Here is a 56014-nt window from a genome sequence, read left to right on the forward strand (position 1 = left end):
AATGGCCGCCCCTCTTTCAGGCGTTCGCGCAAATCCTCTTCCAGCAGGATCTCGTCCGCCCCGCGGCGAAACACCTCCAGCTGATCGTCCAGTTCCATCATCTCTCTCGCCTTTGGCGAACCGGGCACCGGGAAGCCGGGCCTGCGACCGATACCGTTCCGCTCTAGAATGCGTGCGTTCGTGAATAACGAGCGCCCGGAGGGCGCGCGCAAAGGGCGCAAGGATACCTTGCGCCCCGCAACGAAGCGAGATGGCTACGCCACCGACAAGGGACGCACGCGAATGACTCAGCGGTTGATTGGATTGATGTCCGGCACCAGCCGAGACGGCGTGGACGCCGTCCTGGTCGAGATTGAAGGAGACGGCTCGCTGCGTACCGCGGGTCATTGCCACCTGCCATACCCGGATGCACTGGAGGAGGACCTCGCTGCGGCCGCGACCGCCGAAGCACTGCGCTTCGAGCACCTGGGCACACTGGACGCCCGGGTCGGGCTGTTCCTGTCCCGCGCGGTCCAGCAACTACTGGGATCCACCGGCCTGAAGGCCCAGGACATCCTGGCCATCGGTTCGCACGGACAAACGGTCCACCATGCACCCGGCGCCGACCCCGCATTCACCTGGCAGATTGGCGACCCATTCCGGATCGCCGAAGCCACGGGCATCGACGTGATCGCGCACTTTCGCCAACGCGACCTCGCGGCGGGCGGCGAGGGGGCTCCGCTGGCCTGCGCGTTCCATGCCGCCTGGCTGGGCCACCCCTCCGAGACACGCGCGATCCTGAACCTCGGAGGGATCGCCAATCTGACCTGGCTGGAGCCGGGCCAGCCGGTACGCGGATGCGACAGTGGACCCGCCAACACCCTGATGGACGGGTGGACCCGACGGCACCTGGGTCAGCCTTATGATGCCGACGGCGCCTGGGCGCGCACGGGACACATCGACCGGCCACTACTGGAACAGCTCCTCGCGGACCCTTACTTTCAGCGCCCTGCCCCAAAGAGCACGGGGCCCGAGCATTTCTCGCCCCACTGGCTCCGCCAGGTTGGCGGCGAACGGCTCGACCGCCTGAACACCGAGGACGTTCAGGCCACCCTGGTCGAACTTACGGTGGAGGGGGTGCGGCTGACGCTCGAATCCCTGCGCACAACCGCACCCGATCGCGTCATCGTCTGCGGCGGCGGCGCCCACAATGGCTACCTGATGGAACGACTGCAAAGCCAGCTGGCCGGCAGCACGGTCGAGACCTCCGAACACCACGGAATCCCCCCTCAGCAGGTGGAGGGGGCCGCCTTTGCCTGGCTGGCGTATCGCCATCTGCAACACGAGGCCGGCAACCTGCCGGAAGTCACGGGTGCCCGTGGACCACGCATCCTCGGCTGCCGGATCCCCGGACGCGCACCGGAATCCACATAGAAATACGCACAAAAAAGGCCCGACCGAAACGGCCGGGCCCTGACAATGCGATAACAGCCCTGGACGTCAGACCGAGAAGCTGGACCCGCAACCGCAGGTGGTCGTGGCGTTCGGATTGCGAATCACGAACTGCGCGCCTTCCAGACCCTCGGTGTAGTCGATCTCGGCACCCGCGAGATACTGAAAGCTCATCGGATCGATCAGCAGGGTCACCCCTCCGTTCTCGACCACGGTATCGCCGTCGCCCACCGTCTCGTCAAAGGTAAAACCGTACTGGAAGCCGGAGCAACCACCACCACTGACGAACACCCTCAGCTTGAGGTTGTCGTTGTTCTCCTCCTCGATCAACCCCTTCACCTTGTTCGCGGCGGCGTCACTGAAGATCAGCGGGCTCGGGATCTCCATGTCCATGTCTGCCTCGGTATTGGACGTCATGGCTTCGGACATTGGGTGCCTCCTGTAAGAATCATTTTCATTCACGCTACGGAATACTGACCGTCAGCGTCAAGAATACCCCACGAATGATGCTGGGCCACCTTTGGCGAAACGCGGGTCGCACCGGCCACCGTCAGGAGACCGCAGTCTGCGGCTCACCCTGCTCCACGGGCAGCTCCTCGAGTTCGCCCTGCAGCGGCTCTTCCATTCGCTCGAGCTGGCCGTCGATACTCGCACCCTCGGTGATCTGCAGACTCTTGTAGTACAGATGCCCGTGCAGCCGCGCGGTCGCACCGAGTTCGACGTACTCGCTCATATGCATGTCGCCGCGCACTTCGCCGTTCACGACCAGGTGCGGCACCATCACCTGCCCCTCGACGACCCCCTGGGGAGCGACCATCAGAACGGCGGAGGGATCACTCGGCGCACGAATGCTGCCGACCACGCGCCCCTCGACATACAAGCCCCCGCTAAACTCCAGCTCGCCGCGCACCACGGCGTTCTCCCCAATCATGGTGTCGACCCGGCGCGTCCGCTTGCTGCCGCGCCCCTTCTTGCGTCCGATCATGCCCCTTCTCCCGCCATGCGGCCCCACTCTCCGCGCTTCATGACTGCGTCGGGGCCATCGTCTTCATCGGGCTCCACCCTAACGGCTACCGCTTCCGGGGTGAAATCCTCCGGCAATACAACGCGTACGCGCGCGTTTCGCAGCAACCGGAAACCCTCGATTGTACGTTCCTGCTCCACGCCCAGGTCATCGTGATCGAGGGTTGCATCTTCATCGTCCCCCTCGAAACGCCCGGTAATCTCTACCGACCAACGCACATCCAGCGACCGGTTCAGGCCCGGTCGGTAGATCTGAAACACGACGTCCCAGACCCCGGACTGGCCTGTCTCCTGCAACGCCAGGTCGCGCAAGCCCAGACTCGAGTCATCATTGTTTTCCGCCAGTCGCTCGTAGAACGCCACTTCATCGCGCAACCGTGCGAGCTCGGTCTCCTGACGCTCGACATCGTCGCGATAGGCATCGACCTCGGTCTCCAGCAGCGACAGCCGCCGCAGCGCACGCTGCTGCTCGGCCTCTGCCTGCTGACGCGCCTCGACCTCGCGCTGCAGTTCGTCCGTCAGGGCATCAATGCGTACCTGGGGGTCAATCACGCCCTCGTCCGGCCAGTGCATCCACAACCAGCCGCCGATCCCGGCCACCAGCAGAAAAGGCGCCAGCAACAACACGCCCAACCCCCAGCGCCGCCGACGCTGTCGCACCGGCCGTGGTGGCGGGATCCGGGGGCGGCGTCGCGGCACCGGCGTCGGGAGCTTGGACATAAGGCAACCGAGCTAAGGGAAGACCGCCAACTCGCGCAACCCCTCGTCCTCCGGGCAATCGAACATGAGGTTCATGTTCTGTACGGCCTGCCCGGCCGCCCCCTTGACCAGGTTGTCGATCACCGACAGCACCACCAGTCGATCCGAGTGCGGCGGCCGTGCCACCGCGATCCGGCAGCGGTTGGTGCCCCGCACGCTGGCCGTTTCGGGATGCGATCCCGGCGGCAGGACGTCGACGAACGGCTCATCGGCGTAGCGTTGCTCGAAGCAAGCCTGCCAGTCGGTCTCGGACTGTCGCGGCCGCAGATAGAGGGTTGCATGGATGCCGCGCGTCATCGGCACCAAGTGCGGCTGGAAGATCAGCCCGACCTCGCCGCCGGCCACACCACTCAGGGTCTGATGAATCTCCGGCCAGTGCCGGTGACCGCCGGCCGCGTAGGCGCGGAAGTTCTCTTGCACCTCGGCGAACAGACCGCCGATCTGCGCCTTGCGCCCCGCACCGCTGACCCCGCTCTTGGCGTCCGCAATCACGTCGGCCGGGTCGATCAGGCCCTGCTCCAGCAGCGGCAGGACACCAAGCGTCACGGCCGTCGGGTAGCAGCCGGGGACGGCAATCAGCCGCGCCGGCCGGATCCGGTCACGATGAATCTCCGGCAGGCCGTAAACGGCCTCGTCGAGATACTCCGGGGCCCCGTGCGCCTGGCCATACCAGTGCGCCCACAGCTCCGGGTCACGTATACGAAAGTCGGCTGACAGGTCGATGACCCGCACCCCGCGCTCCAGCAGCGCACCGGCCATCGCATGCGCCACACCATGCGGCGTGGCAAAGAACACCACGTCGCACTCGCCCAGCACGTCGGGGTCCGGCTCGCGAAAGACCGCGTCCACCGCCCCGCGCAGACTGGGGAACAAGTCGGCTACGGCCGTCCCGGCCTCGCCGCGCGAGGTCACCACCGCCAGTTCCGCCGAAGGGTGCCGGGCCAGCAGGCGCAGCAACTCCACGCCGGTGTACCCGGTCGCACCGACAACCCCGATGCGGATAGGTTTGCTATTGGTTGTTGCTGTCATGCTGCGGCATGATACCGGGTTACCACATGGCACGGAACGAAGGCCCACTCAGGCCAGTCGAAACCGGCGAATCATTCGAACCCAACGGGAACCTCTGTATCCATGAGCAGCTTTCGTATCGACCGCAAGGCCATCATTGGCGGCATCTTCATCCTGGCCCTGATCGGGGTTGCCCTGGCGATCTGGCTGACCGATGACGGCATGCGCCCGGCGCCCGACTTTACCGCCACCACCCTCGATGGCGAGGAGGTCTCGCTGTCGGATTACGAGGGGCGCCCGGTGATGATCTCCTTCTGGGCCACCAACTGCCCATCCTGCGTGCGCGAGATCCCGAAGCTGATTCACCTGCACGAGACCTATGCCGAGAAGGGCTTCGAGCTGCTGGCGGTCGCCGTCTCCTACGACCCGATCAACCGGGTGGAGTCGATGCGCGAGGACCGCGAGATGCCGTACAAGGTGATCCACGACGCTGAGGACGGCATGTCGCAGGCCTTCGGAGGCGTGCGCCTGACCCCGACCACCTTCGTGATCTCGCCCGGCGGCCGCATCGTCTACCAGAAACTGGGCGACCCGGACTTCGAGCAGATCGAACGCCACCTGCAGCGCTGGCTGTCCTGAGCCAGCCACCACCGGCACCCCTGGGAGCTCTGAAGCATGGAAGCCTACAACTGGCTGCTCAGCCTGCACGTGATCTTCATGGTCACCTGGTTCGCCGGGCTGTTCTATCTGCCAAGGCTGTTCGTCTATCACGCGATGACCGACGACGCCCTGGGTCACGAGCGCTTCAAGATCATGGAGCGCAAGCTGTTCTACGGGATCATGACGCCCGGCGGGGTGCTGACTATCGCGTTTGGCGGGGCCATGCTGGCCCTGATCCCGGGGTATCTGAACGAGCCCTGGATGCACTTCAAGCTGACGCTGGTGGCCTTGCTGGTGATCTACCACATCTGGTGCGGCTGGATCGTGCGCGACTTCCGGGATGATCTGAACCGTCGCGAACACACCTGGTTTCGCTGGTTCAACGAGTTTCCGGTGCCGATCCTGGTCGGGGTGGTGGTGCTGGTGATCAACCGCTCCATCGAGGATGCATTGATCGCAATCGGGGTCGTGCTGGCGATCTTTGTGCTGGCCGCACTGATCGGCTGGTGGAAACGCCGGCGCGAGGCCGCCTGACGCAACCGAATCAGTTCTTCCCCGCGCGCACCAGCCCGCCGAGCCCGGCCTGCACCAGGGCATTGTTCAGCAGCGAGCGGATCTGCTCCGCGTTCTCCAGCATGCGGCACTGGGCCAGCAGCGCCTCGGCGCGATCCGTGGAGAAGCTGCGGATCACCCATTTCACCCGTGGGATTGCGGAAACACTAACGCTGAGGCTGTCGATCCCCATGCCCAGCAGCAGGATCACCGCGGCCGGATCGGCCGCCATCTCGCCACAGACACTAACCGGCTTGCCCGCCCGGTGCGCCCCGTCGGTGATGGTTTCCAGCGCGCTGATGCAGGCCGGGTGCAGAGTGTCGTAGAGGCTGGCCACACGCGCGTTGTTGCGATCCACCGCCAGCAGGTACTGCACAAGGTCATTGGTCCCCACCGACAGGAAGTCCACGCGCCGCGCCAGCGTCTCCGACAGATAGACCGCGGCCGGGACCTCGACCATCACCCCGACCTTGGGCATCGGGATCATGAACCCCTCGTCCAGCAACTCCTCGCGGGCGCGGTTGAGCAGTGTCATGGCCCCCTTCAGCTCGTCCAGCGCCGAGATCATCGGGAACAGGATCTGCAGGTTGTCGTGCGCGCAACTGGCCTTGAGCATCGCACGCAGCTGGGTCAGGAAGATCTCCGGGTGGTCCAGCGAGATGCGGATGCCACGCCAGCCCAGGAACGGGTTGTCCTCCTTGACCGGGAAATACGGCAGCGCCTTGTCGCCGCCGATATCCAGCGTGCGCAGCGTGACCGGCATCGGATCGAATGATGCCAGCACCTGTTCGTAGAGCTGGACCTGCTCTTCCTCCCCGGGGAAGCGGTCGCGAATCATGAACGGGACCTCGGTGCGATAAAGCCCCACGCCTTCGGCCCCGGACTCCAGCGACGGCTTGATATCGGCCAGCAACCCGGAGTTCGCCAGCACCGGGACCGCCACACCGTCACGGGTGGCCGCCGGGTCCTTGGCCAGGGCCCGCAGGTCCTCGGCCAGCTCGCGTTCCTCGCGCACCAGACGCTCAAACTCGGTGCGCAACTCCGCATTGGGGTTCACGAACAACCGGCCACGATAGCCGTCGACCAGGATCTCGCAGTTCTCCAGTCGGCCCACCGGCAGCTCAGAAACCCCCATCACCGCCGGGATGTTGAGCGCCCGCGCCAGGATCGCGATGTGCGAGGAGCCCGTGCCCTTGGCCGAGACCATCGCTCCCAGCCGCTCGATCGGCACCTCGGCCAGGTGGGATGCGGTCAGGTCATCACCCACCAGGATGCCGCCATCCGGGAATTCCTCCTGGCTGCGCTCGGCCGGCAACAGGTGCGACAGCACCCGCCGACCCAGGTCTCGCACATCGGACGCGCGCTCGCGCAGGTACGGGTCCTCCATGTCGTTAAACACGCGAACGCTCTCACGCACGGTGTCACGCAGGGCGGCGGGGGCCCACTGGCCGTTGCGAATGCGCGCCTCCGTCTTTTGCACCAGCGAGTCCGAGCCCAGCAGCATCAGATAGGCGTCGAACAGCACCTGCTCGTCCGCGCCAAGGGCCTCGCCCATGCGCTGCTTGAGATCCTCGATTTCGGTGCGCGTCTCGGCCACCGCCTTGGCAAGGCGTTCGAGTTCCTCGTCGACCCCGACCCCCTCGCGGTCCGGGATGGAGTCGAGATCCGCCAGCCGATAGGCGACCACGGCCCGGCCAATCGCAACCCCGGGAGACCCGGCGATCCCGGTCGCCTCGACATTGACGTGCCCAATCAGCGGGGTCTCGGAGGAGATCTCGTCGTTGAATTCCGCGTAGGCAATCGCACCGGCCAACTGCGCGGCCAGGGTAATCAGAAAGGAGACGTGCTCGTCATCGAACTTGCGCGCCTGGTGCTGCTGCACGACCAACACCCCCAGCAGGCTGCGCTGGTGGATGATCGGCACCCCGAGAAAGGCCAGGAAGTGCTCCTCGCCGGTCTCCGGGAAATAGCGAAAGCGCGGGTGATCCTGGGCACTGTCCAGGTTGACCGGCTCGGCGCGCGAGGCGACCAGGCCCACCAGGCCCTCGGAGGGGTCCATCTCGACATGTCCGATGGATTCCTCGCGCAGACCCTCCGATGCCATCAGCACCAGGCGGCCCGACTGCGGCGACTTCAGGTAGATCGAGCAGACGTCGATATCCAGCGCGGCCTTCACGCGGGTCACAATGATATGCAGCGCTTCGAAGAAATCGGCAGCGCCATTCACCTCCTGCACCACGCGGCGCAGGACCTCCAGCATCGAGGGGGGATTCGGGTTCGTCAACGTGGCGACACCGGGGAGACCTGTGACGGGGCCTGATCGCTGGCGTCACGTCCGTGGGCATTGCGCGGGCGCCGGGCTTCCAGTTCCGGGAACATCAGCGGCACCAGCTCGCACAGCGCACGGCGATAGACCTGGCGCTTGAAATGCACGACCTCGCGTGCCGGGCGCCAGTAATCGATCCAGCGCCAGTCGTCGAATTCGGGGGTACCCATCGCATCCAGGATCACGTCGCTCTCGTTGCCCATCATCCGTAACAGGAACCAGCGCTGTTTCTGGCCGATGCAGACCGGGCGGCGATGACGCCGCACCATGCGCTCCGGCAGGCGGTAGCGCAGCCAGTGCTGGGTATTGCCGAGCACATCGACATGCTCGGGCAGCAGGCCCGTCTCCTCGCGCAACTCGCGGTACATCGCCTGCTCCGGCGTCTCTTCCGCGCGGATACCGCCCTGGGGAAACTGCCAGGCATCCTGGCCCACGCGCTTGCCCCAGAACAGCTGGCGCTCCCGATTGCACAGGATGATGCCTACGTTGGCTCTATACCCCTCACAATCAATCACTTGCATCAACCAGACGCTTTCTTCACTGATTGCATTGTTCCACAGCCCGAGGCCCCGCGGCAAAGACCTTGGGAAACGCTGATGAATGTACACACTCGCGTTGGTACCCCAGGTTTTCCGAGACAAGGCGCGCCGTGCAGCGGGTAGTGGTTCTACCCACAAGCGGCGCAACGCAGGATCGGGGAACCTGAGGTACCAACCCCGCAAGCGATTGAATGCCGGGGCTCGGCCGCTTTTGCATGCGCACGGCGTTGCGGCTCCCTTGTGCAGAATGACTGCACGACAGTCGCCGCGCCTTGTTCGCAAGCAAAAGCGACTTGAGCGCGAGCGTGTACATCCATCACCGTTTCCCACGCATCCCCCGTGGCAGGACGGGCAAAGCTGCGTGCGAAGTCATGCCCCGGTAAACTCCCGCCGTCTTCCCAGCGCGACCTCTAATCCGCGGAGCGATCCATGAACCTGGCCCTGTTCGACCTCGACAATACCCTGCTCGCCGGCGACAGCGATCACGCCTGGAACCAGTTCCTGGCCGAGGTGGGTGCCGTGCACCCGACCTGTCACGCCGAGACCAATGACCGCTTCTATCAGGAGTATGTCGCGGGGACCCTCGACATCCACGAGTTCTGCCGCTTCGCGTTCAGCCCGCTGGCCGAGCACCCGCGCGCACAGCTGGAACAATGGCGGGAGCAGTTCATCGAGACGCTAATCCGCCCGATGATCGCCCCCGGCGCCAAGCGTCTGCTGGCCCGGCACCGGGAGGCCGGTGACGAGCTGGTGATCATCACCGCGACCAACCAGTTCGTGACCCAGCCAATCGCCGACATCCTCGGCGTGGATCACCTGATCGCCACCCTGGCGGAAGAACGCGAGGACCGGGAGTTCACCGGTGAGCTGACGGGCGTACCCTGCTTCCAGGAAGGCAAGATCGAGCGCCTGCGTCAGCACCTCGCGGATCACCCGGACCCCGAGGGCACCATCACGCAGGCCAGCTTCTACAGTGACTCGCGCAACGACATCCCGCTACTGGAGCAGGTCGGCCGCCCGGTGGCCGTGGACCCCGACCCGACTCTGGCCGCGCATGCCCGCGAACGGGGCTGGCCAGTGATCTCGCTGCGCGAGCCGGAAGGCTCGGTCAGCTGAACAGACCGGCCATCTGCTCCAGCCGCTGACCGGCCGGAGTATCCCCCTTGCCGGCGGCCACAACCGCATCGCGGTAGCCGGTCACGAGCTCCGGCACCACGGCCGTCACCTGCTTGCGGCGCAGACGCCCGGCGCCAGTGACCGGCCAGGTCGCGCGGAAGTCGCAGTTATCGAGCGCATCACAGACCCACAGGCTCCATTCGTGCCGCGTCACGTCGATCTCGTGCTGGCGGATCACCAGGCGATAGACATGCTCGGCATTCATGTCCGCCATGCCCACCCCGGGACCCACGTGCTCCACCTGCAGCTCGGCGGCGATCCGGTTGATCTCCTGCTCCAGCGCGGCCAGGGCCTGGTCGACCTCCGCATTCAGCGTACCGCCGGCCTTGGCGGCGGCGACCAGGGGACGGATAGTCTCGACTTCGAACTCGTGGCTCATGCTGCGTACACTCCCGGGATTCGGAACAGGAACGCCCCGGGGGTGCCGGGGCGCGCGCAACCTTAGCACGGGAGCCCCCATTCATGAATCATCCCCCGATCGCGCTGACCATTGCCGGCTCCGACCCCGGTGGCGGCGCGGGTCTGCAGGCCGACCTGACCACCTTCACCCGCCTCGGCGTACACGGGGCCACGGCGGTGACCGCGATCACCGTGCAGGACACCCGCAACGTGGTGGATTTCACCGTGCTGCCGCCGGAGCAGCTGCGCGCCCAGATCGAGGTCACCCTGGCCGATCTCGAGGTCGCGGCGATCAAGATCGGCATGCTGGGCGCGGTGGAAAATGTCACCATCGTCTCCGCACTGCTGAACGCACACCCGCACATCCCGGTGGTACTGGACCCGGTGATGGTCGCCGGCGGCGGCGGGGCACTGGCCACCGAGGCGGTCGTCGACGCCACGCGCGAGGCCCTGCTGCCGCGCGCCACGCTGATCACCCCGAACGGCCCCGAGGCCGCCCGCCTGGCCCGCAGCGAAGACCCCGCGCAGTGGGGCCACCAGCTGCGCCAACTGGGCGCGCGCAACGTGCTGGTCACCGGCGGGCACGAGGGCGCCGAGCAGGACCCGATCATCAATCGTCTCTACCGCGAGGACGACCACATGCGCCCGTTCGAGCTGCCGCGCCACCCGGCCGGCTTCCACGGCTCCGGCTGCACCCTGGCCGCGGCGATCGCCGCCTTCCTCGCCCGCGGCCGCGACATCGAACCGGCCGTGATCGAGGCCCAGACCTTCATGAACGATGCCATCGCCCGCGGCTATGCCCCCGGCCACGGCCAGCACATCCCCAACCGCCTGTGCCCGCATGACGACTGACAGCCGAGCGCCCCTGCGCGGGCTTTACTTCATCACCCCCGCGGTACCGGAGGGCGCGGACCCGCGCGCGACCCACCTCGCCCATGCCGCGGCCGCGCTGCGCGGCGGCGCCAGCCTGATCCAGTTCCGCGACAAGGAGCTGCAAGGAGACGCGCGCGAGGCGATCGCCCGCGAGCTGGTCGCCCTCGCCCACGCGCACGGGGCGCGCTGCATCATCAACGACGACACCGAGCTGGCCGCGCGCATCCAGGCCGATGGCGTACATCTGGGCCGCGACGACCCGGACCCGGCCGCGACCCGCACGCTCCTGGGGCCGAACGCGGTCATCGGGGTCTCCTGCTACAACGAGCTGGCGCGCGCCGAAGCTGCCGCCCGGGCCGGCGCCAGCTATGTCGCCTTCGGCACCATGTTCGCCTCCCCGACCAAGCCGCAGGCCGCCCATGCCGGGCCGGAGCTGATCCGCCAGGCACGCGCGGCCCTGGACCTGCCGATCTGCGGCATCGGCGGCATCACCCCGGACAACGCGGCGGAGGTGGTCGCGGCCGGGGCGGATCTGGTCGCCGTGATCCAGGGCATCAGCGCCGCGCCCGCCCCGGAGGCCGCCGCCCGGCGCATCAGCACACTGTTCGACTGACCACTTTGCACCGCCCGGCGGCCGCCGCTATGGTTGCCGGGCCTACCGATTCCATTGAACTACAGGGACACCGTCATGCAGGAAACCGAGCGTCTGTTCGAGGCCGCCAAGCAGCACATCCCCGGGGGCGTGAACTCCCCGGTCCGCGCGTTCAAGGGCGTGGGCGGCACCCCGATTTTCATGGACCGCGCCAACGGCGCCTACATGTGGGACGCCGATGGCCAGCGGTACATCGACTACATCGGCTCCTGGGGCCCGATGGTGGCCGGTCACGCCCACCCCGAGGTGATCGAGGCGGTGCGCGAGGCCTGCAACAACGGCCTGTCCTTCGGCTGCCCGACGCGGCTGGAAAACGACATGGCCGCGAAGGTCTGCGAACTGGTGCCCTCGATGGACCTGGTGCGCATGACCAACTCGGGCTCCGAGGCGACCATGAGCGCGATCCGGCTGGCACGCGGCTACACCGGGCGCGACCGCATCGTGAAGTTCGAGGGCAACTACCACGGCCATGGCGACTCCCTGCTGGTGAAGGCCGGCTCCGGCGCCCTGACCCTCGGCCAGCCGAGCTCCCCCGGCGTGCCGAAGGAGCTGGCCGCCCTGACCAGCACCCTCACCTACAACGACGCCGATGGCGTGCGCGCCTTCTTCGCCGAGAAGGGCGACGAGGTCGCCTGCATCATCGTCGAGCCGATCGCCGGCAACATGAACTGCATCCCGCCGGAACCGGGCTTTCTCGAAACGCTGCGCGAGGTTTGCGACCAGCACGGCGCGGTGCTGATCTTCGACGAGGTGATGACCGGCTTCCGCGTCTCGAAGAACTGCGCACAGGGCTATCTCGGCGTCACCCCGGACCTGACCACGCTGGGCAAGATCATCGGCGGCGGCATGCCGGTGGGGGCCTTCGGCGGCAAGCGCGCGATCATGGAACACCTCTCGCCGCTGGGTCCGGTCTACCAGGCCGGCACCCTGTCCGGAAACCCGATCGCGATGACCGCCGGGCTCAAGACCCTGGAGATCCTGTCGCGTCCGGGCTTCCACGACGAACTGGAGCAGCGCACGAAGAAGGTCGTCGCGGGCTTCGAGGACGCCGCGCGCGCGGCCGGGGTCGCCCTGACCACCAACCAGGTGCCGGGCATGTTCGGCCTGTTCTTCTCGGACCAGAAGGTCACCGACTTCGCCGGGGCCACCGCCTGCGACACCGCCGCCTTCGGCCGCTTCTTCCACGCGATGCTGGGCGAGGGCATCTACCTGGCGCCCAGTGCCTTCGAGGCCGGCTTCATGTCCAACGCCCACTCGGACGCGGACCTCGACGCCACCGTCGAGGCCGCCCGCAAGTGCTTCAAGGCGCTCTGAGCGCCTGCCCCGTTTCTCCGGCCCGGCCGGCTCCATGCTTGCCGGCCGGGCCCTACCTGACGGCCTCACCCTCACGCCCCGAACATGCTTGAGGCCCTGACCCAGTCACCGTTGGCGCTGGCGCTGCTATTTGTGCTTCTGGGCCTGGTTGCCGGCATCCCGGCCGGGATGTTCGGCATTGGCGGCGGGCTGATCCTGGTGCCGGTGTTCGTCGCGATCTTCAGCCTGCTGGCCTTCGACTCGGCCAGCCTGGTGCAGCTCGCGGTCGGCTCCTCTCTGGGTGCCATCATCCCCACCGCGATCCTCTCCGCACGCGCCCATCATCGCCGCGGCGGGGTGGACGGCACGGCCGTGCGCCGCCTGCTGCCGGGGATCATCGTCGGGGCCCTGCTCGGGGCCTGGCTGGCCACGCGCATCGACTCCGACCACCTGGGGCGCATCTTCGGCGCCTTCGAGGTCGCGATCGGGATCTGGATGCTGCTCAACGTTCAGCCGCCGAAAGCGCCCGTGCCGAGGCGCAGCGTCTGGCTGGGCGGCGGCACCGTGATCGGGGCCGTCTCCGCGCTGATCGGCATCGGCGGCGGCACGCTGACCACCCCGTTCCTGGTCAGCCAGGGCCTGGAACTGCGCCGGGCGATCGGCTCGGCCGCGGCCCTCGGCGTGCCGATCTCCATCGGCGCGAGCCTGGTGTTCGCCCTGCCGCAGTGGACCGATCCGTCCTACCAGGCGCCGGAGTGGGCGCTGGGCTATCTCTATCTCCCCGCCATCCTCGGCGTGGTGATCGGCACGGCCATCAGCGTACGCGCGGGTGTCTGGCTGGCGCACTATCTGCCGGTGGGTGTCCTCCGACGCGGCTTCGCCGGCGTGCTGATCCTCGCCGGCATCCTGATGCTCCTGCGCTAGTCCAGCGCATCGCTGCGCCTCCCATACGTGGCCCCGCGGCCTTCTGCCTCCGCCTTGCCGGTTGGTGTCTGGGTCTGGTTCGACCTCGGATGTTTACGGTGGCTTCGTCCGGCCGCCTGCCTGCGCTCACTCGCGAGCGCGCCGCGAGGTACTTTCTTGCTTGCCCAAGAAAGTACCCAAAGAAGGGCACCCGGATTCCGCCCGGGGACCTTGCTCCAGGGCCCTCGGGCCGGCGGCGCTGAAACTCGCTACGCCTTTGGCTTCGCTCAGACAGTCAGCGCCTCTTTTCCGTCCCGAGGACCCTTCCGCAAGGGGCTTCATACGGGGGGATAAGGTCAAGACAACGGCGGTTCTGACGTTCGCGCCAGTGGATGGAGGCGAGGTGTCCCGACATCCTGGGCACGCGCGGCCTTCGGCCCTGGCGTGCCGCGCCCGCGAGCGGGCGCCAGACCCCATGTAGGATGCGGATGAGCGCAGCGAATCGCATCAGGGTTGCCCCGACGCCGGAACGGTGCGTTTCGCTGCGCTCAACGCACCCTACAGTTCGGGCTTGTCGCGGGTGCTCGAATACCGCCTGTTTTGACCTACCCTCCCGATATGAGCCCCTTGTGGAGGGCGTGACAGGCCGGGAGAAGGCGCTGACTGTCTGAGCGAAGCGACAGCGCAGCGAGTTTCAGCGCCGCCGGCCTGGCGCGTCCGGAGCAAGGTCCCCGGGCGAACCCCGGGCGTGTTTCTTGGTTACTTCTTTGCACGAGCAAAGAAGTAACTCGAGGCGCGCTGGCGAAACAGCGCAGGCAGGCGGCCGGACGAAGCCACCGTAAACATCCGAGGTCGAACCAGACCCAGCCTGAAAACGACGGCGCTAGCGGCGCAGGCGCTCCAGGCACTCGGGGGTGGAGACCTGGGCTACCCAGCCGAGGTGCTCGCGGGCGCGCGAGCAGTCCATCTGGAGGGCACCGTCGAGGCCCTGGACCCATCCGGGATCGCCGGCATGGCGGGTGAATCGCCAGGCCAACGGGTGAATCGCCCGGATCAGGCCCGGGGGCACCGGAATGCCCCAGCGGCGCCGGTGTAGCGCCATCCGGCGCATGGACCAGACGGGCTCGGCCCCGAGGTTGAAGATGCCCTCCGCCTGGCGCGTGACCGCTCGTACCACGGCGTCCGCGGCGTCGTCCTCCCACAGGATCTGCACCGGCACCTCGGCGCCACCCGGATACACGCGACTGCGCGCAACCTGGCGCAGCAGCGGGTGGGCATGCGGCCCGACGATTGCCGGGGGCCGGAGGATGCAGGTGGTCAGATCGGGGCACTGCACGCCGACCGCCAGCAGGGCCTGCTCGGTGGCGACCTTGTCCTCGGCGTACGGGAAGCGCGGCCGCGCCGGGCTGCACTCGGTCAGCGGGCGCGGCGAATTCGGCCACGGCCCGTAGACCGCGGCGCTGGAGAGGAAGACGATCTGGCGCACACCGGCCGCGGCGGCTGCCTGAAAGACGTGGCGGCTCAGCTCGACATTCTGCGCACGCACCCAGTCGCGGTCGCGGCGCCGGCGCCCGCCCTGCCCACCCATCAACTGGAAGGCGAGGTGTATCAGGCTGCCATGCCCGGCCAGGTGTTCCGCGCCGAGATCCGCGAGATCGGCTTGTAAAGGGGTCGTATGCGCGTTCGCCACAACCGGGCGGCGGTCGATCGCGGTAACAGAACGGATACCTTCGGCGGCGGCCAGGGCCGGAACAAGCACCTGGCCCAGGCGCCCGGCGGCGCCGGTCACGGCGACCCGCATGGACGGCTATCCAGCCGTGCCGGTGGCGCCCGGGGCGCGTTCGGCAAAGGCCGGCATGACCTCCTCGGCAAAACAGTCCATGGACTCCAGCGCGAGTTCGTGGGGCACGGCCCCGGCCCCGAAGGCCAGCAGGACCTGGTCGACCCCCGCCTCGCGCAGCCCCTCGATGCGCTCGCGACACTCGGCGGGCGTGCCGACCAGCGTCATGCCCAGCATGTCGAGGATCTTCAGGTTGATCCCGGCCTTGACCAGATGGCGGAAACGGCCCAGCGAACGGTAGTAGTCGTAGCCCTCGATCAGGCGCTCCAGCACCGGCAGGGTCTGCTGGAACATGTGGCGATAGAACCACTCGAAGGCGGGCTTGGCCTCGCGGCGGGCGCGCTTGCCGTCGGGCAGGCACAGCACCCCGAGGGTCATCCCGACGCGCGGCGGGTGGGCGATGTCGGTGCGCGTCGTGTCCCAGGCTTCGTGGTACAGGCGGATGTCCTCACGGATCATCTGCCAGGGCTTGAACGGACCCGCCAGCGCGCCGATGCCCTGCTCGGCGGCCCAGGTGAAGGACTCCGGGCTGACCGCGGCGGTCCAGATCGGCGGGTGCGGGTCCTGCACCGGGCGCGGCATCACGGGCACGTCGTCCAGGTGATGGAACGGGCCGTCCTGGGTGATCCGACCGGTGGCGAAGGCCTGGCGTAGCGCATCCAGACCGGCATCGACCCGCGCGCGGGACTCGCTCATCTCGGCGCCGAATGTGGCATATTCGCGCGGCGAGAAACCGCGCCCGATGCCCAGGTCCAGACGCCCGCCGGAGAGCTGGTCGAGCATGCCGACCCGCTGTGCGACCCGCAGCGGGTGGTGGTAGGGCAGCGGGACCACGCCGAGGCCCAGACGCAGGCGTTCGGTGCGCTGGCTGGCCGCGGCCAGTACCAGATCCGGCGCGGTGCTGTGGGAGAATTCCGGCATCAGGTGGTGTTCCACCAGCCAGGCCGTGCCGTAGCCAAGACGGTCGGCCTGCTCCCACAGGGCCAGGGTCCGGTCGATCACCTCGGTCTCGGAGGTCTGCAGAAACTCCGGGACCGAGAGCTCATGAAAGAGGTCGAAGCGCATGGCATCAACTGTGCCGCGCGCGCGTTGGGGATACAAGCAAGCCCGTCAGACTACGGTTGAACGAAGGACACGCGGATGTCGAAGGATCAACAAGCGCTGGAGCTGCAGGCTGCCGGGGTCGCGGGCCCCGGTGAGCCCTGGTGGGAGACCTTTTTCCCGGACGACCTCCCGACCGACTGGCAGCTGGAGTACTACACCCACTATCACAGCCGTCTGTTGCTGCCCGCCACTGCCTGGGCGGCACCGGGTGAAGGCCCGTTCGGGCCCTGGGCCGAGGCGGTCCCCGCCAAGCTGCAGCTGACACTGGAGTGGCCCGGGGGTCTTCCGCCGGAGGCGGGTGCGGCCGCCCTGGCCCGAATCGAGAACGACCTGGGTGAGACGCTGCAGGGTGTGGCCCTCGGTGTCATGGGTGCCGAGGATGCCGCCGCCGTGGAGGCGGCACTCGAGGCCGGCCACGTGAAAACCGCCGTGCTGACCGGACCTGCCGAGGCACACACACTGCCGGGCACCCGCGAGGCCCTGTGGTATCCGGGCCGAGACGGCGCTGGCCTGTGGCAGATCGAACCGGAGGCGGACCTGGACCCGATGGGGTGGCGCGCCTTGGTGGAGGCCCTGACCGCGGCCGGCGGCCAGGCTCCAACACCCGTGTTCCTGAGAGCGAGACCGGATCGACTTTCCGAGTTTCGCACCATCGCCCAGTTGCTGGGGGTGGGATGAACTACCCCCAAACCGGTTTGACCGGGCATCGGTCCCGCGCCAGACTCCCGAGTCCCATAGGCCGTACGGCAAGAGGTGCCCGTGGCTGAGCCGGTCGCCGAAGACAGTCCGCATATCGTCATCGAGAACCTGCGCTTCCGGCGCGGGCGCAAGGTGATCTTCGAGGACCTGTCCATGCGCATCCCGCGCGGGCAGGTGACCACGGTCATGGGCCCGAGTGGCAGCGGCAAGACGACCCTGCTGCGCCTGATCGGCGGCCAGCTGCGCCCGGACGAAGGCCGCATCTGGGTCGACGGCCAGGAGGTCGCACGACTCTCGACCCGACGCCTGTACGCCCTGCGCAAACGCATGGGCATGCTGTTCCAGAGCGGGGCCCTGTTGACCGATCTCTCGGTGTTCGAGAATGTCGCCTTCCCGCTGCGCGAGCACACCGACCTCCCCGAGGACGTGCTGCGCACCCTGGTGCTGCTCAAGCTCGAGGCGGTGGGTCTGCGTTCCGCGCGCGACCTGGACCCTGCCTCGCTGTCCGGCGGCATGGCGCGGCGCGTGGCGCTGGCGCGCGCGATCGCGCTGGACCCGGACCTGATCATGTACGACGAACCCTTTACCGGCCTGGACCCGATCACCATGGGCCAGATCGTGACCCTGATCAGGCGCACCAACCAGAGCCTGGGGCTGACCAGCGTACTGGTCTCGCACGACGTTACCGAGGCCATGACCATCTCCGATCACGTGGTGCTGATTGCCGATGGCCGGGCAGTGGATGCCGGGGCACCCGACGACCTGCGTGCCCGCGCCTCCGACTGGAGCGCACAGTTCCTCGAGGGCCGCCCCGATGGCCCGGTTCCGTTTCATTATCCCGGCGACAGCTACCGCGAGGATCTGCTCGGGGTACGGGAGCGGCGCGATGATTGACGGAATTGCCTCGCTGGGTCGCAGCTCGCTGAATGCCCTGGTGGTCTTCGGCCGCGCGTTCCTCTTTCTGCTCCAGGTGCTCGCCAGCCTCGATATCGTGATCCGGCGGTTCGGGCTGACAGTGGTGCAGATCTATTCGGTGGGCGTGCGCTCGCTGCTGATCATCATCGTCTCCGGACTGTTCGTCGGCATGGTGCTGGGCTACCAGGGATACATCACCCTGGTGAACTTCGGTGCCGCAGAGGCCCTGGGCGGCGTGGTCGCCCTGTCGCTGGTGCGCGAACTGGGCCCGGTGGTGACCGCACTGCTATTCGCCGGTCGCGCGGGCTCGGCACTGACGGCCGAGCTGGGCCTGATGAAGACCACCGAGCAGCTCTCGGCGATGGAGATGATGGCGGTGAACCCCTATCGCCGCATCTTCGCCCCGCGCTTCGTGGCCGGATTCCTCTCCATGCCGCTGCTGGCCGCGATCTTCAGCGCAGTGGGCGTGATGGGCGGTTACATCGTCGGCGTGGGCATGCTGGGCGTGGACAGCGGCGCGTACTTCTCGCAGATGCAGTCGGTGACCGACTGGAACGAGGATGTGCTCTCCGGCGTGATCAAGAGCATTGTGTTCGGCTTCGTGGTGACCTGGATCGCGGTATTCCAGGGCTTCAACGCGATGCCGACCTCCGAGGGCATCTCGCGCGCGACGACCCAGACGGTGGTGGTCTCCTCGCTGGCGGTGCTGGGCCTCGATTTCATCCTGACCGGGCTGATGTTCGGCACGGGCTGACCAACCAGTGTTTTCCTAGGCAGGTGGCAACAATGAAGGTACGTTTCTTCGAACTGGCGGTCGGCGTGTTTGTGCTGCTGGGTGTGGCGGCACTGTTCTACCTGGCGATTCAGGTGAGCAACGTGACCGACTACCACGACCGGGACACCTACACGGTGACGGCCTACTTCGACAACATCGGCGGGCTCAAGACGCGCGCGCCGGTCACGGTCTCGGGCGTGCGCATCGGGCGCGTCGCGGATATTCGCTATGATCCGGAGCAGTTCCGCGCCGAGGTCACGCTGGCGATCCGCGCCGAGCATGACTACCTGCCCATGGACACGCAGGCCGCGATCCATACCGCGGGACTCCTGGGCGAGCAGTACATCGCCCTGGAGCCTGGCGGCGACTACGACACCTTGCAGGACGGTGATGAGGTGATGTTCACCCAATCCGCACTGGTCCTGGAGAACCTGATTGGCCGTTTCATGACCAATATGGGTAGCGACTAAACCCGAACCGGGGACGACACGATGAAGACATTGCGATTTCTGGCGCTGCCGGCGCCGCTCTGGCTGCTCCTGCTGCTGGCCCTCCCGGGTGCCGCGCAGGCGGAGAACCCCACCGAGATCATCAAACAGTCCATCGAAGAGGTCTACGAGAAACTTCGGTCGAACGAGGACCGTGCCCAGGAAGATCCGGATTTCGTGATCGGCGTGATCGAAGACAAGATCCTGCCCGGCGTGGATGTCGAAGGCATGTCCCGGCTGGTGCTGGCGCGACACTGGCGCGACGCCTCCAGCGAACAGCGCGAACGCTTTACCAAGGCCTTCAAGAACACCCTGCTGCAAGCCTACGGCGTGCAGCTGGCGGACCACCTGGACAAGGATATCCGCGTAATCGAGCGCCGCTCGCGCCAGGATGACCGCATGGCCGTCGTTGCAACCGAGATCGTCATGGGCTCGGGGCAATCGAACTTGCAGGTCAACTACCGCCTGCGGCCGGTAAACGGGGAGTGGAAAGTGTTCGACGTCGAGGCCGAAGGCCTCAGCTTTGTCGGCAACTTCCGCAACCGCTTCAACGAGGAAATCAACCGCAATGGCCTCGACGCGCTGATCGAACGCCTCGAGGACGGCGACCGCGAGCTCGTCGATGACGCGATGGAAGGCATCGCCGACGAGGTCGACAACGGCGATGGCTGACGCCCGCCTGCACGCAACACCGGAGGGGCTCGCCCTCTCCGGCACGCTGACGCTGGCCACGGTTCCGGGCCTCGAGTCCCGCATTCGCGCCCTGCTCCCCGGGCTGCCCGCTCGCGCGCGGGTGGATCTCGGCGAGGTGACCCGCATCGACTCGGCGGGCGTGGCGCTGCTGGTCACCCTCTGGCGCCGTGTGCACGAACAGGGTGGCGAACTGGGTTTCCACTCCATCCCGCAGGGCCTGGCACCCCTCGTTGAACTCTACGATCTGCAATCGGTGATCGCCGACTCGGTTCCCGCGGCGCAGACCAACGCGGCCTGACGCCCGCCCCGCGACCGGAAACGCGCGCGCAGCGGGCAGATTCGTTATCATGGCGTGTTTCGCTGGGCCATGCTGGACCCTGCGACCGACCCGGGCTTTCCATGGACAAGCTGATCATCACCGGAGGCCGCCGCCTGGAGGGGCAGGTCTGGATCTCCGGGGCCAAGAACGCGGTGCTCCCGATCCTGTCCGCCACCTTGCTGGCGGACGGGCCGATGACCATTGGCAACGTCCCGCACCTGCAGGACGTAACGACCACCATGGAACTGCTCGGCCGCATGGGCGTAAGCCTGACGGTCAACGAGCGCATGCGCATCGAGGTCGATCCGACCACCCTGACCCAGTGCGTGGCCCCGTATGACCTGGTCAAGACCATGCGCGCCTCCATCCTGGTGCTGGGGCCCCTCCTCGCCCGCTTCGGCGAGGCCGAGGTCTCGCTGCCGGGTGGCTGCGCGATCGGTTCGCGCCCGGTCAACCTGCACCTGCGGGGGCTGGAGGCGCTGGGTGCGGAGATCGACGTCGAGGGGGGCTACATCCACGCCCGCGCCAAGCGCCTGAAGGGTGCTCGCGTCGTGTTCGATCAGGTCACGGTCACCGGCACCGAGAACCTGCTGATGGCCGCCACCCTGGCCGAGGGCGAGACGCTGATCGAGAACGCCGCGCGCGAGCCGGAAGTGGTCGACCTGGCGGACTGCCTGACGGCGATGGGTGCGAAGATCCAGGGCGCTGGGACCGACACCATCCGCGTGCAGGGTGTCGAAAACCTGCAGGCCTGCGAATACGACGTAATGCCGGACCGCATCGAGACCGGCACCTTCCTGGTCGCGGCGGCGGTGACCCGCGGGCGCGTACGCTGCCGCAATACCCGCCCGGAGCTGCTGGATGCGGTGCTGGCCAAGCTGGTCGAGGCCGGGGCGCGCATCGAGACCGGCCCGGACTGGATCGAACTGGACATGGAAGGACGTCGCCCGAAGGCGGTCAATCTGCGGACCGCGCCCTTCCCGGCCTTTCCAACCGACATGCAGGCCCAAATGATGGTGCTGAACACCGTCGCCGAGGGCACCGGGTCGGTCGTGGAGACGGTCTTCGAGAACCGCTTCATGCATGCGCTGGAACTGCAGCGCATGGGCGCGGACATCACCATCGAGGGCAATACGGCGATCGTCAAGGGCGTCGAGCGACTGGTGGGCGCGCCGGTGATGGCGACCGACCTGCGCGCCTCGGCCAGCCTGATCATCGCCGGCCTGGTGGCCGAGGGCGAAACCGCGGTCGATCGCATCTACCACATCGACCGCGGCTACGAATGCATCGAGGAAAAACTGAGCCAGATCGGCGCGGGCATCCGCCGCGAGCCGGCCTGACGCCTAGGGAAACACTGATCAATGTACACACTCGCGTTGGTACCCCAGGTTTTCCGAGACAAGGCGCGTCGTGCAGCGGGTAGTGGTTCTACCCGCCCGTTTCTGATTGATTCGGGGCGCAACGCAGGATCGGGGAACCTGGGGTACCAACCCCACAAGCCATTTAATGCGGGGGCTCGGCCGCTTTTGCGCGGGAACGGCGTTGCGGTTCCCTGGTGCAGAATGACTGCACGGCGGTCACCGCGCCTTGTTCGCACGCAAAAGCGACTCGAGCGCGAGCGTGTACATTAATCAGTGTTTCCCTCACAAACGCGAGACAGACCGACACCCGACATGATGGATCCCAACGCCCTGACCATCGCCCTGTCCAAGGGACGCATCCTCAAGGACACCCTGCCGCTGCTGGCCAGCGCCGGGATCGAACTCCTGGAGGACCCGGACAAGACGCGCAAGCTGATCCTCGACACCAACCGCGAGGACGTGAAGATCGTGGTGGTGCGGGCAACCGACGTCCCCACCTATGTGCAGCATGGCGCGGCAGCAATCGGTGTGGCCGGCAAGGACGTACTGATGGAGCACGGCGCGGCTGGACTCTATGAACCGCTGGATCTGCGCATCGCCGCATGCCGGCTGATGCTGGCCGGACGCCCGGGCCAGCAGCCGGACCCGCAGCAGCGCCTGCGCATCGCCACCAAGTTCGTGAACATCACGCAGAACTACTTCGCCCAGCAGGGCCGCCAGGTCGAGATCATCAAGCTCTACGGCTCGATGGAACTGGCGCCGCTGGTCGATCTGGCCGACTACATCGTGGACCTGGTCGACACCGGCAACACGCTCAAGGCCAATGGCCTGGAGCCGCTGGAACTGATTACCCCCATCAGTTCCCGGTTGATCGTGAACCAGGCAGCCATGAAGATGAGACATAGAACTATTCAAAATCTGATCGAGGGCCTGCGCGAGGCCGTCACGCCCGCGACGACGTAACGAGAGCATCATGACCGCCGATACCGACGACCTGAGAATCCGCGATATCCAGGAGGTGTCCGCCCCGGACACCCTGCGCGACGAACTGCCCATCACCGACGCGGCCTCCGAGACCGTGTTCGCGGCACGCCAGGCCTGCCACCGCATCCTGCATGGCGAGGACGACCGCATGCAGGTGATCGTCGGGCCCTGCTCGATTCACGACGTGGACGCCGCGCTGGAGTACGCCGAACGCCTGAAGGGCCTGCGCGAGGACCTGTCCGACGCCCTGCACATCGTGATGCGGGTGTACTTCGAGAAGCCGCGCACCACGGTCGGCTGGAAGGGCCTGATCAACGACCCGGATCTGGACGGCAGCTTCCACATCAACAAGGGTCTGCGCGTCGCGCGCGGGCTGCTGCGTGATCTGGCGATCAAAGGCATGCCGGCCGCCACCGAATACCTCGACCTGATCAGCCCGCAGTACATCGCGGACCTGGTCGCCTGGGGGGCCATCGGCGCGCGCACCACCGAGAGCCAGGTGCACCGCGAGCTGGCCTCCGGCCTGTCCTGCCCGGTGGGCTTCAAGAACTCCACCGATGGCAGCCTGCGGGTCGCGATCGACGCGATCCGCTCCGCCTCGCGACCGCACCACTTCCTGTCGGTGACCAAGGCCGGGCGCTCGGCGATCTTCTCCACCACCGGCAACGACGACTGCCACATCATCCTGCGCGGCGGCAAGCAACCGAACTACGATGCCGAGAGCATCGAACAGGCCTGCAAGGAGCTGCGCATGGCCGAACTGCCTGAGCTGGTAATGGTCGACTGCAGCCATGCCAACAGCCGCAAGGACCCGAAGCGTCAGGTGGACGTGGCCCGCTCGCTGGCCGAACAGATCGCTGGCGGGGATCGCCGCATCATGGGCGCGATGCTGGAGAGCCATCTGGTCGGTGGCCGCCAGGACATCCTGCCCGGCAAGTCGCTGACCTACGGCCAGAGCATCACCGATGCCTGCATGGGCTGGGACGAGACCGAGACCAGTCTGAAACTGCTGGCGGACGCCGTGCGCGCGCGCCGCAAGACCGCCGTACCGGCCTAGGGAAAACGTCCAGAGGATCCCGACCATGCCCTCCATTGCCCGACTCGATACCCAGCAGCCCGACTTCGATCAGGCCCTGGAGCACCTGCTGTCCTGGGAGTCCGTCGCCGACACCGGCGTACGCGATGCGGTGGACGAGATCCTCGCCGCGGTACGCACCGAGGGCGACGCGGCCGTGCTGCGCTACACCGCCAAGTTCGATCGCCTCGATCGCAGCGCGGTCGCCGACCTGGAGATCCCACGGGAGCGCCTGCAGGCCGCGCTGGAATCGATCCCGGCGGAGCAGCGCCAGGCGCTGGAGACCGCCACCGCGCGTATCCGCCAGTACGCCGAACACCAGAAGATGCAGGACTGGGACTTCACCGATGCCGACGGCACGGTACTCGGCCAGCGCGTGACCGCGCTCGACTCGGTCGGCCTGTACGTCCCCGGCGGCAAGGCCGCCTACCCGTCCTCCGTACTGATGAACGCCGTGCCGGCCAAGGTCGCGGGCGTGGAACTGCTGGTAATGGTCGTGCCCGCCCCGGGCGGCGAACTGAACGATCTGGTGCTGGCCGCGGCCGCCGTGGCCGGGGTGGACCGCGTGTTCACCGTGGGCGGCGCCCAGGCCGTGGCAGCCCTGGCCTATGGCACCGATACCATCCCGGCGGTAGACAAGATCGTCGGCCCCGGCAACATCTTTGTCGCTGCGGCCAAGCGCGAGGTGTTCGGGACGGTCGGCATCGACATGATCGCCGGCCCCTCGGAGATCCTGGTGGTCTGCGACGGAGAGACGGACCCGGACTGGATCGCGGCCGACCTGTTCTCGCAGGCCGAGCATGACGAGCAGGCCCAGTCCATCCTGCTGTCCTGGGACGAGGCCTTCCTCGACCGCGTGGCCGAGGCCATGGACCGCCTGCTGGCCGAGATGCCGCGCGCCGAGATCATCCGCACCAGCCTCGACAAGCGCGGGGCACTGGTGAAGGTGCGCGACTCCGCCGAGGCCGTTGCCGTCGCCAACCGCATCGCGCCGGAACACCTGGAGCTGTCGGTGGCCGACCCGCAGGCGATGCTGGACGCCGGCCTGCGCCACGCCGGCGCGATCTTCATGGGCCGCTACACCTCCGAGGCCCTGGGCGACTACTGCGCCGGGCCCAACCACGTGCTGCCGACCTCGCGCACCGCGCGCTTCTCCTCGCCGCTGGGGGTGTACGACTTCCAGAAGCGCTCGAGCATCATCCACTGCTCGGCCGAGGGCGCGGCGAAGCTCGGCAAGACCGCCGCCGCCCTCGCGCACGGCGAGGGCCTGACCGCCCACGCCCGCTCCGCCGAACTGCGCGGCGGGCAATGAGCCTGCCGCACGAAAGCCGCAGCCCGGATGCCCTGATGCGTCCGGAGGTTCTGGCGCAGTCGGCCTATCAGGTGGCCGACGCGACCGGCCTGATCAAGCTGGACGCGATGGAAAACCCGCATCCCTGGCCCGGCGGTCTGGAAGACGCCTGGCTGGAGGCCCTGCGCGACCCGCAGCTAAACCGTTATCCGGACGCCGGGGCGCGCGAGCTGGAGAAAAATGTGCGCGCCGCTCACGGCGTGCCCGAAGCGGCCGGGCTGCTGTTCGGCAACGGGTCCGACGAACTGATCCAGATCCTGATCATGGCGGTCGCCGCCTCCGGCCGCCCGATCCTGGCGCCGGAGCCGACCTTCGTGATGTACGGCGTGCTGGCCCGCGCAATGGGCGTACCGTTCGTCGGCGTCCCGCTGCACCGCGATTTCACCCTGGACCTCGCCGCGATGCACGCCGCCCTGGCCGAACACGACCCGGCGGTCGTGTTCCTGGCCTATCCGAACAACCCGACCGGGACCCTGGACGACCCGGCCGCCGTGCAGGCGATCATCGAGGCCAACCCCGGCGTCACGGTGGTCGACGAGGCCTATGCCCCGTTCGCCGCCCACAGCTTCCTGCCGGAGGTCGGCCAGCACGACGGGCTCATGGTGATGCGCACGGTCTCGAAGCTGGGGCTGGCCGGCGCGCGGCTGGGCTATCTGGCCGCCTCCGCGGGCTGGATCGATGCGCTGGACCGGCTGCGCCTGCCGTACAACATCAACACCCTGACCCAGCGCTCGGTCACCTTCGCCCTCGATCACCGTGAGGCGCTGGATGACCAGGCGCGCGGCATCATCGAGGAACGCGGCCGGCTGTCCGAGGCGCTTGCGGCGATCGACGGCGTCGAGCACGTGTTCCCGAGCCAGGCGAATTTCATCCTCTTTCGAGTGCGCGAGGGGCAGGGGCACGCGAGCTTCGCGGCCCTGCGCGACGCCGGCATCCTGATCAAGGATGTTGGCCGCGCGCATCCGCTACTCGCCGACTGCCTGCGCGTCACCGTCGGCCGCTCCGACGAGAACGACGCATTTCTCGCGGCCCTGCGCAACGCCCTCGCCGGCTGAACCCTGATTTCCGAGGCTGGGCCTAGTTCACCCTCGGTGTTTACGCTGCCTTCGTCCGGCCTCCTGCCTGCGCTGACTCGCCAGCGCGCCGCGAGGTACTTCTTTGCTCGTGCAAAGAAGTACCCAAGAAACACGCCCGACTGCCGCGACCCCGGCCCGCTGTGCGGGCCGGGCTTTCCCTCGCTCCGAGGCTTTTCGCGGGCGGCGCTGAAACTCGCTGCGCCTTCGGCTTCGCTGAGACAGTCAGCGCCCCCGTTTCTATTTTGAATCGTCCCGCGAAAACCCTCTCCACTCGGCGCGACGACAACGGGGGTGAAGGTCCAAAAAACGGCTGCCCCAGCGACGTAGCACATGGATGGAGGCTGGGTCTTCCGACATCTTCGGCACGCTCGGCCTTCGGCCTTGGCGTGCCGCGTCCGCCAGCGGGCGCCAGACCCCATCGTAGGATGTGATGAGCGCAGCGAATCGCATCAGGGTTTGCCCCGACCGTCGGAACGGTGCGTTTCGCTGCGCTCAACCGCACCCTACGGCGTTGGAGTTGGCTGCAGGCGTAGGGACAGCTTGTGTTTTGACCTTCATCCCCCCGTATGAAGCCCCTTGCGGAAGGGTTCTCGGGACGGACGATTCAAAATAAAAACGGGGGCGCTGACTGTCTCAGCGGAGCCAAAGGCGCAGCGAGTTTCAGCGCCGCCGGCCCGAGGGCCCTGGAGCAAGGTCCCCGGGCGGAATCCGGGTGCGCCTCGACGGGTACTTTCTTGGGCAAGCAAGAAAGCCAGTTGTTGATCAAAAACGGGCGCGGCGCGCTGGCGAGACAGCGCAGGCAGGCGGCGGACCGAAGCCACCGTAAACACCCGAGGTCGAACTAGACACAGCCTCGCAAAGGCATGGCGGCAGGAGAGGGACTAGGCGTCCTCGCCGAAGCGGTTGGCGACGAGTTCGGTGAGGGCGTCGAGGGCCTCTTCGGCGTCCTCGCCGTCGGTGGTGATCGTGACCTCGCAGCCCTGCGCCGCCGCCAGCATCATCACCCCCATGATGCTCTTGCCGTTCACTTCCTGGGCGTTCCGGGAGACGGTCACATCGGACGCGTACTGGCTGGCCAGGCTCACGAACTTGGCCGCCGCACGCGCATGCATCCCCAGACGATTAACGATGGGGACTTCGCGCTGCGGCATCCGAACACTCCTGGTCACAAAGAAGGATGCCATCGTGCCCGCCGGACAGGGCCTTGTTGACCAGCTCCGTCAGCGGCAGATGGCGGTAGTTCAGCACACGGATCAGCATCGGCAGGTTGATCCCGGCAATGACGCGGGCGTTCGCGCCCCGGGCCACGCGACTGGCCACATTGGATGGGGTGGAGCCAAACATGTCGGTCAGGATCAGCACGCCGGAGCCGGAATCCAGCTCGCCCAGGCGCGCCCTCGCGCGCGCCAGCACCTCGTCGGGGTCGTCATTCTGCGACATCGCCATGGACTCGCAATCCTCGGGCAGGTCGCCCAGCATGCTCTGGGCCGTCTGCAGCAGGGTGTCGCCGAGGTTTTGATGCGTGATCAGGATCAGACCAACGCCCATGGACTCACTCCGATTCGAGGGGCAGGGATAGCTCGCGGTGACGGGTGCTAACAGTAACATGTTCGCGCCCCCGCCAGGCAGCCGCCAGCCGCTCCACGAGATAAACCGAGCGGTGACGGCCGCCGGTGCACCCGATCGAAACGGTCACATAGCTGCGGTGATCCTGCCGGATCCGCGGGACCCACTGTTCGAGAAAGCCCTGGATCCCGTCATACATCTCCTCGACCTCGCCATGGCGCGCAAGAAACTCGCAAACAGCCGCATCGCGGCCAGTCAATGGCGCCAGATCGCGCTCGTAGTGCGGGTTGGGCAGGCAGCGCACGTCGAACACGAAGTCGGAGTCCAGCGGGGCCCCATGCTTGAACCCGAATGACTGAAAAAGCAGGGACAGGCGCTCCTCGCCCAGCAGCCCGACGCGGTCGCGCAGGGTGCGCGCGAGATCGTGCATCGACAGACGGGAGGTGTCCACGGTCAGATCCGCCTCGGCCGCAACATGGCCGAGCCAGTCACGTTCGCGCTCGATCGCGTCCACCAGTGGCACGCCGTCACGCGCCAGTGGGTGTCGGCGCCGCGTCAGGTGATAGCGGCGCAGCAGGACCTCGCTGGAGGCCTGCAGAAACATCACCTCGACCTGCATCCCCTTGCCCCGGAGCTCGCGCAGGAGGTCGGCAAAGCCCTCGAGGGCCGTCAGCCCGCTGCGGACATCCACCCCGACCGCCAGATGCCGGTCTTCGTCCGCGTCGTAATCGCCACTGCGGACCTGTTCGATCAGCCCGGGCAGCAGCGGCAGCGGCAGGTTGTCGACACAGAAATAGCCGGCGTCCTCCAGCGTATGCAGGGCGACCGTCTTGCCGGAACCCGACAGACCACTGACCAGCAGGAGTCGCATTCAGCCCTCCGGGTCCGGGTTGGGGACGGTGGTTGCAGGGATCGCGCGGTGGTACGGCGGCTCCTCGGGCTCGCCGCTCATCTGCCGGCGCTGACGTGCGCGCAGGTCGTCGCCGGCGACATAGCCCTGCATGTGCAACATGTGGTTGCGCACCGCCGCCTCGATCATCACCGCGATGTTGCGCCCCGGCGCGACCGGCAGGCTGATCAGCGGGATACGCAGCCCGAGGATGCCGATCTCCCCGCGGCGGCCATTCAGGCGGTCATCCGGCACCGGCGAGGGCTCGCCGTGGTCGCGCAGGTCGATAATCAGCCGCAGATACTTGCCGCCCTTGATCGCCGAATCCCCGTACATGGCGCGGACGTTCAGCACGCCCAGCCCGCGGACCTCGAGCAGGTCCTGCAACAGGGCCGGGCAGTGTCCGCGCACGATATCCGGGGCGATGCGGGCAAACTCCGGTGCGTCGTCGGCGATCAGCCGGTGCCCGCGCGAGATCAGCTCGAGCGCCACCTCGCTCTTGCCCACGCTGGAGGCCCCGCTGATCAGCACGCCAATGCCGAGGATCTCCATGAACACGCCATGGCGCACCTCGAAATGGGCCAGCCGCTGCTGCAGGAAATAGCGCAGCAGGGAGATAATCTCGTGGCTGCTGGTCGAGGAGCACAAGATCAGCGGCAGCTGCTCATCGGGGACGTCCGGCATCTCCGAGAACGGGCAGGTGTCCTCGGCGAAGATCACCGCGGTCGTCCCGGTGCGGGCCATCTCCAGGATCAGTTGCTCGCGCTGATCATCGCTCAGCCGCGCGATATAGCGCGCCTCGAAATCGCCGATCACCTGGATACGGTTAGGCCGGATCAGGTTGAGGTGCCCGGCGAGGGGCAGGTCGTCGCCGTCACCGCCGACCAGGTTGCGATCCGGTGCGACCTGCTCGCCGTGTACGTAGCGCAGATCCAGGCGATTGCCCATCGCCTGGATCAGGACCTCTACGGTGATGTCGCGCGCGATGCCGCCCTCTCCCAGTGCCTCGTTCATGCACGAATCTCCGGCAGTGCTGGCACGGGGCGTCGTAAGAGAGAAAGTACTGCCGGGAGAGCCATGTTCAGGCGTCGCCGAAGGCCCGGGTCAGTTCGCGTTCCAGGGCGTCCGCGTCGCCGGCACGGCGCAGCGAGGCGATATTGTCGGGCTGCGAGAGACCGCGAGCCAGCTGCGCCAGCAGGTCCAGGTGCGCGCTGGTCGCCGCCTCGGGCACCAGCAGTGCGATCAGGATGTCCACGGGTTCGTGGTCCATGGCGTCGAAGTCGACCCCCTGGTCCAGCCGCAGGACCGCGACCCGGGGGGCATCGAGCTCGGCCAGACGCCCATGCGGGATGGCCACGCCATGCCCCAGACCGGTGGAGCCAAGCTTCTCGCGGGCAGACAGGGCCTCGAAGATGGCCCCGCTGGCCGGGCCGGCGGACTCCTCGCCGCCGACGGCCAGCAACTCGGCCAGGGTCTCGAGCGCCCGTTTCTGGCTGGAACACTCGGGCTCCAGCCGGATACGGGCGCGGGTGATCAGCTCGGCAATGGTCATTGCGTTAAAGGGCCTGTTCGCGGTTGCGCTGGGCACCCTCGGCGCGGTGATGGTCCTTGACCTTTTCCTTGTGCTTGATCAGCTGACGATCCACCTTGTCGATCAGGCCATCAATCGCCGCATACATATCCTCGTGACTGGCTTCGGCGTGGATGTGATTGCCGCTGACCTGGAGATTGGCCTCCGCCTTGTTGTTCAGGTTCTGGTTTTTCTCGTGGGTCAGCACCACATGCACGTCGATCACTTTGTCGAAGTGGCGTTCCAGCTTCGCGAACTTTTCGTTCACGTAGTCGCGCAGGGCGTCGGTGATATCGACGTGATGGCCGGTCAGGTTGATCTGCATGGTCAGGCTCCTTTTTGCTTGGTTCCACTGGGCATACTCGCCATCTGCCGGCGTTCGCTGGAAGACGGTATGTGCATAGCCTCGCGGTACTTGGCCACGGTGCGTCGGGCCACATTAATGCCCCGATCCGACAGGATCTGGGCCAGTTTTGCATCACTCAGTGGCTTGTTCGGGGTCTCGCCACCAATCAATTCCCGAATCATGGCACGGATCGCGGTCGCCGAGCATTCGCCGCCATCGGCTGTGCCAACATGACTGGAAAAGAAGTACTTGAACTCGAATACCCCACGCGGGGTGTGCATGTATTTCTGTGTAGTCACCCTCGAGATGGTCGATTCGTGCATCTCCAGGGTCTCGGCGATATCGCGCAGGATCAGCGGTTGCATGGCAACCTCACCATGCTCGAGAAACCCCTGCTGGCGCACGACGATGGCCTGGGCGACCCGCAGCAGGGTGTCGTTCCGGCTGTGCAGGCTCTTCAGGAACCAGCGCGCCTCCTGCAACTGATCGCGCATAAACGCGCTATCACGCGCATCGGAGACCTGCCGCACCATGCCCGCATAGAGATCGTTGATGCGAATGCGCGGCGCAATCTCCGGGTTCAAGTCCACGCGCCAGCCATCGCGGTCATGGCGGACATAGACATCCGGCACCACATATTCCGAAGTGGACTCGCTGATCTGGGCACCGGGCCGCGGATTCAGGGTGCGGATCAGGTCCAGCGCCCGCGCCAGCTCGTCCGGGTCGCGCACGCCGGACTGGCGCTGCAGGGCTCGGTAGTCCCGCTTGGCCAGGCTCTCCATGCCGTTTTCCAGGATGGCTCGAGCCGCGTCACGCGCCGGGGCATCCGGCGCCAAATGGCGCAGCTGGATCTCCAGGCACTCGCGCAGGTCCCGCGCACCGACGCCCAGCGGGTCGCACTGCTGAATCCAGTGCAGCACCGCCTCGACCTCGTCGACCCCCACGGGCTCGTCTTCGCCCTGGCTGATCATCTCCGCCAGCGCCTCGAGTTCACTGTCCAGATAGCCGTCCGGGCTGATCGCGTCGATCAGCGCCGCCCCGATCCGTTGGTCTCGTGGGGTCAGGTGGCTCAGATGCAGCTGCCAGAGCAGGTGGTCCTGCAGGCCCTCGTCCTCGCCGTCGGAGGTATTCTCCAGCGGGTCGCGGTCGTCCAGGCCGCGTGGGCTCGGGGCGGGCTCGTAGATGTCGTCCCAGCGACTGTCGGTGCTCAACTCCTCGGGGATCACGTCATCGCCAGCCGTGTCGGCCTGCATGCGATCCCCGTCGACCCGTTCGCCCCCTTCCTCCGGGCGCTCGGGCGGGGCCTCCTCGCCCTCGTCCTCCACCTGCTCGAGCATGGGGTTGCTTTCCAGCGCCTGCTGGATCTCCGCCTGCAACTCCAGCGTGGAAAGCTGCAGCAGACGGATCGCCTGTTGCAGCTGCGGGGTCATCGTCAGCGTCTGCCCCAGCTGCAGATTAAGCCCGGGCTTCAGCATCGCGGTTTGAGGTCCATGGTGACCATCAAGATCATCTTAAGGAAACACTGATCAATGTTCACAGTCGAAAGTTTTCTCCGAGATACACGCGGCGCACCTGGGGGTCGTCCAGCAGCTCCTGCGGGGTCCCGGCGCTCAGGATGCGGCCCTCACTAAGAATATAGGCCCTGTCGCAGATTCCGAGGGTCTCGCGCACGTTGTGGTCGGAAATCAGCACACCGATCCCGCGCTGGGCCAGATGCCCAATCACGGCCTGGATATCACCCACGGAAATCGGATCCACGCCGGCAAACGGTTCGTCCAGGCAGATAAAGCGCGGGTCACCGGCCAGTGCCCGCGCGATCTCGGCGCGACGACGCTCGCCCCCGGACAGGGCAATCCCAGGGCTGTGGCGCACGGTCTCCAGCTGGAACTCCTCGATCAGGGCATCGCCGATGCGGCGTCGCTCGTGGCGGTCGAGCTCCGAGCGCAGCTCCAGCACCGCCTGCAGGTTGTCCCAAACACTCAGCCGACGGAAGATCGAGGCCTCCTGCGGCAGGTAGCCCAGCCCGGCTCGGGCCCGCGAATGAATCGGGGCCCGGGTGATGTCCCGGTCACCCAGCGTGATGCGGCCACGATTGGGCCGGATCAGGCCGACCAGGCTGTAGAAACAGGTGGTCTTGCCTGCGCCGTTCGGTCCCAGCAGGCCCACGACCTCCCCTGGTGCCAGATCGACGTCGACACGATCCAGCACCGTACGCTTGCCATAGCGCTTGGTCAGCTCGCGGCCGGTCAGATAGCCGGCCATCGGCGCAGATTCGCCACCGGCCGCGGCGGGCGCGCTGGTGTCGAGCTCGTTCATTCGTCGTCTTCGCGGGGCTGGATCCTGATACGTACACGCTCGTCATCGGCCTCGCCACGCTCGGCCTCGATCACATCCGTCTCCAGGTCGTAGACGATGCGCTTGCCGCGCGCTTCCTCGGCTGCCGTGATCACATGCGCCTGGTCGGTCAGGATCACCCGGTCCTCGTTCAGCAGGTAGTCGATGCGCAGCGCGGTGGCGATGCGCATCTCGCCCGTCTCCGGGTCCGGGGACTCCAGCCGCGCGGGCTCGCCGTGGGCCTCCATCTCGTAAGGGCGTCGATCGCGGCTGCGCACATAGACCTTGTCGGCCTCCAGTGTCATGTCCCCGCGAATCACCACCACATCACCGGTATAAGTGCTTACGCCCCGCCGGTCGTCCATCTCCGCACGATCGGCGGTAATCTCCACCGGCAGGGGCTGCTGCTGGGCAATGACCGGCGCGGCCAGCAGCAACAAGGCACTGCCCAGCAGCACGGACCATCCGGCCCGGGCGAGCGACGACCCACCACGTTCAGTCATTTGCGGCTTCCTCCTCGCCCGACTCGCTGTAGAGCGTGTACACGTCATGGAACAGCTCTATGGTATCCCCTCGCGAGTCGACGCGCAGACCCGTTCCCCGCTGGAAAAGGCCAGGCTGCTCCAGCGTCGACGGGGCATCGGAGGTGGCGATCATGGTGTCGGTCGCCACCGTCACATCGGCGGATTCAATCACCGTGCGCACGCGCTCGCCACGCTCGGGCTGCACCCCCCGCGTGGGGCCGATCAGGTCCAGGATCTCGTCCATCGGTCGGTGCAGCGCCTCGGGCGCAGTCCAGTGCCATTCGATACCGCCGGCGTCAAAGATATCCAGGTCGGGGTCGTCGATCAGTTGAGGGCCGTCACGGCCAAACTCGCGCAGCCGCGTCCCGCGCAGGCGGTGACTCAACTCGCCGTCCTCGCCAGTCGCGTGCAGCGTGAAGCCCTCGATCTCCAGCGTCACCTCGCCCTCCGGCTCGTGCTCGCTGGCAACAGCGCCGGCCACCAGCGCCGCCATTGGCAACAGGATCAGCGCCACCGGTCCGGCCACCCACTTCATCCGTCGACATACTCCGCGAACAGGGCCTCCAGCCGCCCCTGGGCCGCCAGCAGGCCCTCGCAGACCTCGCGCACCGCGCCGCGACCGCCGGGGGCCTGCGTAACCCAATGTGCATGCTGCAATACCAACGGGTGGGAATCCGCCACCGCGATGCCGAGCCCCACACGGCGCATCGCTGGCAGATCAACGATGTCGTCGCCCACGAAGGCGGCCTCGTCGGGCGCATGGCCGCTCTGCTCCAGCAACTCGTGCAGTGCGGCCCCCTTGTCGCGCCGCCCCTGCACCAGATGCTGCACACCGAGGTCCCGCATGCGGTGCTCGACCACCCCGGAGGTGCGTCCGGTCAGGATCGCGACCTCCAGCCCTCCGTCCAATGCCAGACGGATGCCGTGCCCGTCGCGCGAATGAAAGGCCTTGTACTGCTCGCCGGCATCTCCCATGAACAGGCTGCCATCGGTCAGCACGCCGTCGACATCCAGGATCAGCAGACGCACCGCCGCCTGGCGGCTGTGCAGGGCCTCGTCGTGACGGTCCATCAGGCCACCCCCGCGCGCAGCAGGTCGTGCATGTTCAGCACCCCGACCAGCCTCTGGTCGTCATCCACCACCGGCAGGGCATTGATCCGCTTGCTCTCCATGGTCTCCAGCGCCTCTACGGCCAGCCACTGCGGACGGGCGGCATGCCCGCCACGCGTCATCACCTGGCCGATGGTCAGCGCCTCCAGGCTTTCGCCACGATCCAGCGTGCGCCGGAGGTCGCCATCGGTAAACACACCGAGGATATGCGCCTCGGGATCGGCGACGATCACCAGCCCCAGCCCCTTGCGCGTAATCTCGAACAGGGCGTCCTTCAGCGGGGCCTCGGGACCCACGCGCGGGATCGCGTCACCGGTATGCATGATGTCCGCGACATGGACCAGCAACCGCCGCCCCAGTCGGCCGCCGGGATGCGAGCGGGCAAAATCGTCGGCGGTAAAGCCGCGCGCATCCAGCACCGCGACCGCCAGGGCATCGCTCATCGCCAGCGCGGCCGTGGTGCTGGAGGTCGGGGCCAGGCCCAGCGGGCAAGCCTCGCGCTCGACCGAGACATCCAGGTGCACGGTGGCATCCTGCCCCAGCCGCGACCCGGGATTGCCGGTCAGCGCGATGAGCGGTACGTCCAGCCGCCGGATCAACGGCAGGATGGTCAGCAGCTCGTCGGTCTCGCCGGAATTGGACAGGGCGATCACCACGTCGTCACGGGTAATCATGCCAAGATCGCCGTGGCTGGCCTCGCCGGGGTGGACGAAAAACGCCGGGGTCCCGGTGGAGGCCAGGGTGGCCGCCAGCTTGGAGCCGATATGGCCGGACTTGCCCATGCCGGTCACCACGACCCGGCCGCGGCATTCGAGGATGTGGCGACAGGCCTCCAGGAACGCATCGTCCACGCGGTCGGCCAGTCGACGCACGGCCTCGGCCTCATCGTTCAGGACCGCCAGGGCCAGCTTGCGAGTGGTATCAGGATTGAAATTCATGCGGTTGCCGTCATTCCGAGATGGACAAGGTAGCCCGCGAACACCACGAGCAGAAGCCCCCCCTGCCAGCGCCGCAGCTGGCTGCCTCGCGCCAGGGCAAAGACGAACAGCGTGGCGGTCATGCCGAGCATCACCGGGTAGTCGCGGACCAGCACCTCGGGCTCGATCGCCAGCGGCGCAATCAGCGCGGGGACTGCCAGCACGGCCAGCAGGTTGAACAGATTGGAACCGATCACGTTGCCGATCGCCAATCCCGCCTCGCGGCGAAAGGCCGCCACCAGGGAAGTCGCCAGTTCCGGCAGGCTAGTCCCGATGGCCACGATGGTCAGGCCAATCACCAGGTCACTGATGCCCAGTTGCTCCGCAATCCCCACCGCGCCCCAGACCACCAGCTGGCTGCTGGCAATCAGCAGCGCCAAACCAAGCCCCAGCCAGCCCAGGGCGCGACCGGTAGAGGTGGTCGCCGGGATGGCCTCGACCATGCCACGCACCTCTTCAGGCGCCTCGGCCGGATCCAGCGCCTGCGCACGCCGCGCGATATGGATCACCCAGGCGGTCACCAGCAGCAACCCCGAAATCAGAAGCCCGCCCTCCAGGCGGCCCAGCTCGCCGTCCAGCAGCAGAAACAGGACAGCCAGACTCACCCCCATCAGGATCGGTAGCTCGCGGCGCACCAGGCCGTGCCCGATAACGAGCGGCGCCACCAGCGCCGCCATCGCCAGCACCAGCCCGATATTCGCGATGTTCGAGCCGATCGCATTACCCACCGCGAGGCCCGGGTTGCCCTGCAGCGTCGCCAGTACGGACACGACGATCTCCGGGGCCGAGGTACCGAAGGCGACAATGGTCAGCCCGACCAGCAGCGCACTCACGCCCACGCTGCGCGCGAACGCCGAGGCACCGAACACGAAGCGGTCGGCACTCCAGGTCAGCAGGACCAGACCGGCGATGACCGCAATAACGGGAAGGACCATCAGCGAGTGCCAGGACCTGAGGTGGGTAGAGCGGGGTGTCTCTTCACCCGCCAATTGTAGCCGATCGCTGTAACCGATCGCCGAGCCCGACCCGCGCGCACTGTCACCCCCCAGGGATCAGATACCCGGCGATGGCGAACCACAGCGGGAGTGTCACCAGCGACAGCGCCGTCGTCAGCGTGACCGCGGCCGCATACAGGCCGGTATCGAGCCGGAAGCGATCACAGAACACGAGCCCCAGGACCATCGCCGGCATCGCCGCCTCGAGCACCGAACCAATCCCGGGCACACCCTCCAGCCCGACCCACCAGACCAGGCCGAGCGCGAACAGCGGTGCGATCAGCAACTGGATGACGGACACCATCACCAGGGGGCGCAGATCGCGGCCGCGGAAACGGTCGAACACCAGCGCCAGCCCCAGCGAGAACAGCATCAGGGGGGCGACCGAGTCAGCCAGGAAGCCGAGCCAGGTATCCAGCCAGGTCACCAGCGGCAGACCGGCCAGGTTCAGCGCCACGCCCAGGACCGCCGCCCAGATCGAGGGGACAGCGACCAGCCCGCGAATGGCCCCGCCGCCGCCATACAGCCGGACCGCCTCCGGGTCCCCGTAACGCCTGGCCAGCAGGATCCCCAGCGTCAGCACCAGGGGCAGGCAGGCGAACAGGTCGTACTGGATCGCCACCGCCCGGCCGGCATCGCCGAACAGACTGTCGAGTACGGGGAGCCCCAGGTAGGTGGCATTCGGCCAGGCCGCGGCCAGCAGCATCGCCCCGACCGCCGCGCGTTCTGCCAGGCAAAGTCGGCAAGCGAGCAGGGTCACAGCCACCATCGCCAGCACGGTCGTGCCGGCCACCAGGGCGATGCGCAGCGAGTCGAGTCCCAGGGGGGCGGTCCACAGCACCTGCAGCACCAGCGCGGGCAGCAGCAGGTAGTAGACCAGGGTGGTGAGCACCCGGCGGGCGGTGTCGGCGTCCAGCCCGCCGGGGCGCAACAGGCGCCAGACGACGCCCGCAACGATGAGCGCCCCCATCTGGGTCATGACCGTCAGCATGGGGGCGCTCGTTTAGGACTATAGGTTTCGCGTCAGAAGGTAATCAGGCCTGGCCAGCCTGCTGCTCCTGCTGCTGGCGTTCGACGTCGGCACGCACCTGGTCCATGTCCAGCTCGCGCACCTTGCCCAGCACCTCGTCCAGTTGCCCGGCGGACAGCACGCCCGGCTGGGAGAAGACAATGATCTGCTCGCGGAAGATCATCAGCGTCGGGATGGAACGGATCTGGAACGCCCCGGCGATCCCCTGTTCCTCGTCGGTGTTCACCTTGGCGAAGACGACGTCGGAATGCTGCTCGGAGGCCGCCTCGAAGGTCGGGGCGAACTGCTGACACGGGCCGCACCAGGGGGCCCAGAAGTCCAGAATGACAATGTTGTTGCCGGTGATCGTGGATTCGAACGTATCCTGCGTGAGTTCCTGAACGGCCATGATGGCGGGCTCCAATGAAAGTGTGTGCGAAACCTTAACAGCCCCGCCGCAGGGTTTCAGGATTTCGATGCCGCGAGCATGGCCGCTCGCAGGCGCTCCAGGCGCTCGATCGGGTCGTCCGCCTCCAGCAGCTGCTGCTTGATCTCGAGATCGATCGGCAGCAGCTCCGTCAGCCGTCCGACCACCCAGGAGGAATCGTCAAAACGACGCTCCAGGTGTGACCAGGGCGTGCCGAGCTGGTCCAGCAGCCGCTCGAGCAGATCCGCCAGTGAGGCATAGTCCACCGGCAGGCTGACATCGGGGCGCTCCTGCAGAGGCTCGACCTCCGCCAGCCAGAGGCCGTCCTCGGCGCGGCGCGGGTTGTGAAGCTGGTGGCGACGCTCGCCCTTGACGAGGATCCCGAGCAGGCCGTCCGGCCGCTGGTCCCAGTCGACGATCGCGACCTCGGTCCCGATCGGGTGGAAGCCGACGGACGGGTCCGTCTCCGCCTCCGGACGAGGCGCACCGGACTCGGTGTCCGGCTCGATCGCGACGATCACGAAGCGGTCATCCTCGCGCAGGCAGCGGCGCACCATGTCGAGATAGCGCGTCTCGAAGATCCGCAGCGGCAGCAGCCCCTCCGGAAACAGCACGGTATTCAGCGGGAACAGTGGCAGAGTTGTCATGCCGGGCCCTCCGGCGGCAACGACGCCTCGCCCCAGCGCGGGCCCAGGGCATGTTCGATGTCCAGATGGTCCAGTACTCGCGCCACCATGAAATCAACCAGATCGTCGATGGATTGCGGCCGATGATAAAAGGCCGGGTTGGCCGGCATGACCACCGCACCCATGCGCGCCAGGCGCAGCATGTTCTCCAGGTGGATCTCGGAGAACGGCGTCTCGCGTACCACCAGCACCAGCCTGCGCCGCTCCTTGAGCACCACATCCGCCGCGCGTTCGATCAGCCCGCGCGAGGCCCCGGTCGCGATGGCCGATACGGTCGCCGTAGTGCAGGGGCAGACCACCATCGCCTCAGGCACCGCCGAGCCGCTGGCCACCGGTGCGGTCCACTGCTCCGGGCCATAGCAGCGGATCTGTCCATCGGCAGCCCCATGACGCTCGGCGAAAAAGCGAGCGATCTCGGCCGGACGCCCGGGTACGTCGAGATCAGTCTCCAGCCCCAGCACCACTTGTGCCGGTTTCGACAGCATCAGATGCACCTGCACCCCCGCCTGTACCAGGCACTCCAGCAGGCGCAGCCCGTAGGGCGCGCCGGAGGCACCGGTCAGGGCCAGGGCGATCGAACGCGGCTTTCCACTCATGCGGGGGTCCCCGAGGGTTCACGTGACTGCAACCCGGCGATCAGGCGCTGGTGCAGGCCATCGAAACCACCATTGCTCATAATGACCAGCGTATCGCCGGGGCGCGCCGTGGCAAGAATCCCCTGCAACAGGGATTCGATCTCGCGCGCCACCGACAGCCGCCCGCCGAGCTGATGCTGCAGACCGTCAGTGGACCAGTCGATCTCCGGGGCATGATAAAGGTGCACCCCGTCGGCGCGTTCCAGGGCCGCCCCCAGGGCCTTGGCATGAATCCCCATACGCATCGTGTTGGAACGCGGCTCCAGCACCGCGATCAGGCGTCCGCCGGGGGCGACGCGGCCGCGCAGGCCCTCGAGGGTCAGGCGGATCGCGGTCGGGTGATGGGCGAAGTCGTCGATCACGCGGATCCCGTCGATCTCGGCGCGCAACTCCTGGCGCCGCCGCACACCGCGGAAGGCCGGCAGGGCCGCGATCCCCGCGGCCAGCGGTACCCCGGCATGGCGGGCCGCCCCGAGCGCGGCCAGGGCATTGGAAAGATTGTGCTGCCCCGTCATCTCCCAGGCCACGCGCCCCTGGGCCACCCCGTTGGCCAGCACCTCGAACTCCGAGGCATCGTCATTCAAAGGCCGCGCCACCAGGGCCACCGTATCCCCGGTGTCCGGGTCGGTGGTGATGCGCTCCACCGGCGTCCAGCAGCCCATCTCCAGCACGCGCTCCAGCGCGGCATCACCTGCGGGCGCCAGGATCAGGCCCTGGCCGGGAACAGTGCGTACCAGGTGATGGAACTGACGTTCGATCGCGGCCAGGTCCGGGTAGATGTCTGCATGGTCGAACTCGAGGTTGTTCAGCACCAGGGTGCGTGGCCGGTAGTGGACGAACTTGGCACGCTTGTCGAAGAAGGCGGAGTCGTATTCGTCCGCCTCGATCACGAAGAACGGGGTCTCGCCCATCCGCGCGCTGACGCCAAAGTTTCCGGGCACGCCCCCGATCAGGAATCCCGGGCTCAGCCCGGCATGTTCCAGGATCCAGGCCAGCAGGCTGGCGGTCGTCGTCTTGCCGTGGGTACCGGCCACCGCCAGCACCCAGCGGTCATGCAGCACATGCTCGGCCAGCCACTGCGGGCCGGAGGTGTAGGACAGGCCGCGATCGAGCAGGGCCTCGATGACCGGCATGCCGCGAGTCATCACGTTGCCGACCACGACCGGTCCCGTATCCGGCAGGGTCGCCGGGTCATGTCCCTCGTGATAGGGGATACCGGCCTGCTCCAGCTGCTCGCTCATCGGCGGATACAGCTTCTGGTCGGAACCGGTGACCTGGTAGCCACGCGCGCGGGCGAGCTGGGCCAGCCCGCCCATGAAGGTCCCGCCAATACCGAGGATATGCAGCTGACCCGTGTTCACTACAGCGCTCCCAGGGCCACCTGGGTGATCACGCTGGAGACCACCACATACCCCAGCGCGATCAACATGCCGACAAAACGGCTGCCCAGCTCCAGGGCCTGCTGCAGGATATGCCCGAACACCAGCAGCAGCCAGCCCACCAGCGTCAGCAGGGCCAGCAGGGCCCCGGTGGAGACCTCCTCCGGGTCGGCCGGGGCATCGATCAGCATCAACAAGGCCATCAGCAGGCCCAGAAGGGCCCCGGTGCCGGCCATTGCGGTAAAGGTCTGCAGCCAGCGGTCAGGCACACCCCCCATGCGCAGCACCACGACGATAAACATATACAGCACGGCGAGATCGAGCACATTCAGGACCAGGGCCTGGCCCGTGCCGTACATCGGGATGCCGACCGCCATGCCCGTGACCAGGGCAATCCCGAGCCAGAAGATCAGCGTAGCGTTATCGGGCGGCAGGTCCTGCGGGCCACTGCGCAGACGCAGGATGTCCAGCATCGTCCAGAGGCTGTTCAATCCATGTCCTCCTCGGCTTCCATCGCCTCCAGGGCCTCGAGCTCGTCGAGTTCATCCAGCATCTCGGTTGCGCGCTCGTCCGACGCCCCGCGCACCAGGAAGTCGCGGCGCTGCAGATAGGCCTCGCGCATGGCGATGTATCGATCGTCGGAGATCTGCGCCAGCATACGCTCGGTCGGTATCAGTCCGGCGCGCATATCAACCACATCCAGCGCGATCAGGCCCACCCACCAACCGGTGTGATCGGTGCGCAGGTTTGTGTGATAGAGGGGGCTGGTATAGCCGTCAACCAGACGCGCCGGGGCATCGCGCGCGGTACTGGGCCCCAGGAGCGGCAGCTGCAGGTACGGGCCACGTGCCACGCCCCAGGCACCCAGGGTCTGACCGAAGTCCTCGTTGTTCTTCTCGAGGCCCATGGGAGTCGCGACATCGATCAGGCCGAGCAGACCGAAGGTCGTATTGAACATGATGCGCCCGGTATCCGAGGCGGCGTTGTCCAGGTTGCCCTGCAACAGGTTGTTGAACAGGACCGTGAAGTCATTGAGGTTGGAGAAAAAATTGCCTACCCCGGTCTGGACGGGCTGCGGCAGCCGCCGATACTGGACTGCGGCCGGGCGCAGCAGGGCCTGGTCAAAGTCGTCGTTGATCTCGAACACCACCCGGTTGTACGACTCCCAGGGGTCGTCCGGATGACGATCTTCGCTGGGCACGGTCGCACAGCCGGAAAGCGTCAGTACCATCAGGGCCGCCAACCCCATGCGTAAACGGGAAACAACCGACATACGATTCCTTTTTCGCTGCGCCCGACCTCGGGAAACACGGATCAATGTACACGCTCGCGCTCGAGTCGCTTTTGCGTGCGAACAAGGCGCGGTGACTGCCGTGCAGTCATTCTGCACAAGGGAGCCGCAACGCCGTGCGCGCGCCCGTTTTTGATAACAACGGGCAGCCGAGCCCCTGCATTGAATGAGTTGCGGGGTTGGCACCCCAGGTTCCCCGATCCTGCGTTGCGCCCCGCATTCATCAAAAACGGGCGGGTAGAACCACTACCCGCTACGCACCACGCCTTGTCTCGGAAAACTTGGGGTGCCAACGCGAGTGTGTACATTAATCTGTGTTTCCCTAGGCGTCAGGAACCGGTAATGGGGTGAATATCCGCCTTGCGGGCCAGACCAACCTGGCCCCGCCCCTTGCCCTTTGCGGTGTAACAAGCGCGATCGGCGGCCACGAAGGCCGCATCCACACTCGGCAGCGTCTCGCCCAGTTGCACCACACCCACCGAGGCCCCAATGGTGACGTCCCGCGCCTCGACCTGCAACGGCCGGTCGCCCAACGCACTGCAGATCCGCTGCCCCAGGACCCGGGCCTGCTCGGCATCGGTCTCGTACGCGATCACCGCAAACTCGTCGCCCCCGATCCGGGACACGGCATCGCGCGATCGCGTCAGCTGCCGCAGGATCGTCGCCACCCGGCGCAGAAGCTCGTCGCCTACCCGGTGGCCATGGCGATCGTTCACGGCCTTGAAGTAGTCCAGATCCACCAGCAGCAGGCTCGCCACCGACGAGTATTCCCGGGCATTGTCCATCGCGCGCTGCATCTCGCGCTCGAATGCGCGCCGGTTCAACAAACCGGTGAGCGGATCGTGACTCGCTTCATGCACCAGCCGATCCACCAGCTCGCGCTCCTCGGAGATATCGGCCAGCACGAGCAGGGTGCGCACCGAACTGCCCGCCACCGGATCCAGCGCTGTGCGGTCGATGCGCACGATCCGTTCGTGGCCGCTGGGCGTCACCAAGCGTGCCTCGGTATGCTCGCCCAGATGTTTGGCGAGCGGCTGGGATCGGTCTGCACCCAGCGGCCGATCGGTCCCCATCTCGCGCAGGTCCAGGACCTGATCCAGGCTGCACCCCAGTGCCTGCAGACGGACCAGCCCCGCCATCTGCTCGGCCGCGGGGTTCATATAGACGATCCCGCCACGGGCATCCAGCGTAATCACCGCGTTCGGGATCGCGCCCATCGCCCGGCGCAGGTTGTGCCCGGCGATGCGCATACGGGCATGTACCCGCAGCACGTACAGGAGGATCGCCGCGATACCTGCCGCCAGGACGGCGAGTAACGCCGCCAGGTTGTCGCGCGCCCATCGCAGCACGGCGAACGGCTCGGGGGCGTAAAGCCCCACGCCCAGGTCGTACATCAGGCCCTGCACGTCCTCGTAGGAACGCGGCGCGGCCCAGCCCGTAATCCCGACCGCCTGGCTCACCGGGTGCTCGGCATCCAGCGCCAGAAGGGCGCGCAGCACTGCCTGAGCGATATCCACATCGAGATCGCCGCGCATCGCCAGCGGCCACTCCGGGTACAGACGGGTCGAGGTCCGGTAGGGGAAGCGGGGCACGGCCCGCTCGCCGATCAGACGCACTTGTTCGACCCGTGGGTCGCCCTGCTCGCGCAGGTCTTCGAGGATCCCGGTGCGAAAGGTCGCGGCATCCACCTCGCCCGCCAGCAGCAGATCCAGTCCCCGGGAAACCGGGAAGCCCGTGAATACCACGCGATCCAGATCGGTCTCGACATCCAGCCCGGCGGCCTCGAGTTCCCGCCAGGCCATCCACCAGCCGCCAAAGCCGTCGGGGTGGACCGCGGAGACCCGCTGCCCGACCAGGTCGCTCAGCTCGACCAGGTCCGTGCGGTCCTCGCGCGCGATGATCACAGCCCCAAAGCGGTCTTCCTCGCGCCCGACCTCGGCCGGGAGCATGGTCGCGATACGGGAGATGCCGTGACGCTGCTCCAGCATCACGTAGGAGCCGGGGTTAGTCAGGACCAGGTCAAAGCGACCCTCAGCCGCCCCCGCCTGCAGGGCATCATTGTCGACCGGCACCAGGCGGACCTGAACGGCCTCCAGCGCCTGCTCCAGGTACTCGGCGAAAGGCGTCCACTGTTCGCGCGCGGCATCCTCGCCCCGGTGCGCCAGCACCGCGAGGATCAGCTCGCGCTCGGCCGCCCCGGCCTTCGCACCGGCCGGCGTTGCCAGCAGCGCGCCAAAGACCAGCCCCCACAGCAGAACGACACCTCCGAGACCGCCCCTGCCGAACCAGGACAGGCAACCAGACGATCGCCGGAAGTACGCACGCGGGCTCATCTCATGTGGGCTTCCGATTGCGGCTGGCGGCGATGCGCAGGCGCAGTGCGTTCAGGCGAATGAAACCCTCGGCGTCCTTCTGGTCATAGGCGCCGGCATCGTCCTCGAAGGTAGCGATCGCGTCGTCGAACAGGGTGTCCTCCGAGCGGCGGCCGGCGACGATCACGTTGCCCTTGTACAGGCGCAGGCGCACCTCGCCGTTGACCACACCCTGGGTGTCATCGATCGCGGCCTGCAGCATGCGCCGCTCCGGGCTCCACCAGTAGCCGTTGTAGATCAGGCTGGCGTAGCGCGGCATCAACTCGTCCTTCAAGTGCGCGGCCTCGCGATCCAGGGTGATCGACTCCAGCGCCCGGCGCGCCTTGAGCAGGATGGTGCCGCCCGGGGTCTCGTAGCAGCCGCGCGACTTCATGCCGACATAGCGGTTCTCGACGATATCGAGACGGCCGACGCCGTGGGCCCCGCCGCGTTCGTTGAGCTTCGCGAGCAGCTCGGCCGCGCTCATACGCTCGCCATTGATCGAGACCGGGTCGCCCTTCTCGAAACCGATGGTCAGCGTCTCGGATTCGTCCGGTGCCGCCTCCGGGGAGACCGACCAGCGCCACATGTCTTCCTCGGCCTCGGTCCACGGGTCTTCCAGCGGGCCGCCCTCGTAGGAGATGTGCAGCAGGTTGGCATCCATGGAGTACGGCGACTTCGTGCCCTTCTTAGCGTAGTCCACCGGGATGTTGTGCTGCTCGGCGTAGGCCATCAGGCGTTCGCGCGAGTTCAGGTCCCACTCGCGCCAAGGGGCGATCACCTGGATGCCCGGCTTCAGCGCATAGGCCCCGAGCTCGAAGCGGACCTGGTCATTGCCCTTGCCGGTCGCGCCATGGGCGATGGCGTCGGCGCCGGTCTCCTCGGCGATCTCCACCATCCGGCGCGCGATCAGCGGCCGTGCGATCGAGGTACCCAGCAGGTACTCGCCCTCGTAGATGGTGTTCGCGCGGAACATCGGGAACACGTAGTCGCGCACGAAGGTCTCGCGCAGGTCCTCGATGTAGATCTGCTTGACCCCCAGGGCCTCGGCCTTGGCGCGGGCCGGCTCAACCTCCTCGCCCTGGCCCAGATCGGCGGTGAAGGTGATCACCTCGCAGCCGTACTGATCCTCCAGCCACTTGAGGATCACGGAGGTATCCAGGCCACCGGAATAGGCCAGCACGACACGGGAAATCTTCGAACTCATGGGAATACCAATCCTTCTTTCTTCTTGAGAGTTATAGTCGTTTTTGTGACGGGCTTCACTACCAGCCCGCGGAGGCCGGGGCGCCCCGGGGAGACTCCGGCGCCGCCCGCGGCTCGGCCGGGGGCAGCTCGCGGCCGGCGTCAACAGCGGTTTCCGCAACGGAAGATGGTCTGGCTGCGGCGTCCGCGCCACCCAGCCACCAGATATCCACCCGGCGCGAACCCTCGCGCTCGCCGTCCGCGTCCGGGTCGACACCACCGGCCTCGACCGTCAATCCATCGCCCGGCACACCCGCCTCCACCAGCGCCGCGCGCACCGCCTCTGCGCGCTGGCGACTCAGACGCTCGTTAACCTCGCGCGGGCCTTCGGCGTCGGTCAGGCCGACCAGGCGCACGCGCGGGCGTTCTACGGTGCGCAGGGTCTCGGCCGCACGGGCGACGGTCTCGCGCCCCCTGGAATCCAGTTCGCGGCTGCCGGTTGCGAAGTACACCGACCAGCGATCCAGCGCCCCGACATCCGGGCCCTCGGCCCCGGTGTAGCAGGCCTCGAAGGCCCCGGCACGCTGGGCAAAACGAATGCCGCGAAAATGCACCGCGTCCTCGGCACCGGGGAAATCGATCCGCACGTCATGCCCCACCAGAAGGCGGGCCTGGAGCGCCTGAACATGCGCGTCCGGAACCCGGAAACGATCGGGTCGTTCGGCCCGCAACTCGAGATCCAGGGGCGACTTCGGACTCGCCCCAAGCCACTCCGGGGCCCCGGTGCGCAATCGCGCGGTGGCGCCCTCGGGCATTGCGTAGGGGGCAAGCCAGAAGGCGCGAAGCGCCAGGCCTGGCTGGGTCTCGAAGCGCAGCGTACCGCCGTGGCGAACGCCCTGCTCGATGCGGCAGGCATCGTCCAGTTCGATCACCTGCCAGTCGCTGCGCTCCAGCGATTCACGGTGAGGCACGACCCCCGCCTGAGCCACCCCGTGCGCCAGCCACAGTCCCCCGAAAACCAGGAGAGCAAGACGGCGCAGCACGGACACGGAACTAGCGACTCTTGGGCGGCAGGATATCGGTGATCGAACCGTGCGCGACCTCGGCGGCGAAGGCCACCGTCTCGCTCAGGGTCGGGTGCGGATGCACGGTCAGACCGATGTCTTCCATCTCCGCCCCCATCTCCAGTGCCAGCATCGCCTCGCCGATCAGATCGCCGGCGGACGGCCCCACCAGACCCGCGCCGATCACCCGGCCATCGGCATCGAACAGCAGCTTGGTCATGCCGTCCTCGGCGCCCAGGGCGATCGCGCGACCGGAGGCGGCCCAGGGGAACACGCCCTTGGTGTACTCGATGCCGTCGGCCTTGGCCTGCTCCTCGGTCACGCCCATCCAGGCGACCTCGGGGTGGGTGTAGGCCACCGACGGGATCGCGCGGGCGTCGAAGTGCACCTTGTGCCCGGCGATCACCTCGGCCGCGACCTTGCCCTCGTGGGTGGCCTTGTGCGCCAGCATCGGCTGGCCGACCACGTCGCCGATGGCGAAGATGTGCTCGACGTTCGTGCGCTGCTGGCTGTCGACCTCGATGAAACCGCGCTCGGTTACCTGCACGCCTGCTGCCTCGGCGCTGATCTTCGCGCCGTTCGGGCTGCGCCCCACGGCGACCAGCACACGGTCGAAGGTGTCCTCTTCCGGCAGGCCCTTGGCCTCGCCCTCGAACTGGCAGACGATCCCGGCCTTGGTGGCCTTGGCCCCGTTCACCTTGCTCTTGAGGAAGATATTCTCGAAGCGCTTCTTCGCACGCTTCTCGAACGGGCGCACGATGTCGCGGTCCGCGCCCGGCATCAGGGTATCGGACAGCTCGACCACCGTGACCTTCGCGCCCAGCGACTCGTACACGCAGGCCATCTCCAGGCCGATGATGCCGCCGCCGACCACCAGCATGCGCTCGGGGATGTCGGCCAGATCGAGGGCGCCGGTGGAGTCCATCACCCGTTCGTCGTCCCAGGGGAAACCGGGCAGCTTGATCGCCTGCGAACCGACCGCGATGATCGCGTGCTCGAAGCCAATCACCTCGCGGCCGCCGTCGCCCTCGACCGCGATGCTGTTGGCGCCGACAAACTCGCCCACACCCTGCACCACGCGCACCTTGCGCTGCTTGCACAGCTGCTTGAGCCCGCCGGTCAGCTTCTTGACCGTCTTGTCCTTGTAGCCCCGCAGGCCGTCGAGATCGATCTCCGGCTCGCCGAACTTGATGCCCAGCGCGGCAAAGCGCTCAGCCTCGTGCAGCACCTCGCCGGCGTGCAGCAGCGCCTTGGACGGGATACAGCCGACGTTCAGGCAGACCCCGCCGATCTGCGGGTAGCGCTCGACCATCACCACGTCCAGCCCCAGGTCCGCGGCGCGGAAGGCGGCGGTATAGCCGCCGGGGCCGGAGCCCAGCACCAGGACCTGGCACTGGCTGTCGGTATTCGGGTCGGCGGCCGCCTTGGGTGCCGCCTTCTGCGGCTCACTCGCGGCGCCCGATTCCACCTTGGCGGATTCGGTCTTCTCGCCACCGGATGCGGGGGCGTCATCGCTTCCGCCCGCAGCCTCGCCACTGGCCTCGAGATCGAGGAGCTTGCTGCCCTGGGAGACCTTGTCCCCGACCTTCACATGCAGCTTCTTCACGGTGCCGGCCTCTGGGGCGGGCACGTCGATGGTCGCCTTGTCGGACTCCAGCGTGATCAGCGGGTCCTCCGGTGCGATCTCGCTGCCCGGCTGTACCAGGACCTCGATGATCTCGACGTCCTTGAAATCCCCGATATCCGGGACCTCGATGGTCTTGGTCTGGCTCATGACAAAGCTCCGGTCGTTACAGCAGCATGCGGCGCATGTCGGACAGCAATGCGCTCAGCGTGGTGGCAAAACGGGCGCCCAGCGCGCCATCGATCACACGGTGATCGTAGGACAGCGCCAGCGGCAGGATCAGGCGCGGCTCGAACTCCTTGCCGTTCCAGACCGGCTTCATGCTGGAGCGCGACACGCCCAGGATCGCCACCTCGGGGGCATTCACGATCGGCGTGAACTGCGTCCCGCCGATCCCGCCGAGGCTGGAGATGGTCAGGCAGCCGCCCTGCATGTCCGCGGGCTTGAGCTTCTTGTCGCGAGCGCGCTGGGACAGGTCCATCAGCTCGGAGGCGATGTCGACCAGGCTCTTGCGATCGACGTCGCGCACCACCGGGACGACCAGGCCGTCCGGCGTATCGACCGCGATACCGAGGTTGTAGTACTGCTTCAGGATCAGGTTCTCGCCGGTCGCATCCAGCGAGGCATTGAAGCGCGGGTACTGCTTGAGCGCGGAGACCACCGCCTTCATCAGGAACGGCAGGAAGGTAACCTTCACGCCCTTCTTCTCGTACTCGGCCTTCAGCGACTTTCGGAAGTCCTCGAGCTCGGTGATGTCGGCCTCGTCGAACTGGGTCACGTGCGGGACAGTGACCCAGTTGCGATGCAGGTTCTTGCCGGTGAGCTTGTTGATCTTCGACAGCGGCTGGGTCTCGATCGGACCGAACTCGGAGAAGTCGATCTCCGGCATCGGCTCGACCCCCAGGCCGCCGCCGGCGCCCTGACTCAGCGCGCGCTTGACGAAGCCCTGCACGTCCTCGCGCAGGATGCGCCCCTTGCGCCCGGAACCCTCGACCTTGCTCAGGTCCACGCCCAGTTCGCGCGCGAACTTGCGCACCACCGGCGAGGCGTGGGCCTTGCGGAAGGCCGATTCGTCGCGGATGTGCTCGGTCGGCGACGGCCGCGGATCGGCCCGGTCGGCGGCCTTCGGTGCCGGGGATGGCTGCGGCTTCTCGGCCGCGGGAGCCGGCTCGGCCGGGGCATCCGTGGAAGACGGCGCTTCCTGCTTCGGCGCCTCGTCCTTGGTAGAGGTGTCCTCGGCGGCGCCCTCGTCGGAGGGCTCCAGCTCCAGGATCGGGTCGCCCTGGTTGACGCGGTCGCCGGCCTTCACCTTCAGCGCCTTCACGGTGCCGCCCTGCGGGGCCGGGATCTCGATGGAGGCCTTGTCGGACTCCAGCGTGATCAGCGGATCCTCGGGGGCCACGGTGTCGCCGGGGCTGACGATGACCTCGATGATCTCGACGTCCTTGAAGTCGCCGATATCCGGGACGTGCACAGTAGTCGTGTTGCTCATGTCTGCTCCTGCCTCGGGTCCGGCGGCCTCAGGCCTGCAAGGGGTTGGGCCGTTCGACGTCGATCTTGTACTTCTTGATCGCGTCGGAGACGGTCTTGACCTCGACGGTCCCGTTATCGGCCAAGGCCTTCAGGGCCGTGACCGCGATGTGGTAACGATCCACCTCGAAGTGGCGTCGCAGCGCGGCACGGGTATCCGAGCGACCGAAGCCGTCGGTCCCCAGCACGCGGTATTCGGCCGGCACGAAGGCACGGATCTGGTCGGCATAGGCCTGCACGTAGTCGGTCGCGGCGATTACCGGATCCTCCGAGCCACCCAGACATTCCTCCACCCAGGACTTGCGCGGCTTGGCCTCCGGATGCAGCCGCGCATGGCGCTCGACATCGCGGCCGTCGCGGGCCAGCTCGTTGAAGCTGGTCGCGCTCCAGACCTCGGCGGCGACGCCGAAGTCCTTATCCAGCAGTTCGGCGGCGGCAATGGCCTCGCGCAGGATGGTGCCGGAACCCAGCAGGCGCACCTTCTTCTTTTTGCGCCCCCCCGCCTGGAAGCGATACAAACCGCGACGGATGCCCTCTTCGGCACCCTTCGGCATGGCCGGCTGCGGGTAGTTCTCGTTCATCACGGTGATGTAGTAGAAGACGCTCTCCTGCTCCGCGTACATGCGGCGCATGCCATCCTGCACGATCACCGCCAGCTCAAAGGCGAAGGTCGGGTCGTAGGCGATGCAGTTGGGCACGTTGGCGGCCATCATCAGGCTGTGACCGTCGTCGTGCTGCAGGCCCTCGCCGGCCAGCGTGGTCCGCCCGGCGGTAGCGCCCATCAGGAAGCCACGGGCACGCATGTCGCCGGCGGCCCAGATCAGGTCGCCAATGCGCTGGAAGCCGAACATCGAATAGAAGATGTAGAACGGCACCATCGCCACGCCATGGGTGGAGTAGGAGGTGGCCGCCGCGATCCAGGAGGACATGGAACCGGCCTCGTTGATCCCCTCTTCGAGGATCTGGCCCTTCTTGTCCTCCTTGTAATACATCACCTGGTCCTTGTCCTGCGGCTCGTAGAGCTGACCGACCGAGGAGTAGATTCCCAGCTGGCGGAACAGCCCTTCCATGCCGAAGGTACGCGCCTCGTCGGGCACGATCGGGACGATGTTCTTGCCGATCTTCTTGTCGCGGGCAAGCAGGGTCAGCAGACGCACGAAGGCCATGGTGGTGGACATCTCGCGCTCGCCGGAGGCCTCCAGCAGGCCGTTGAAGGCGTCCAGCCCCGGGATCTCCAGCGGGGTGGCCAGCGGGCGGCGCACCGGCAGATAGCCGCCCAGGTCCTTGCGCCGCTCGTGCATGTACTTCATTTCTTCGGAGTCGGGGTCCGGCTTGATGTACTCGGCCTTCTCCACCTGCTCGTCGGACAGCGGAATGTTGAAGCGGTCGCGGAACTGCTTCATGTCGTCCGCGTCCATCTTCTTCTGGCTGTGGGTACGGTTCTGGGCCTCGCCCGCCGACCCCATGCCGTAGCCCTTCACGGTGTGCGCGAGGATCACGGTCGGCTGCCCCTTGTGCTCCGCGGCCTCCTTGTAGGCTGCATAGACCTTGACCGGGTCATGGCCACCGCGATTCAGGCGCCAGATGTCCTCGTCGGACATATTGGCCACCATGCGCTTGAGCTCGGGGTACTTGCCGAAGAAGTGCTCGCGGACGTAGGCGCCATCGCGCGACTTGTAGTTCTGGTAGTCGCCGTCGACCGCCTCCATCATGCGTTTCTGCAGCAGGCCGTCAGTGTCCTTCGCCAGCAGCGGGTCCCAGTAGCGGCCCCACAGCACCTTGACCACGTTCCACCCGGCGCCGCGGAAGATCGCCTCCAGCTCCTGGACGATCTTGCCGTTGCCGCGGACCGGGCCGTCCAGGCGCTGCAGGTTGCAGTTCACCACCCAGGTCAGGTTGTCCAGCTTCTCGCGCGAGGCCAGCGTGATTGCCCCCAGGGTCTCCGGCTCGTCCACCTCGCCGTCACCGACAAAGCTCCAGACGCGGCGGTTCTCGGTCTGCGCCAGGCCGCGATCCTGCAGATAGCGCATGAAACGCGCCTGGTAGATGCTCATGATCGGGCCCAGACCCATGGACACGGTCGGGAACTGCCAGAAGTCCGGCATCAGCCAGGGATGCGGGTAGGAGGACAGGCCCTTGCCGTCCACCTCGCGGCGGAAGTGGTCCAGCTGCTCCTCGGTCAGGCGGCCTTCCATGAACGCGCGGGCATAGATCCCCGGCGAGGAGTGCCCCTGGGCAAACAGCAGGTCGCCGCCATGATCGTGCGACGGGGCGTGCCAGAAGTGATTAAAGCCGACGTCATAGAGCGTAGCGGCGGATGCGAAGGTCGCGATATGCCCGCCCAGCTCGGCCGATACGCGGTTGGCCTTGACCACCATCGCCATCGCGTTCCAGCGGATATAGGAGCGGATGCGGTGCTCCACCGCGCCGTCGCCCGGGTATTCGGGCTCCAGGTGCGTAGGGATGGTGTTCACGTAGGCGGTATTGGCCGAATACGGGAGGTAGGCCCCGCTGCGGCGCGCCTTGTCGACCAGGCGCTCCAGCAGGGCGTGCGCCCGTTCGGGGCCGTCGGTCTCCAGCACGGAGGCCAGGGCGTCAATCCACTCCTGGGTCTCCTGCGGGTCGATATCGTGTTCGGTCGCGTTCGGGTCCATGCGTCTACCCCTGAAAACGGGTTGGGAATCAGGATGCCATCACGGCTCCAGGCCACCGGGCGGGCGGGCATTTGCTACCATGCGCCGGTGTTGGGCGGGCATAAAAGGCGCAAGTATCCCGACTGAGCCGCCAACAGGTCAAGCGAAAGCCGCCTATGGCGCCGATCTTCGGGAAAATCTGCGGGAAAAGCCGCAAACATCACGAAAGCCCACGCTCTCGCCGCCAACACCCGCGAATACCGCCCGCCGACCCCATTCAGGACCGAGCACACCGATGGCCGAACCCGTCCAGCTGGACCCACAGCACCGCCCCATGGCAAACCGATTTCGCGGCTTCCTGCCCGTTGTGGTAGATGTCGAGACGGGAGGCTTCGATTGTCGGCGACATGCCCTTTTGCAGGTCGCGGCCGTGTTCCTGCGCCGCGACGAAAACGACCATCTGGTGCGCGACCGCACCGTGAGCCTGCACGTGCGCCCCTATGAGGGGTCGGAGATGGATCCAAAGTCGCTGGAGGTGAACGGGATCGACCCCTACCACCCGCTGCGCGCGGCCTACCCCGAAGATCAGGCCATGGGCCGGCTGTTCAGCGAGGTCCGACGGGAGGTGAAGATCAACCACTGCAAGCGCGCAATCCTGGTCGGGCACAACGCACACTTCGATCTCGGCTTCGTGCATACCGCCGCCGAGCGCTGCGGGATCAAGCGCAACCCGTTCCACCCGTTTTCCAGCCTGGATACCGTGTCCCTGGCCGCACTGGCGTTCGGCCAGACGGTGCTGGCACGGGCGGCCGATGCCGCGGGGCTGGGATGGGATACGGAAGCCGCTCACAGCGCGGCATTTGATGCGGAAAAGACAGCGGATATTTTCTGCCAGATCGCGAACCGCTGGCAGGACGGGGTCGGGGTCCCGCAGAACGCCCTGCGCCTGCCCGACCCGGAAGAGCTGCCGCCGGGGAGCTGACGCCGACCCGGGGTAACACCCACAGATCGCCATGCCCCTGCGGGGCTCGCGATGACACTACCGCAACCCCGTCATTGCGAACCCCGCAGGGGGTGAAGCAATCGCCCGACATTTCGGCGGCGGCAGGGCCCGGGGGCTACGTCAGGAGATCGCCACGGCCCCTGGCGGGGCCTCGCGATGACGGTTTCGGGGTGTGCGACAGCCCTTCGGGCTGACGCACCAGGAGTTCTAACTCGCCGCGCGCTTGGCGTGGGCCTCTTCGACCGCCTTCTTCAGCTCACCGCTTTCGAACATCTCAAGGGTGATGTCGCAGCCACCGATCAGCTCGCCATCCACATAGACCTGCGGGAAGGTCGGCCAGTCGGCGAAGCGCGGCAGGTTCTGCATGACCTCCTGGTCAGCGATCACGTTCACGTAGGCGAACTCCTGCTCGCAGCGCTTGAGCGCCTCGACCGCGCGGCTGGAGAAGCCACACATCGGGAACTGCGGGGTGCCCTTCATGAAGATCACCACCGGATTGTCTTCCACCTGCTGGCGGATGCGGTCCATTACGTCCATCGAAGTACTCCCAAAGATTCGGTGCAAAACAGGGCGAGGCACCAGCGGCACCACACCCGATAATCAATTCGCAGTGTAACGCTCAGACATTGAAGCGGAAATGTACCACGTCGCCTTCGTGCATTAGGTATTCCTTGCCTTCCAGGCGCCATTTCCCGGCGTCCTTCGCACCCTGCTCGCCATTGTTCGCGACGAAGTCGTCATACCCCACCACTTCGGCACGGATGAAACCGCGCTCGAAATCGGTGTGGATCGCACCCGCGGCCTGCGGCGCAGTGGAACCCCGACGCACGGTCCAGGCTCGCACTTCTTTCTCGCCGGCGGTAAAGAAGGTCTGCAGGTCCAGAAGCCGGTAGGCGGTACGGATCACCCGATCCAGCCCCGGCTCCTCGAGCCCGAGATCGGCCAAGAATTCGGCCCGCTCCTCCGGATCCAGCACGGCGATCTCGGCCTCGATGGCCGCACAGACGCTGACCACCTCGGCGCCCTCCTCGGTCGCCTTGGCCCGCACCGCCTCGACCATCGCGTTGCCGCCGGCCAGCGAGGCCTCGTCGACGTTGGCGATATACATCAGCGGCTTGATCGTCAGCAGATGCAGGTCATAGAGCAGGCGCCGCTCGTCCTCGTCCAGGTCCTGGGCCCGCGCCGGAATCCCCTGATCCAGGCCGGCCGCGACTTTTTCGGCCGCCTTCAGCTGCGCGATGGCCGTCTTGTCCTGCGACTTCGCCGCTCGCGCCAGTCGGGTCAGCGCCTTGCTGGCGGTCTCGAGGTCCGCCAGCATCAACTCGGTGCTGATCGTCTCGATATCGGCCAGTGGATCAACCTTGCCGGCCACGTGCACGATGTCGTCGTCCTCGAAACAGCGCACCACCTGGGCGATCGCATCCGTCTCGCGGATGTGAGCAAGGAACTTGTTGCCCAGCCCCTCGCCCTGCGCGGCACCGGCCACCAGACCCGCGATATCAACGAACTCCACCGTGGTGGCCAGCGTACGCTCGGGCTTCACGATCTCGGTGAGCCGCGCCAGGCGCGGATCCGGCACCTCCACCACACCCACGTTCGGGTCGATGGTGCAGAACGGGTAGTTCTCCGCGGCGATCTCCGCGCGGGTCAGGGCATTGAACAGGGTCGACTTGCCGACGTTCGGCAGGCCGACGATCCCGCACTTCAGACTCATGGGGTTTCCTCGGATGTTGCGCGGGCCGCCTTCGACCCGCCGCCATGCAGATTACGTACAGCCTCGTCCCAGCGCCCGGCAATCAGCGCCGGCACCTGGTCCAGCGCGGCATCGATGGCATCCTCGATCGCACGGGCATCGTCCCGACCAGGCCGGTCCAGCACGAACGGGACGACGTCGTCGCGGTGCCCGGGGTGACCGATACCCAGGCGCAGCCGGGCATAGTTCGGCCCACCCATATGGCGATGCAGGTCGCGCAGACCATTGTGGCCACCGTGCCCGCCGCCCATCTTCAGGCGCGCGACACCGGGGTCCAGGTCGAGCTCGTCATGCACCACGAGAATCTCTTCAGGGGCAATACGATAGAAATCCGCGCACTTGCGCACCGGGAGACCGCTCTTGTTCATGAAACTCATGGGCTTGAACAGCCAGCAGTCGCCCTCGGGCAGAGTCAGCCGCGCCGCCTCGCCATCGAAGCGGCCCTCGCTGCGAAATTCGGTGGAATGACGACGAGCCAGGGCATCCACAAACCAGAAGCCCGCGTTATGCCGGGTCTCGGCATAACGCGGGCCCGGATTGCCCAGCCCGACGATCAGGCGAATAGCCATGGGTCAGAAGGGCGCAGGAATGGCCGTGAGGCTTATTCCTTGTCCTCGGACCCGCCTTCGTCGCCGGAGGAGGACGCTTCTTCGCCACCCTCGGCCTCGGCACCCTCGGCCTCGGCGGCTTCGACTTCCTCGCCCTCTTCTTCTTCGGCCTTCGCGGCACGCGGGAGCAGGACACTGACCACGGCGTAGTCGTAGTCCTCGCCGTGCATCAGGGCCACACTTTCCACACCCTTCGGCAGTTTCAGCTCGGAGATGTGGATGGTGTCACCGACGTCCATCTCGACCACATC

60 protein-coding genes (2 of these 60 only partly in view) are annotated in these 56014 nt (G+C 67.0%); 20 read left to right on the forward strand and 40 right to left on the reverse strand.

Annotated features, from left to right (window positions below):
• A protein-coding gene (gene tyrS, locus G015_RS0100110; RefSeq protein WP_020145963.1) for a tyrosine--tRNA ligase crosses the window boundary here: on the reverse strand, positions 1–101 show its 5' end (the start). It extends 1108 nt beyond the left edge of the window; 101 of the gene's 1209 nt are visible here — the first part of the coding sequence; it begins with the start codon at positions 99–101; its stop codon lies off the left edge, out of view.
• A 181-nt stretch (positions 102–282) separates the two neighbouring features.
• Between tyrS and G015_RS0100115 the strand changes: the two genes are divergently transcribed.
• Positions 283–1413, forward strand: a complete 1131-nt coding sequence (locus G015_RS0100115; protein WP_026182174.1) for an anhydro-N-acetylmuramic acid kinase — start codon at positions 283–285, stop codon at positions 1411–1413.
• A gap of 66 nt (positions 1414–1479) precedes the next feature.
• Here G015_RS0100115 and erpA read toward each other — a convergent pair whose 3' ends face one another.
• The 4 genes from erpA to argC form a co-directional block, all read right to left on the reverse strand.
• Complete coding sequence (gene erpA, locus G015_RS0100120; protein WP_018137831.1) at positions 1480–1860, reverse strand: iron-sulfur cluster insertion protein ErpA; 381 nt, start codon at positions 1858–1860, stop codon at positions 1480–1482.
• Positions 1861–1981: 121 nt separating this feature from the next.
• On the reverse strand, positions 1982–2416 hold the full coding sequence (locus tag G015_RS0100125; RefSeq protein WP_018175377.1) for a polymer-forming cytoskeletal protein: 435 nt from the start codon (positions 2414–2416) through the stop codon (positions 1982–1984).
• On the reverse strand, positions 2413–3081 hold the full coding sequence (locus G015_RS0100130) for a DUF6776 family protein (protein WP_020145964.1): 669 nt from the start codon (positions 3079–3081) through the stop codon (positions 2413–2415). The genes G015_RS0100125 and G015_RS0100130 overlap by 4 nt, the downstream gene beginning before the upstream one ends.
• A gap of 105 nt (positions 3082–3186) precedes the next feature.
• Positions 3187–4242, reverse strand: a complete 1056-nt coding sequence (argC, locus tag G015_RS0100135) for an N-acetyl-gamma-glutamyl-phosphate reductase (RefSeq protein WP_038049963.1) — start codon at positions 4240–4242, stop codon at positions 3187–3189.
• A 102-nt stretch (positions 4243–4344) separates the two neighbouring features.
• Here argC and G015_RS0100140 point away from each other — a divergent pair, with 102 nt between their 5' ends.
• Entirely contained in the window at positions 4345–4860 is a 516-nt protein-coding gene (locus G015_RS0100140; protein WP_018137835.1) for a peroxiredoxin, read from the forward strand.
• 36 nt (positions 4861–4896) lie between these two features.
• Entirely contained in the window at positions 4897–5415 is a 519-nt protein-coding gene (locus tag G015_RS0100145; protein ID WP_018649256.1) for a CopD family protein, read from the forward strand.
• A 10-nt stretch (positions 5416–5425) separates the two neighbouring features.
• On the opposite strand, the gene ptsP is transcribed toward G015_RS0100145, so the two are convergent.
• Both ptsP and G015_RS0100155 read right to left on the reverse strand, forming a co-directional pair.
• Positions 5426–7693, reverse strand: coding sequence for a phosphoenolpyruvate--protein phosphotransferase (gene ptsP, locus G015_RS0100150; RefSeq protein ID WP_020145965.1), 2268 nt, complete (start codon positions 7691–7693; stop codon positions 5426–5428).
• A gap of 20 nt (positions 7694–7713) precedes the next feature.
• Positions 7714–8280 (reverse strand): RNA pyrophosphohydrolase, encoded by a 567-nt coding sequence (locus G015_RS0100155; RefSeq protein ID WP_018137838.1) that lies wholly within the window; start codon positions 8278–8280, stop codon positions 7714–7716.
• 447 nt (positions 8281–8727) lie between these two features.
• On the opposite strand from G015_RS0100155, the gene G015_RS0100160 reads away from it, so the two are divergent.
• A complete protein-coding gene (locus tag G015_RS0100160) occupies positions 8728–9414 on the forward strand; it encodes an HAD family phosphatase (RefSeq protein ID WP_018137839.1) in 687 nt (228 codons plus the stop codon).
• Here the strand turns inward: G015_RS0100160 and G015_RS0100165 are convergent.
• Positions 9407–9853, reverse strand: a complete 447-nt coding sequence (locus tag G015_RS0100165) for a hypothetical protein (protein WP_018137840.1) — start codon at positions 9851–9853, stop codon at positions 9407–9409. The two genes, G015_RS0100160 and G015_RS0100165, sit on opposite strands and share 8 nt — an antisense overlap.
• A gap of 83 nt (positions 9854–9936) precedes the next feature.
• On the opposite strand from G015_RS0100165, the gene thiD reads away from it, so the two are divergent.
• The 4 genes from thiD (at position 9937) to G015_RS0100185 (ending at position 13615) form a co-directional block, all read left to right on the forward strand.
• A complete protein-coding gene (thiD, locus tag G015_RS0100170) occupies positions 9937–10725 on the forward strand; it encodes a bifunctional hydroxymethylpyrimidine kinase/phosphomethylpyrimidine kinase (protein ID WP_020145966.1) in 789 nt (262 codons plus the stop codon).
• A complete protein-coding gene (gene thiE / locus G015_RS0100175; RefSeq protein ID WP_020145967.1) occupies positions 10715–11359 on the forward strand; it encodes a thiamine phosphate synthase in 645 nt (214 codons plus the stop codon). The genes thiD and thiE overlap by 11 nt, the downstream gene beginning before the upstream one ends.
• Before the next feature lie 75 nt (positions 11360–11434).
• Positions 11435–12712, forward strand: a complete 1278-nt coding sequence (gene hemL, locus G015_RS0100180) for a glutamate-1-semialdehyde 2,1-aminomutase (RefSeq protein ID WP_020145968.1) — start codon at positions 11435–11437, stop codon at positions 12710–12712.
• 84 nt (positions 12713–12796) lie between these two features.
• The gene (locus tag G015_RS0100185) at positions 12797–13615 is read left to right on the forward strand and encodes a sulfite exporter TauE/SafE family protein (protein WP_020145969.1); all 819 of its coding nucleotides are present in this window, start codon (positions 12797–12799) and stop codon (positions 13613–13615) included.
• Positions 13616–14477: 862 nt separating this feature from the next.
• Here the strand turns inward: G015_RS0100185 and G015_RS0100190 are convergent.
• Both G015_RS0100190 and G015_RS0100195 read right to left on the reverse strand, forming a co-directional pair.
• Entirely contained in the window at positions 14478–15395 is a 918-nt protein-coding gene (locus G015_RS0100190) for an NAD-dependent epimerase/dehydratase family protein (RefSeq protein ID WP_020145970.1), read from the reverse strand.
• A 6-nt stretch (positions 15396–15401) separates the two neighbouring features.
• The gene (locus G015_RS0100195; RefSeq protein WP_018137788.1) at positions 15402–16499 is read right to left on the reverse strand and encodes an LLM class flavin-dependent oxidoreductase; all 1098 of its coding nucleotides are present in this window, start codon (positions 16497–16499) and stop codon (positions 15402–15404) included.
• A 75-nt stretch (positions 16500–16574) separates the two neighbouring features.
• Here G015_RS0100195 and G015_RS0100200 point away from each other — a divergent pair, with 75 nt between their 5' ends.
• From G015_RS0100200 to hisC, 11 genes are all read left to right on the forward strand, one after another.
• Complete coding sequence (locus G015_RS0100200) at positions 16575–17216, forward strand: hypothetical protein (RefSeq protein ID WP_018137787.1); 642 nt, start codon at positions 16575–16577, stop codon at positions 17214–17216.
• A gap of 81 nt (positions 17217–17297) precedes the next feature.
• Positions 17298–18131: an ABC transporter ATP-binding protein gene (locus G015_RS0100205; RefSeq protein ID WP_018137786.1), complete on the forward strand. Its 834-nt coding sequence runs from the start codon at positions 17298–17300 to the stop codon at positions 18129–18131.
• Positions 18124–18906: a lipid asymmetry maintenance ABC transporter permease subunit MlaE gene (gene mlaE / locus G015_RS0100210; protein WP_018137785.1), complete on the forward strand. Its 783-nt coding sequence runs from the start codon at positions 18124–18126 to the stop codon at positions 18904–18906. Before G015_RS0100205 ends, mlaE begins: the two co-directional genes overlap by 8 nt.
• Positions 18907–18938: 32 nt before the next feature.
• Entirely contained in the window at positions 18939–19397 is a 459-nt protein-coding gene (gene mlaD / locus G015_RS0100215) for an outer membrane lipid asymmetry maintenance protein MlaD (RefSeq protein WP_018137784.1), read from the forward strand.
• 21 nt (positions 19398–19418) lie between these two features.
• Positions 19419–20087, forward strand: coding sequence for a phospholipid-binding protein MlaC (locus G015_RS0100220; RefSeq protein WP_018137783.1), 669 nt, complete (start codon positions 19419–19421; stop codon positions 20085–20087).
• Positions 20080–20406 (forward strand): lipid asymmetry maintenance protein MlaB, encoded by a 327-nt coding sequence (locus G015_RS0100225; protein ID WP_018137782.1) that lies wholly within the window; start codon positions 20080–20082, stop codon positions 20404–20406. Before G015_RS0100220 ends, G015_RS0100225 begins: the two co-directional genes overlap by 8 nt.
• 101 nt (positions 20407–20507) lie before the next feature.
• Positions 20508–21767, forward strand: a complete 1260-nt coding sequence (gene murA, locus G015_RS0100230) for a UDP-N-acetylglucosamine 1-carboxyvinyltransferase (RefSeq protein ID WP_018137781.1) — start codon at positions 20508–20510, stop codon at positions 21765–21767.
• A gap of 333 nt (positions 21768–22100) precedes the next feature.
• Complete coding sequence (gene hisG, locus G015_RS0100235; protein ID WP_012981793.1) at positions 22101–22751, forward strand: ATP phosphoribosyltransferase; 651 nt, start codon at positions 22101–22103, stop codon at positions 22749–22751.
• A gap of 10 nt (positions 22752–22761) precedes the next feature.
• Entirely contained in the window at positions 22762–23829 is a 1068-nt protein-coding gene (locus tag G015_RS0100240) for a 3-deoxy-7-phosphoheptulonate synthase (protein WP_018137780.1), read from the forward strand.
• A gap of 25 nt (positions 23830–23854) precedes the next feature.
• Positions 23855–25159 (forward strand): histidinol dehydrogenase, encoded by a 1305-nt coding sequence (hisD, locus tag G015_RS0100245; protein WP_018175363.1) that lies wholly within the window; start codon positions 23855–23857, stop codon positions 25157–25159.
• Complete coding sequence (hisC, locus tag G015_RS0100250) at positions 25156–26253, forward strand: histidinol-phosphate transaminase (protein ID WP_018137778.1); 1098 nt, start codon at positions 25156–25158, stop codon at positions 26251–26253. Before hisD ends, hisC begins: the two co-directional genes overlap by 4 nt.
• A gap of 902 nt (positions 26254–27155) precedes the next feature.
• Here the strand turns inward: hisC and G015_RS0100255 are convergent.
• The 26 genes from G015_RS0100255 to aceE all read right to left on the reverse strand — a co-directional run bounded on the left by G015_RS0100255 (position 27156) and on the right by aceE (position 52420).
• The gene (locus G015_RS0100255; RefSeq protein WP_018175361.1) at positions 27156–27425 is read right to left on the reverse strand and encodes an HPr family phosphocarrier protein; all 270 of its coding nucleotides are present in this window, start codon (positions 27423–27425) and stop codon (positions 27156–27158) included.
• Entirely contained in the window at positions 27397–27822 is a 426-nt protein-coding gene (locus G015_RS0100260) for a PTS sugar transporter subunit IIA (protein ID WP_018137777.1), read from the reverse strand. Before G015_RS0100260 ends, G015_RS0100255 begins: the two co-directional genes overlap by 29 nt.
• 4 nt (positions 27823–27826) lie before the next feature.
• Positions 27827–28711: an RNase adapter RapZ gene (rapZ, locus tag G015_RS0100265; RefSeq protein WP_018137776.1), complete on the reverse strand. Its 885-nt coding sequence runs from the start codon at positions 28709–28711 to the stop codon at positions 27827–27829.
• The gene (gene hprK, locus G015_RS0100270) at positions 28712–29743 is read right to left on the reverse strand and encodes an HPr(Ser) kinase/phosphatase (protein ID WP_018137775.1); all 1032 of its coding nucleotides are present in this window, start codon (positions 29741–29743) and stop codon (positions 28712–28714) included.
• A 67-nt stretch (positions 29744–29810) separates the two neighbouring features.
• Entirely contained in the window at positions 29811–30281 is a 471-nt protein-coding gene (locus G015_RS0100275) for a PTS sugar transporter subunit IIA (protein WP_012981785.1), read from the reverse strand.
• Between the two features lie 4 nt (positions 30282–30285).
• Entirely contained in the window at positions 30286–30624 is a 339-nt protein-coding gene (hpf, locus tag G015_RS0100280) for a ribosome hibernation-promoting factor, HPF/YfiA family (protein WP_012981784.1), read from the reverse strand.
• A 2-nt stretch (positions 30625–30626) separates the two neighbouring features.
• Positions 30627–32120 (reverse strand): RNA polymerase factor sigma-54, encoded by a 1494-nt coding sequence (locus G015_RS0100285; RefSeq protein ID WP_012981783.1) that lies wholly within the window; start codon positions 32118–32120, stop codon positions 30627–30629.
• Positions 32121–32178: 58 nt separating this feature from the next.
• Entirely contained in the window at positions 32179–32907 is a 729-nt protein-coding gene (lptB, locus tag G015_RS0100290) for an LPS export ABC transporter ATP-binding protein (protein WP_012981782.1), read from the reverse strand.
• 50 nt (positions 32908–32957) lie between these two features.
• Positions 32958–33437 carry a lipopolysaccharide transport periplasmic protein LptA gene (lptA, locus tag G015_RS0100295; RefSeq protein WP_018175359.1) on the reverse strand — a complete coding sequence of 160 codons (480 nt, stop codon included), beginning with the start codon at positions 33435–33437 and terminating at the stop codon, positions 32958–32960.
• Positions 33438–33474: 37 nt separating this feature from the next.
• Positions 33475–34038 (reverse strand): LPS export ABC transporter periplasmic protein LptC, encoded by a 564-nt coding sequence (lptC, locus tag G015_RS0100300; protein ID WP_012981780.1) that lies wholly within the window; start codon positions 34036–34038, stop codon positions 33475–33477.
• A complete protein-coding gene (gene kdsC, locus G015_RS0100305; protein WP_012981779.1) occupies positions 34035–34574 on the reverse strand; it encodes a 3-deoxy-manno-octulosonate-8-phosphatase KdsC in 540 nt (179 codons plus the stop codon). The genes lptC and kdsC overlap by 4 nt, the downstream gene beginning before the upstream one ends.
• On the reverse strand, positions 34574–35551 hold the full coding sequence (locus tag G015_RS0100310; RefSeq protein ID WP_012981778.1) for a KpsF/GutQ family sugar-phosphate isomerase: 978 nt from the start codon (positions 35549–35551) through the stop codon (positions 34574–34576). The genes kdsC and G015_RS0100310 overlap by 1 nt, the downstream gene beginning before the upstream one ends.
• Positions 35548–36525: a calcium/sodium antiporter gene (locus G015_RS0100315; protein WP_012981777.1), complete on the reverse strand. Its 978-nt coding sequence runs from the start codon at positions 36523–36525 to the stop codon at positions 35548–35550. The genes G015_RS0100310 and G015_RS0100315 overlap by 4 nt, the downstream gene beginning before the upstream one ends.
• A 103-nt stretch (positions 36526–36628) precedes the next feature.
• A complete protein-coding gene (locus tag G015_RS0100320; protein WP_012981776.1) occupies positions 36629–37576 on the reverse strand; it encodes an AEC family transporter in 948 nt (315 codons plus the stop codon).
• 43 nt (positions 37577–37619) lie between these two features.
• Complete coding sequence (gene trxA / locus G015_RS0100325; RefSeq protein WP_012981775.1) at positions 37620–38003, reverse strand: thioredoxin; 384 nt, start codon at positions 38001–38003, stop codon at positions 37620–37622.
• A 56-nt stretch (positions 38004–38059) separates the two neighbouring features.
• Positions 38060–38668, reverse strand: coding sequence for an LON peptidase substrate-binding domain-containing protein (locus G015_RS0100330; RefSeq protein WP_012981774.1), 609 nt, complete (start codon positions 38666–38668; stop codon positions 38060–38062).
• Entirely contained in the window at positions 38665–39303 is a 639-nt protein-coding gene (locus G015_RS0100335) for a flavin prenyltransferase UbiX (protein ID WP_012981773.1), read from the reverse strand. Before G015_RS0100335 ends, G015_RS0100330 begins: the two co-directional genes overlap by 4 nt.
• A complete protein-coding gene (gene mpl, locus G015_RS0100340) occupies positions 39300–40703 on the reverse strand; it encodes a UDP-N-acetylmuramate:L-alanyl-gamma-D-glutamyl-meso-diaminopimelate ligase (protein WP_018993516.1) in 1404 nt (467 codons plus the stop codon). The genes G015_RS0100335 and mpl overlap by 4 nt, the downstream gene beginning before the upstream one ends.
• Entirely contained in the window at positions 40703–41212 is a 510-nt protein-coding gene (locus tag G015_RS0100345) for a hypothetical protein (RefSeq protein WP_018993515.1), read from the reverse strand. The genes mpl and G015_RS0100345 overlap by 1 nt, the downstream gene beginning before the upstream one ends.
• On the reverse strand, positions 41209–41994 hold the full coding sequence (locus G015_RS0100350) for a VacJ family lipoprotein (RefSeq protein WP_038038428.1): 786 nt from the start codon (positions 41992–41994) through the stop codon (positions 41209–41211). Before G015_RS0100350 ends, G015_RS0100345 begins: the two co-directional genes overlap by 4 nt.
• 347 nt (positions 41995–42341) lie before the next feature.
• On the reverse strand, positions 42342–44345 hold the full coding sequence (locus G015_RS0100355; protein ID WP_019592201.1) for a diguanylate cyclase: 2004 nt from the start codon (positions 44343–44345) through the stop codon (positions 42342–42344).
• Position 44346: 1 nt separating this feature from the next.
• Entirely contained in the window at positions 44347–45570 is a 1224-nt protein-coding gene (locus G015_RS0100360; RefSeq protein WP_018137621.1) for an argininosuccinate synthase, read from the reverse strand.
• Between the two features lie 58 nt (positions 45571–45628).
• Positions 45629–46597 carry an OmpA family protein gene (locus G015_RS0100365; RefSeq protein ID WP_020145971.1) on the reverse strand — a complete coding sequence of 323 codons (969 nt, stop codon included), beginning with the start codon at positions 46595–46597 and terminating at the stop codon, positions 45629–45631.
• Between the two features lie 4 nt (positions 46598–46601).
• Positions 46602–48386, reverse strand: coding sequence for a dihydrolipoyl dehydrogenase (lpdA, locus tag G015_RS0100370; protein WP_020145972.1), 1785 nt, complete (start codon positions 48384–48386; stop codon positions 46602–46604).
• Between the two features lie 16 nt (positions 48387–48402).
• Complete coding sequence (gene aceF, locus G015_RS0100375) at positions 48403–49845, reverse strand: dihydrolipoyllysine-residue acetyltransferase (protein ID WP_083925110.1); 1443 nt, start codon at positions 49843–49845, stop codon at positions 48403–48405.
• Positions 49757–52420 (reverse strand): pyruvate dehydrogenase (acetyl-transferring), homodimeric type, encoded by a 2664-nt coding sequence (gene aceE, locus G015_RS0100380; RefSeq protein ID WP_018175348.1) that lies wholly within the window; start codon positions 52418–52420, stop codon positions 49757–49759. The genes aceF and aceE overlap by 89 nt, the downstream gene beginning before the upstream one ends.
• 274 nt (positions 52421–52694) lie before the next feature.
• Here aceE and rnt point away from each other — a divergent pair, with 274 nt between their 5' ends.
• Positions 52695–53381, forward strand: a complete 687-nt coding sequence (gene rnt / locus G015_RS0100385; RefSeq protein ID WP_018137626.1) for a ribonuclease T — start codon at positions 52695–52697, stop codon at positions 53379–53381.
• Between the two features lie 228 nt (positions 53382–53609).
• Here the strand turns inward: rnt and grxD are convergent, their stop codons facing one another.
• The 4 genes from grxD to G015_RS0100405 form a co-directional block, all read right to left on the reverse strand.
• Positions 53610–53939 (reverse strand): Grx4 family monothiol glutaredoxin, encoded by a 330-nt coding sequence (grxD, locus tag G015_RS0100390; protein ID WP_018875229.1) that lies wholly within the window; start codon positions 53937–53939, stop codon positions 53610–53612.
• A gap of 82 nt (positions 53940–54021) precedes the next feature.
• Complete coding sequence (gene ychF, locus G015_RS0100395) at positions 54022–55116, reverse strand: redox-regulated ATPase YchF (protein ID WP_020145974.1); 1095 nt, start codon at positions 55114–55116, stop codon at positions 54022–54024.
• Entirely contained in the window at positions 55113–55724 is a 612-nt protein-coding gene (gene pth / locus G015_RS0100400; protein ID WP_020145975.1) for an aminoacyl-tRNA hydrolase, read from the reverse strand. Before pth ends, ychF begins: the two co-directional genes overlap by 4 nt.
• 32 nt (positions 55725–55756) lie before the next feature.
• On the reverse strand, positions 55757–56014 hold the final stretch of the coding sequence (locus G015_RS0100405; RefSeq protein ID WP_018993509.1) for a 50S ribosomal protein L25/general stress protein Ctc. It continues 447 nt past the right edge of the window; the window shows 258 of its 705 coding nt (coding positions 448–705); the start codon falls outside the window, past its right edge; its stop codon occupies positions 55757–55759.

Source organism: Thioalkalivibrio sp. ALJ15, assembly GCF_000383695.1.
GTDB lineage: Bacteria > Pseudomonadota > Gammaproteobacteria > Ectothiorhodospirales > Ectothiorhodospiraceae > Thioalkalivibrio.

Excerpts from the sequence above, each read along its gene's own strand:
- G015_RS0100115 (WP_026182174.1), top strand. The coding sequence starts at position 283 with ATGACTCAGCGGTTGATTGGATTGATGTCCGGCACCAGCCGAGACGGC.
- erpA (WP_018137831.1), bottom strand. The coding sequence starts at position 1,860 with ATGTCCGAAGCCATGACGTCCAATACCGAGGCAGACATGGACATGGAG.
- G015_RS0100125 (WP_018175377.1), bottom strand. The coding sequence starts at position 2,416 with ATGATCGGACGCAAGAAGGGGCGCGGCAGCAAGCGGACGCGCCGGGTC.
- argC (WP_038049963.1), bottom strand. The coding sequence starts at position 4,242 with ATGACAGCAACAACCAATAGCAAACCTATCCGCATCGGGGTTGTCGGT.
- G015_RS0100140 (WP_018137835.1), top strand. The coding sequence starts at position 4,345 with ATGAGCAGCTTTCGTATCGACCGCAAGGCCATCATTGGCGGCATCTTC.
- G015_RS0100145 (WP_018649256.1), top strand. The coding sequence starts at position 4,897 with ATGGAAGCCTACAACTGGCTGCTCAGCCTGCACGTGATCTTCATGGTC.
- ptsP (WP_020145965.1), bottom strand. The coding sequence starts at position 7,693 with ATGCTGGAGGTCCTGCGCCGCGTGGTGCAGGAGGTGAATGGCGCTGCC.
- G015_RS0100155 (WP_018137838.1), bottom strand. The coding sequence starts at position 8,280 with ATGCAAGTGATTGATTGTGAGGGGTATAGAGCCAACGTAGGCATCATC.
- G015_RS0100160 (WP_018137839.1), top strand. The coding sequence starts at position 8,728 with ATGAACCTGGCCCTGTTCGACCTCGACAATACCCTGCTCGCCGGCGAC.
- G015_RS0100165 (WP_018137840.1), bottom strand. The coding sequence starts at position 9,853 with ATGAGCCACGAGTTCGAAGTCGAGACTATCCGTCCCCTGGTCGCCGCC.
- thiD (WP_020145966.1), top strand. The coding sequence starts at position 9,937 with ATGAATCATCCCCCGATCGCGCTGACCATTGCCGGCTCCGACCCCGGT.
- thiE (WP_020145967.1), top strand. The coding sequence starts at position 10,715 with ATGACGACTGACAGCCGAGCGCCCCTGCGCGGGCTTTACTTCATCACC.
- hemL (WP_020145968.1), top strand. The coding sequence starts at position 11,435 with ATGCAGGAAACCGAGCGTCTGTTCGAGGCCGCCAAGCAGCACATCCCC.
- G015_RS0100185 (WP_020145969.1), top strand. The coding sequence starts at position 12,797 with ATGCTTGAGGCCCTGACCCAGTCACCGTTGGCGCTGGCGCTGCTATTT.
- G015_RS0100190 (WP_020145970.1), bottom strand. The coding sequence starts at position 15,395 with ATGCGGGTCGCCGTGACCGGCGCCGCCGGGCGCCTGGGCCAGGTGCTT.
- G015_RS0100195 (WP_018137788.1), bottom strand. The coding sequence starts at position 16,499 with ATGCGCTTCGACCTCTTTCATGAGCTCTCGGTCCCGGAGTTTCTGCAG.
- G015_RS0100200 (WP_018137787.1), top strand. The coding sequence starts at position 16,575 with ATGTCGAAGGATCAACAAGCGCTGGAGCTGCAGGCTGCCGGGGTCGCG.
- mlaE (WP_018137785.1), top strand. The coding sequence starts at position 18,124 with ATGATTGACGGAATTGCCTCGCTGGGTCGCAGCTCGCTGAATGCCCTG.
- mlaD (WP_018137784.1), top strand. The coding sequence starts at position 18,939 with ATGAAGGTACGTTTCTTCGAACTGGCGGTCGGCGTGTTTGTGCTGCTG.
- G015_RS0100220 (WP_018137783.1), top strand. The coding sequence starts at position 19,419 with ATGAAGACATTGCGATTTCTGGCGCTGCCGGCGCCGCTCTGGCTGCTC.
- G015_RS0100225 (WP_018137782.1), top strand. The coding sequence starts at position 20,080 with ATGGCTGACGCCCGCCTGCACGCAACACCGGAGGGGCTCGCCCTCTCC.
- murA (WP_018137781.1), top strand. The coding sequence starts at position 20,508 with ATGGACAAGCTGATCATCACCGGAGGCCGCCGCCTGGAGGGGCAGGTC.
- hisG (WP_012981793.1), top strand. The coding sequence starts at position 22,101 with ATGATGGATCCCAACGCCCTGACCATCGCCCTGTCCAAGGGACGCATC.
- G015_RS0100240 (WP_018137780.1), top strand. The coding sequence starts at position 22,762 with ATGACCGCCGATACCGACGACCTGAGAATCCGCGATATCCAGGAGGTG.
- hisD (WP_018175363.1), top strand. The coding sequence starts at position 23,855 with ATGCCCTCCATTGCCCGACTCGATACCCAGCAGCCCGACTTCGATCAG.
- hisC (WP_018137778.1), top strand. The coding sequence starts at position 25,156 with ATGAGCCTGCCGCACGAAAGCCGCAGCCCGGATGCCCTGATGCGTCCG.
- G015_RS0100255 (WP_018175361.1), bottom strand. The coding sequence starts at position 27,425 with ATGCCGCAGCGCGAAGTCCCCATCGTTAATCGTCTGGGGATGCATGCG.
- G015_RS0100260 (WP_018137777.1), bottom strand. The coding sequence starts at position 27,822 with ATGGGCGTTGGTCTGATCCTGATCACGCATCAAAACCTCGGCGACACC.
- rapZ (WP_018137776.1), bottom strand. The coding sequence starts at position 28,711 with ATGCGACTCCTGCTGGTCAGTGGTCTGTCGGGTTCCGGCAAGACGGTC.
- hprK (WP_018137775.1), bottom strand. The coding sequence starts at position 29,743 with ATGAACGAGGCACTGGGAGAGGGCGGCATCGCGCGCGACATCACCGTA.
- G015_RS0100275 (WP_012981785.1), bottom strand. The coding sequence starts at position 30,281 with ATGACCATTGCCGAGCTGATCACCCGCGCCCGTATCCGGCTGGAGCCC.
- hpf (WP_012981784.1), bottom strand. The coding sequence starts at position 30,624 with ATGCAGATCAACCTGACCGGCCATCACGTCGATATCACCGACGCCCTG.
- G015_RS0100285 (WP_012981783.1), bottom strand. The coding sequence starts at position 32,120 with ATGCTGAAGCCCGGGCTTAATCTGCAGCTGGGGCAGACGCTGACGATG.
- lptB (WP_012981782.1), bottom strand. The coding sequence starts at position 32,907 with ATGGCCGGCTATCTGACCGGCCGCGAGCTGACCAAGCGCTATGGCAAG.
- lptC (WP_012981780.1), bottom strand. The coding sequence starts at position 34,038 with ATGAAGTGGGTGGCCGGACCGGTGGCGCTGATCCTGTTGCCAATGGCG.
- kdsC (WP_012981779.1), bottom strand. The coding sequence starts at position 34,574 with ATGGACCGTCACGACGAGGCCCTGCACAGCCGCCAGGCGGCGGTGCGT.
- G015_RS0100310 (WP_012981778.1), bottom strand. The coding sequence starts at position 35,551 with ATGAATTTCAATCCTGATACCACTCGCAAGCTGGCCCTGGCGGTCCTG.
- G015_RS0100315 (WP_012981777.1), bottom strand. The coding sequence starts at position 36,525 with ATGGTCCTTCCCGTTATTGCGGTCATCGCCGGTCTGGTCCTGCTGACC.
- G015_RS0100320 (WP_012981776.1), bottom strand. The coding sequence starts at position 37,576 with ATGCTGACGGTCATGACCCAGATGGGGGCGCTCATCGTTGCGGGCGTC.
- trxA (WP_012981775.1), bottom strand. The coding sequence starts at position 38,003 with ATGGCCGTTCAGGAACTCACGCAGGATACGTTCGAATCCACGATCACC.
- G015_RS0100330 (WP_012981774.1), bottom strand. The coding sequence starts at position 38,668 with ATGACAACTCTGCCACTGTTCCCGCTGAATACCGTGCTGTTTCCGGAG.
- G015_RS0100335 (WP_012981773.1), bottom strand. The coding sequence starts at position 39,303 with ATGAGTGGAAAGCCGCGTTCGATCGCCCTGGCCCTGACCGGTGCCTCC.
- G015_RS0100350 (WP_038038428.1), bottom strand. The coding sequence starts at position 41,994 with ATGTCGGTTGTTTCCCGTTTACGCATGGGGTTGGCGGCCCTGATGGTA.
- G015_RS0100355 (WP_019592201.1), bottom strand. The coding sequence starts at position 44,345 with ATGAGCCCGCGTGCGTACTTCCGGCGATCGTCTGGTTGCCTGTCCTGG.
- G015_RS0100360 (WP_018137621.1), bottom strand. The coding sequence starts at position 45,570 with ATGAGTTCGAAGATTTCCCGTGTCGTGCTGGCCTATTCCGGTGGCCTG.
- lpdA (WP_020145972.1), bottom strand. The coding sequence starts at position 48,386 with ATGAGCCAGACCAAGACCATCGAGGTCCCGGATATCGGGGATTTCAAG.
- aceE (WP_018175348.1), bottom strand. The coding sequence starts at position 52,420 with ATGGACCCGAACGCGACCGAACACGATATCGACCCGCAGGAGACCCAG.
- rnt (WP_018137626.1), top strand. The coding sequence starts at position 52,695 with ATGGCCGAACCCGTCCAGCTGGACCCACAGCACCGCCCCATGGCAAAC.
- grxD (WP_018875229.1), bottom strand. The coding sequence starts at position 53,939 with ATGGACGTAATGGACCGCATCCGCCAGCAGGTGGAAGACAATCCGGTG.
- ychF (WP_020145974.1), bottom strand. The coding sequence starts at position 55,116 with ATGAGTCTGAAGTGCGGGATCGTCGGCCTGCCGAACGTCGGCAAGTCG.
- pth (WP_020145975.1), bottom strand. The coding sequence starts at position 55,724 with ATGGCTATTCGCCTGATCGTCGGGCTGGGCAATCCGGGCCCGCGTTAT.